A 55504-nucleotide genomic window follows, 5' to 3' on the forward strand; every position below is an offset into this window, starting at 1 on the left:
GGCGCACCCAAGAGGATTTGAACCTCTGACCTTTGCCTTCGGAGGGCAACGCTCTATCCAGCTGAGCTATGGGTGCTGCGCACGGCGGTGTTTATGCGATGCGCGCGGGCTGCGCAACCGCGTTTGCCTGAAGCCGGGCATAGACGGGCCGGGGCAGTGCTCTCTATGGTGGTCCCGGAATTCCTGCCCGGCCCGGAAAGGTGCTGCTGAAGATGAAGATGCCCTCTGCCTCCTTCCTGATGGCCGGCTGCGGCTTGTTCCTGATTGCCGGTTGCGAGCCAGCCGCGCCGGGGGCGTCGGCGCGTGAAGAAGCCGCCGCGGCAACTTGTGACGCTTCCCGTCGCGCGGAGCTGCGGGCGATGCGGCCGAATCTCGAGACCGCTGCGCTGGATGCGGCCCGGGAAAGCCGGGGGGATGGCGCGCCTGCGCTCTGGACAATGCGGGACGAGGACACGACCATCCATCTTCTCGGCACGGTGCATCTGCTGCGGCCGGAGTTGGAATGGATGACGCCGGAAATCGAGATGGCGATTGCAAGCGCCGACACCATTGTGTTCGAGGCCGACACAACGAGCCCGGACGCGCAGCGCGAGCTGATGAAGTTCTACACGACGCAGGGCTTTTTCACTGATGGCACGCAGCTGACATCGATGCTGTCGGAGGTAGAAACCCAGGAACTGACGGTGGCGCTGGAAACGATCGGCCTGCCGATCGAGGCACTGCTGCCCTACCAGCCCTGGATGGCAGCGGTGAACATGTCGGTCAAGCAGATGCTGGACGAGGGTTTTGATCCCGAAGCAGGCGTCGAGAAGGTGATCGAGCGGTCGGCCATGGAGCGGGGCGCAGACTTTGCCTTCCTAGAAACGGTGGAAGAACAGCTGGGCGGACTGGCTGGCCTTGGCGAATGCGAACAGGTCGATTTCCTGATGGCTACGGTCGACGGGCTTGGCGAAGGCACCGCGACGCTCGACCTGCTGGTTGATGAATGGGCAGACGGGGACGTGACCGGCCTTGGCCTGATGATGGCAAATCCCGAAATGCTCGGGTCACAGCCGATTTATGATGCGATGATGACGGATCGTAACACCCGGTGGGTGCCCAAGATCACGGCGATGCTGGAACAGCCCGGCACCATCCTGGTTGCCGTTGGCGCGGGACATCTGGCGGGGGAGGATAGCGTCATCAAGATGCTGCGCGACGAAGGATTTGCCGTCGAAGGCCCGTAGCAGATCGGCAGCGGCTCAGTCTGCAGCGCGGCGCAGCGCAAGGAGCGCCTGCACCAGGATGCCCTCACTGGCCGCGCAGACGATCTGGCCGCCGAGCGCCGGGGGCTCGCCTCGCCAGTTGGTGGCGATGCCGCCCGCCCCGCGCACGACCGGGATGAGGGCCGCCACGTCCCAAGCCTTGAGACCGGACTCGGCGACAAGGTCCAGCGTGCCCCCTGCCACCCGCGCATAGGCATAGGCGTCAAGGCCATAGCGGGTGATGCGGGCTGTGGCGCGCAGATGGTTCCAGGCTCCCTGTTCAGGCGGGGTGAAGATGAAGGGGTCCGTAGTCGCGATGGTTGCGGCGCGCAGGTCCGGATTTCCCGAGACACGGATCGGCACGGTCCCGGCCGCGCTCGACATTTCCGCGCCGCCGGGCCAGCCGATATAGCGCTCGCTGACGACTGGCTGGTCGATGACGCCGAGGATGGGCGTGCCTTCCGGGTTCACCAGCGCGATCAGCGTCGTCCAGACGGGCAGACCGCCGACGAAGGCGCGGGTGCCGTCGATGGGGTCGAAATACCAGCGCCAGCCGCTGGCGGAGGCTGTTTCGGGGAATTCCTCACCCGTGACACCGTCGTCGGGACGCTCGGCGGAAATGAGGGCGCGCATCGCCAGTTCGGCGGCGCGGTCTGCTTCGGTGACGGGATCGAAAGCCGAACCGGGGGCGCCGGACTTGTGGTCAACAGCGGCGAGGTTGCGGAAATGTGGTCGGATGGCGGCCCAGGCGGCGTCTGCCAGCCTGTGGGCGAGCGCAATGTCGTCTGCGATGTTGCGGGTAGAGATCATGGGCGAGGCGATGCCTCGCCCATGGGATAAGGTCAAGCAGCGCCGGTGCTGGAGGTGTCCTGCTCGAGCGCTTTTGCAAGCTCCAGCAGGCGGCGGCGGGGACGCTCGCTGAGGCGGTAGTACGCGCGCACCAGTTCCAGCGTCTCTTTCTGGGAGAGGATGTCGCCTTCCATCTGTTCGGCGTCGTTGGCGGCGTTGGGCACAGTGCCCGGCACAACCATGCCGTCATAGAAATACTGGACGGAGACATTCATCGCCCTGGCCAGGTCATACAGGCGGGAGGCGGTAATGCGGTTTGCGCCACACTCGTATTTCTGAATCTGCTGGAAGCGCACGCCCACCTGGGACGCCAGATCCTGCTGTGTCATGCCAAGCAGGCGGCGGCGGCGGCGCAGGCGTTTGCCAACGTGCAGGTCTGTTTCGTCAGCCATGATCCCTCTCCATTCTGGTGCGGGACCGCCAATCAGTCCCAAATCAGGATATTCGCGCAGTTTCTACGCAATTGCCGTGCCGGGGCCGGGAAACTGCCCGAAGATTGGGCATTGCAGGGGGGTGGGCCCGGGTGCGGCGAATAGGTTCTTGGTCGTTTGTGCATCGCAACATAGGTTGAACTTGCACTTCGGTGCAGACGCCTCTGGCGTTTCCTCCCTTTGACTTCGGCCGCGCCTGTTGGCGCGGCCTTTTTTCTTTAAAGTCAGGGTGTTGTCAGCGGGCTGCGAGCTGCTGGATGGCCTCGATCATCTCCGTGATGGCCGAGTCCATGACCGGACGGAGGCTGGCAAAGCGTCCTGACCGGGTGATGGCCTGCTCGTCCATGTACAGGCCGCGATTGATTTCGATCTGGATGGCGTGGACACCGCGTTTCGGGCGGCCATAGCGCCGTGTGGTGTAGCCCCCGGCATAGGGCGCGTTTCGGGCGACCGTCAGCCCGTGATTGCGGAAGGCCCGCTCCAGCCGGTTCACCAGGCGCGGGTCGCAGCTCGATCCGAAGCGGTCGCCGAGCACGATATCGGGCAGGTTCCGCCGGCCCGGCTGTACCGAGGGCATGGAGTGACAGTCGATCAACAGCGCGCGGCCATGGATGTCGCGCCGGGCATCGAGCAGGGCGGTCAATGTGTTGTGATAGACGTCATGGATGCTCGCAAGTCGTTCTTCGCCCTCTGCCTTTGACAGGAGGCGGCCATAGATGGCCTCGCCTTTCGCCCCGACGCGGGGCAGGCAGCCGAGCCCGGCTTCCACCCGCGGTGTCGGCAGGGCACAGGCCCGCGGTGGGCCGTCATGAAACATGGCCGGGTCAAGCTCGTGCGGATCGCGGTTGAGATCGACGACGGATCGCCCGTACCTGGCCACCAGCAGGGCAGCGCCACGGGCGGGCGCGCTTGCAAACAGCTCGTCAACAAAAGCGTCTTCGGTGCGCCGCACATCCATCAGGGGTACGCAGAGCGCTGAAACCATGCACGAAGGATAGAGATTGCCCGAATGGGGGCTGGCGAAGACGACCGGCACACTGTCGCCCTGAGGGACGGACAGGAGGAAGGGCGCGGCGAACCCGGGCGGCTCAACCTGCAGTCCTTCATCAATCGTTAGGATCGGCGACGTATCCGGCATCAGTGCAATGGTTTGAAAATCGTTCGCAAGGTCAAGGCCTTTCAGCGCTCGCGTGTGGTGCCGGTCTTGCATGCCATCATGTTCATCGCCGATTTACCATCGGCAAGCTTAATGTGTTAATTGTGTGAGTCGCACCACAGGGGACCCTGCGTGACCAAGATCCTGCTCGCTGAAGATGATGATTCGATGCGCACCTTCCTTGCCTCGGCGTTGCGCCGGGCAGGACATGACGTGCAGGATTACGCAGACGGTGAAACCGCGCTGCAGGCGCTGGAGCGTGAGGTGTTCGACCTTTTGCTCACCGACATCGTGATGCCCGGCCTTGACGGGATCGAGCTCGCCCGCCGCGGCGCCGAACTCGACCCGGCCATGAAGATCGTCTTCATCACAGGGTTCGCGGCCGTGGCCCTTTCTTCGGGTTCGCCGACGCCGGCCGGCGCCAAGGTGTTGTCCAAGCCCTTCCACCTGCGCGAAATCGTGGAAGAGGTCGACAAGGTGATGGCGGCCTGACACAGCCCCTGCACCGATAATGGCGCCAGCTGCACGTCCTCCATCAAAGGCGGCTTGACGCGCCAGCCCGGATTGTTCATTACGCCACTTCTTCAGGCTTGACCCCAGCGGGTCATTTCCGGAAGGGCGGTTAGCTCAGCGGTAGAGCACTACGTTGACATCGTAGGGGTCACAAGTTCGAACCTTGTACCGCCCACCATTACACCACGGAAAACAAACAGAATTCTGGGATTGGCGCTGTCTTTGGCCAGCCTACGCTCAGCGCGGTTTTCGTGGGTGTCCAAGCCCTACGCCCACCCGCACAGCGCACAAAACAGCATGTTTTGTGCAAGCTGCACGAGCAGGGCAGGCGCGGCGATCAGCGGCCCGGCAGCGTGTCCTGCTTCAGCTCTTGCCCCACGCTGGTTCATTGCTCATTAAAATGGTGTCGGCTGGCTTCAGATTCGGGGCGCTGAATTTGAGGGAGACCCGTGTTGATGCCGAGCGCTCGCTCCCAGTTAAATCCCACCTTAGACGCCAACTACTGAAAAACGCACGCCGAACCTGAAAGGGGACTAAGCGCATGTCGAACGCACTGATCATCGCAGGACGGTTCCTGCTCGGTCTCTACTTTCTCGTGCCCGGACTCATGAAGTTTGCCGCGCCGGACATGCATGTTGCCCTCATGCACATGCACAACGTGCCGCTGGCAGAGCCGCTGATGTGGGTGGCTGCAATAGCAAATGTTGCCGGCGGGCTGCTCCTGATTTCCGGGAGGCATGTTTGCCTGACGGCGCTCGGCTTCGTTGTCTACGTCTTGCTGGTCAATGTGATGCTTCATGACTTCTGGAACAATCACCCGGGCGTTTCAAGCGAACGGGAAACGCAGAATTTCATCAAGAATCTCGGTATAGTTGCAGGGCTGCTGGTTCTCGCTGGCCAAAGCAGACTGCGCTCCTTTACGCACAAAGGATGGTGGCGATCGGACCGGATGGTGAACCGCGATCAGGCGTAACATCTTTGGGGGGAATCTTGAGTAGCTCAAGATGTTGGCAGGCGGAGAGAGGGAAATTGGCTGAGAATGTTTACCGCGTGAGGGGCAGGCCAGGCTCGCCAGCTTGTCCTGCTTCAGCCCTTGCACCCACACTGGTTCATCGCTCATCACAATGGTGGCGGCTGGCTGCAGATCCGTGGCGTTGCATTTAAGGGAGACCCGTAATGATGAGACATGTTGTTGTAGCCCTTTCCATGCTCATGGCGGCGGGTGTGAGCCATGCGGGTGAGCCGATGACACCCGAAGCAGTAGTCGCCGCTGCCCGGGAAGGCGTCACCTTCGTTGACAATGATCACATCACGGCCCGGCAGGCGGCCAATTCAGAGCTGGTACTGTTGGATGTGCGCACCGAGCGTGAGTTCACCATGGGCCGCATTCCTGGTGCCACATGGATGGCGCGCGGTGTCGTCGAGTTCCGCTTGGCCGAAACGATGCGGGACGCAGACGCAGAGATCATCGTCTATTGCGCGACAGGCAGTCGGGCGGCGCTGGTCCAGAAGACCCTTGTGGCCCAAGGCTACCGCAATGTTTCCGCGCATGAAGGCTTTGAGACCTGGGCAGGGGCGCGCCTTCCCGTTGAGAACACTTATGGCACATTCGAACTGATTGAGGCCGTGAAGGGTGACTGATCGGCAGGCATAGTAATCTGTAGGCGGACGGTATGTGTTTCTTGAGTTACTCAAGTTTCGACCGCGGCCACTGGGCAGGGATAAAACAACACACACCTGTAAGGAAAGCGCATGGAATTATTGCGAGACAAAGTAGCACTGGTAACAGGTGCGGGCAGGGGGTTGGGCCGCTGTTATGCACTTGCCATGGCCGAGGCCGGCGCCAGGATCGTCGTCAACGATTTTGGTGGCCAGTTGGACGGGCTTGCTTCCGGCGAAGACCCTGCCGGAGAGGTCGTGCGGGAAATCGAAGCGGCAGGCGGGGTCGCCCTTGCAAACCGCGCCAGCGTTGCGAGTTGGTCAGGCGCTGAAAGCATGATCCGGGATGCGGTCACCGCGTTCGGCAAGATTGATATTGTCGTCAACAATGCCGGGATTTCGCGCAGTGTGGCGCTGGTCGACATGCAGGAGTCCGATGCGGATCTCGAGATCGGTGTTCATCTTAAAGGAGCCTTGGCCACTACGCATTTTGCATCGGCTTGGTGGCATGAAGCAGGTCCGGCGCCGGGCCGAGCCATCATCAACACCACGTCAGCAGCCGGGTTGCATCCCAATTACGGGGGGCAGCTCTATCCTGCTTGCAAGGCTGCCATCGCCGCCCTGACCATGGGCACTGCGCATGAGCTGGCCCATCTAGGGGTCAGAGCCAACGCTATTGCGCCGTGCGCGCGCACTAGAATGGTTGGACGCAGCGCGCTTGTAAGCAGATTGATGCCGCCTACGGACGGCTTTGACCGGCATGCTGCAGAACACATCGCGCCGCTGGTGGTATACCTTGCAAGTTCCAAGTGCCGTTTTACCGGCCGGGTCTTTGCCATGGAGGGGCCGGATGTTGCAACCTACACGCCCTGGAGCGTCGAGAAGCAGTACTCGCAGCCGGGCGGCTGGACTGCAGAAACCCTCGCAGAGGCATTCTCCGCACACGGCGAACAGGCCGAACATGTGGCATTCTTCCCTGGAGGTGCGGTGTCGTTTCGTCTGCCGAGCGGGCGCACCTTGAAAGAACTTGGGCAAGCGGGCGGGGCTTAGAGAATTCTTCTGTGATAAGATTAAAGAAAGTGGTGCTGAACTTCGACCTGCCTACGCTTTGAAGTGTCCGCAGATCGCCGCGATACCCATAACCAGTTGCTTCCGGTTGAGCACGCGGCCAGGCAAGGCCTGCGATCATTCTTCCGGATACAGTTTAGTTTGTGATCGTCGCGGCAACCGGCCACGGCGCTTTCCTTGTTGCGCAGGGTATTTCTCGATGCCGAAGCTCTGCTCTATCTGCGGCCAACTTGTTGCATCCCTACGGGCCTACTTTGGTGTTCCCGGACAAAGCTCACGCATCAGCCATGGCTCGTCAACTTTCTGCTGCTTTTTACATTTCCTGAGAGGAATCGGGTTCCAGCCGAGGCATGCAAGCTCAGAGGTGATCCGGGGTCATTGCCCTGAGCCCATCTTCATTCAATCTTCGACGGCGTCACCTCAACCAGCTGGTGCGCATAGCGCCGTTCAGAGGCATTCAATCATAAATTTTCTTATCCCTTCGGGTTGGTTGCCGCCTTCGCGATGGCCCTCTATCAAAGTGCCTTGTTGCAAAAGGTGCAGCAGGGGAGGGTCAAAGTGAACCGAAAAGCCTATACGCGTGAACTAATGTCGATCTATGCAAACATTCCTGAAGAGCGGCGAGCAGACTTTTCGGCTATATTTGCGGAAAGGGAAAAGAATCAGGTTTTGGCTTTCGGCTGCAATGCTTGGCTTGGCGGTTTGGGGATTGACCGTTTCTATGTCGGGCAGCCTATCCTTGGAGTTATCAAGCTGCTCACCCTGGGTGGCTTTGGGGTTTGGATCCTGATTGACTTCTTCCTAATTGGAGGCGTCGCTAGAGAGCGAAGCATTGAGGTGGCGCATTCTATTCGCGAATCCATGCGTGCTTGAAGGGCAGAGATAATCTGCTCGAGCACAATGTGTGGATCGTGTTCCATAAGGTGATGTGGATCGTCATTGGCCTGAAGGACTTGGCCGGGCTATGTGACAGCTCACACCTGCTGCAGGCACGCTGACGAGGGGTTATCGCAGACTGGCGCGAGTGTTCAGCGTCATGTGGCGTCCTTTCTGCACGGCCCATACCTCCGGCTATTCCAAGAGGGTGGCCCCAGCCAGTCTGCGCATGGCGTCCTCATTGGGTAAAGAGGCCGACATCATCCATGCGTCGTTTGATTTCACTGCCTGGGCATTGGGCGGACGTGGTTCTGTGCAACGTCGTGCGATTGGGCTGAGGGAACGTCAGGCAGGCGAGGACGTCTTCTTCTGCCTCTTCAATCAGCGGGGCGGGCTTGGGCAGTTTTGGTCGCAACTGGCCGGCGCCACTCGCTTCCTTGCAGAGGCATAGTCGCTCTGGGCGAACCCGGCTGCTCTTGTCGACATAGGCTAGGATACTACTCTGGAAATGCACGCAGCAGCGTTCCCGACTGGCATTTGGAGCGCTGGACCTGTCGCTGTTCTGAATAAACAGTAAGCGGAGCACCAGAATGGATGAAGTGCTGGCAGGCGATTGGGTGCTTGTGCTGAGGTGGGACGTTTTGGCTCGTGACCCTTCTTCAGAGACCGGAGGAAAATGTTCCAGGTATATTGGGCTCATTCAGGAAATCGCCGCTCCTGGAAACAGTGAGAATTATGCGGACAAGGAGGAAATTTAACCGGTCAGCTGCTGAGGGGCTGCGCGCGCCTGCCCTTAAAAAAGGAGTGTCACGTATTGACCCCTGTAACAAACTTATCTGGTTTGATTGAGCGGGGTCTACGGAGCGCGGGCGCAGTATCCGGAAATAGCACGCAGGAAAAAAAGGGCGACCATACCACGGAGATGCAATATGGCCGCCCGTTCAAGGACAAGATAGATGGCTACCAACTGGTCACGGAAGTCCAGCTGGAGATAACAAAGTGCCGCGATTATCCCTGCGCGCCAAGCTATTCATCCGGATATTCAAAGTTGAAGATTTGGTAAACCCAAAAATTCAGATGAGCCGCAGATTGGAAAATCAGTAAGCGGATAAAAAGAGCCTGCTCACTCAAAGAATGGGAAATCGCAGTCCATTTTCTCCTGCTGTCGACGTGCATGTTCTGAGCATTTCACGCTTGGTCACGGGCCAGCTATTATTTTTGTTGGAGGGCGCACCTTGCGAAATTGCCAAAGGCACAAAGAGCAGAAACGGGGCAATGATGAACCAGAAGGGCAGTATCAACTGAATTTACCCGTTCGGTCGTGGGATTGCCCATGCTGCATCTTTGTTCTGCGACTGACGGGGGCAACACCAAACGGCGTAGCAGGTCTCCAAAGGCTATATGGTCGACAGCGCCGGGCTTTCCGACGGAAGGGCGCCGAGTGGTGGCTCGGTTCGCTTGAGCAATTTTCTGTTACATTGTCTTTGGGTTTCTGTCTCCGGGATTAGGCCGCAAACGGAACTGGCAGCAGCGCGTTGTGGTAGGTGTGATCGCGCGATTGCTGGGTGGCAGCTAAAACTGCAGCTCTTGCTGTGCTATCGGGCCGCGCTATCGTGTCCTCCTAGGGAATACCAGTGAGGGGACGATGTCAGGATTTGCGACACATGTTTTTGCGGCCTTGATGGCCTGTCTCGGCCTTACGGCCTGCATAAGCCAACGCGAGCATGTGCTTGCGCCGGATGCGCGCGGCATCGTGATCGACGCTTTGCAGAACCAGCCGGTGCAGGGCGCCACGGTTCGGTATCCAGAGGTTGGGGGGCTGGCGCCGGCAATCACAGATGCAGAGGGCAGCTTCACGCTACCGGGACTAACCGACAAGCGCATGATTGTCGCTCTCCCGATGGGCGGTATTTACAGGAGCCTTACCGAGGTTCGGGTTTCCGCAACGGGACTGGCGGATGGGTATGCCAGCGCAGCCTTCATCAATGGGGGACGACCTGCGAAGGCCGTCTACCGGATTGTCGTGCTGATGTTCCCGGCTGCTGCGGCTGAGACCCCACTCCATGAACTGATGCGGGACTGTGTGGAAGGGCCTGAACAGGACCACGCATTGCATCTTGCCGGTTATGTTTCCGCGCTCGACCCGAAGAACCCGCCTGTATGGTTTGATGAGGAAACACCTGAAGCCCTGCTGGAGCATCTCCATCATGCCCTGCCATCCTCCGGATTTATGGCTTGTGAGCGGATGAGCGAAGCCTACGAGATGTTCAAGACGCAGACAGAGCCGCTGGAGGCGATCCGGAGAGCCGCCTATATTGAAAGCCTGCCTCTTCATCTAAGGCCGTCTCCAGAGCCCGGGAGCGAGTGATGCAGGCTGCTGCTTGTGGGGCTGAAGCCCTATAGCCGATGCCTTCCGATAAGGCGTGACGCAAAAGATTCAATAATCGAAATTTGCCGTTTTTCGATAAATACTTCTTGCGAAGACGGCCTGCTTTGCTACCTTTCCGCTAAGTCCGCAGTTCCGCGGGAAACATCGGAGGCATGAGCAAGATGGCCCAGGCGACAAGCCCCTCGGCACTTCAGTATCTCGACAAGGCAATGGGCGGGCTGAAACAGCTTGGCCTGGTGCCTGACAGTTCAAAGAGCGGGGCCGCGCCGATCGTGGCGCTGCTGGAGCAGATTGCCGACCTTGAACCGGAGAAGGTGGCGGCGATTGCCCGCACGCTGGATCAGGCAAGCCTCTTCAATGACGTGGTGCGCGAGCAGGTCGCCGGCATCACCGTCGGTGAGCGGTATGAAGGGATCACGACCGCCTTCAACTCCATCCGCGATGATGCCAAATCCCTCGTCGACCAGTATGCCGATGGCAAGATTTCGACGATGGAACGCGTCTCGAATGTCTGGATGAAGATGACGCGGGGCGATATCGCCAGCCGTTTCGGCAGGATCAAGGATCTTTATCTCGAGGTTCAGAACGAGTCGGCCAACCAGATCGACCGCGAACGTAAGATCCTGGAAGCCTATCTCGACTTCCGCGGAGCGATGAAACAGTCTGAAGTACTGGCGCTGGAAGTGCTCAAGGCGGCTGAAGGAGAGCTGGACGCGGCCAAGGCCAAGGTGAGCGAAGCAGTGGCGGCAGTGGCCGGCTATGCGGGGGAAGACCCTGCTGAGCGCGCGCGGCTGGAACTTGCCCGCGATGAGCAGCTGCGCCTGCTGCAGGCCGAGGAGAAGCGCTACCAGATTTCCAAGGATCTCTCCGACAACATAACCATCGGCTACAACACATCTGAAGTGATCATGGCACGCCTCGTTCAGACGACGAATGCCAAGGAGCGGGTCTATGCCCAGTCGGTAAGCTTCTTCTCGACCAATGAGATCGTTCTGACGGCGTTGACCGCGAGCTTCACCGGCATGCACGGCCTGCATGAGTCCACGCAGACACTTGAAGCGATGAAGAAGGGCGTAGATCAGAGCCTGGAAGTGCTCGCCGACATTGGCGGGCAGGTGCAGGAAGCGGCTGTCCGGGCGGGCTATGGCCCGACGGTCTCGGCGGCCTCGGTCAAGATGCTGGTGGAGAGTGTCGTCTCTTATCAGGAACGTGCCCAGACGATCATTGCCGAAATGCGCAAGCTATCGACCGAGAACTCGAAAGAGATCCGTGAAGCGGTCGAAGATGGCAAGCGCCGCCTGACCAAGCTCGTTGAAGAGGGCGCAACGCTCGCGCTGCTTCCCAAGCCGTGAGCACGCCTGCCGCTCCGGCGATCCGTGACAGGAACACGCTCGACGACGTCCTCCTTGCGATGGACGTCGTCGACACCCTGCGTCACCGTGAACAGCTTGTGCTGAGCGAGCTGGACGCGGGCGCGCGGGAGGCGGCACTATTGGGGCGGCTAAAGGAAATCTATGCAGCGCAGGGCATTGATGTGCCCGAGCAGATACTCAAGGAGGGCGTGAAGGCCCTGGAGGAACGGCGGTTCATATATGAGCCGCCCAAGCCGTCCATCGCCGTCAGCCTGGCGAAGATATACATAGCGCGCGGGCGCTGGATGGCGCCGCTGATCCTGGCTGTGATCGCGCTGGGCTCTCTTGGCGCAGCCTGGCATCTGGGCGTTGCCGTGCCCGAGCAGGAACGGGCTGAAGCTGCGCGGGTGGAACTTGCTCAAACGCTGCCCTCCGAGACCGGACGGTTGCATCGCGAGGTAACGGCGTTGGCGCTGGAAGAGGCGGCGCGCCTAAAGGCGGACGCATTGAAAGCCGACGCAGACCGCGCGATTGCTGCGGGCGACCTGACAGCGGCCCGCACTGCGCGCGACGCTCTTGCCCTGCTGCAGCAGGATCTGGCCGCGGTGTATGATGTGCGGGTCGTTTATGGGCCGGGGGAAGCGCGCTCAGGCGTATTCCGCATTCCCGAGGACGTACCCGGCGGGCGCAATTATTACCTGATTGTCGAGGCGGTCGATCCAGCCGGACGTCTGGTGGAGGTGCTGGTATCCAGCGAAGAGGATCGCCGGTCCGACCGTGTGACACGCTGGGGGCAGAGGGTCAGTGAGGCCGTGTTCGAGTCGGTCGCCGATGACAAAGGCGACGATCAGATCATCCAGAACTCCGTCATCGGACGCAAATCGCAGGGGTATGTTTCGCCGCAATACACGGTTGAAACGCCCGGCGGCGCGATACTGGAGTGGTGATGCCATGAGCAAGTCCTTCAATGGCCGGGACGCTTTGGCGGAGCTTGACCGCCTGACCGCGCGTGTGCGCCAGTCACTCACTGAGGCCCTTGCCGCTGCAGACGCTGCCGGCGCCCGACGGGCCGCGATCCAGAAAGAGCAGGCGAGCGCTTACGCTGCGCTGGCGCAGTTGCGGCTCGGGCTGACGCAGGCGGAGGGTGCACCGGCAACCTTTGGCCAGATCGAAGCCTCCGCAAGCGGCATTGCCGCGCGCCATGCGGCGTTCGTGGAGCAGGAACGCCAGGCGCTTGATGCGGCAGCGGCGGATGTCCAGTCACGGGAAGAAGCGCGCCAGGCGCTGGCGGCCGCGCATGACGCTGCCATTGCCCTCTATGAAGCCCGCGTTGCCGAGGCGGAAGCGCGTCTCAAACAGAGCAACGAATATGGGAGCCTGACCGGGGCGGCTGAAGAGGCGCGCGCGATGACCCAGCGGGCGGCGCAGAAGCTGGAGATTGCAAGAGCCGACCGGGAAGAGAAAGGCAAGCCTTATCGGGACGATCCGCTGTTCAGCTATCTGTGGAAACGCAAGTTCCGCTCGCCGGACTATAAGGCATCCCCTTTGATCCGTATGCTGGATGGCTGGGTGGCAGGCGTTTGCAAGTATGATCAGGCGTTTCTGAACTATCAGCGGCTGACCGAGCTGCCTGACCGGATTGCCGAACATGCTGCTTATATGGCGCGTCTTGCCGATGAGGCCGAAGCGCGGCTTGTGGAGGCAGAAGCGCGCGCCATGGCAGAAGCTGGCACCGAAGCGCTGAAAGCGGACGCAGAGCGCATCAAGACCGAGATCGAGGCATGTGACGCCGCAATTGACGTCGCCGAAGCCCACTATGGCGCGGTGGCAGAGCGCCATGGCGCGGCGCTGCGCGAGGAGATCGGTCCGGCGGTGGAAACCCGGCAGCAGCTGGAAGTAGCGCTCCGCAAGGCAAGCTTTCCTGACCTGCGCGTGCTGGCCGCAGAAACGCCGGAGCCCGATGATGACCGGATCGTTGACAGGCTCGTGCGGCTGCGAACAGAAGAGATGTCACTGGAGCTTGAAGCAGAGCGCGTGAGGGCACGGCCCGCTGCGCTGCGCGACGAGCTCGGGCGTGTGGAAGCCCTGCGCCGGCAGTTCAAGCAGGCGCGGTTTGACAGTCCTTATGCGGTTGTTTCCAGGTCGGCGTTTGACGAAGTGATTTCCGACCTGTTACGGGACAAGGTGGATGTGCGCGGCGCGCTGCAACGGCTGAGCCGGTCCGTGCGGCGGGCCGAGGTGCCCTCACAGGCACACCCCGATTTCGGAGGGCAGGGACGCAGCCAGACGATTGGCTTGCCCGATGTTCTGGGCGGCATGATCGGCGGCGTTCTGGGCGAGGTGCTGGAAGAAGTCATCCGCGAAACGACGCGCGGCGGGGGCGGGTACGGGTCGGGCCCGATCTTTCCCGGACCGCCGAAGCGGCCCTCGCGTCCCTCGCGCAGTGGCGGGCGATCCTTTCCTTCTGGCGGGGGCAGGAAAGGCGGCGGAGGCTTCAAGACAGGCGGCGGCTTCTGACGCTGCTCAGAGCCCCAGCTGTCCCTTGGAGAGGATCCCGCGCTGGATTTCATTCGAGCCGGCATAAATCGAGCCTGCCCGGTCATTGAGATATTTTGCCGGCGCGGTCAGGGCGCTTTCCGGCCCCACGAACGGCTCGTTCGACGACAATCTGAGGGCATCTGCCACGGGAACCGGGCCGCCGGGAGAGGTATGCTGAGGCTGGAAGGGCGCGACATAGACCCCTGCCAACTCAATCGAGAGCTCGGTGAGGTGCTGGCTGAGTTCTGTGCCGCGGATCTTCATCATGGAGGCTTTCAGGCCCGGCGTGCCGCCTGTGGCGAGCTCGGACATCTGCTGCAGCTCGGCTGCTTCCAGGGCGAGGATGTCGGCTTCGGCAAGCGATAGCTTGCGGGCAAAGCCGGGATCCATAAGGCCCTCTTCAGCGGCCGTGGCGCGGATGGCGCGCAGGCGGGCGAGGAGGCGGGGGCCGTAGCACGACCCGCCGCGCTCGAATTCCAGCAGATACTTTGCAACCGTCCAGCCTTCGTTGACCTTGCCGACGACATTGGCCTTCGGCACGCGGACATCGGTGAAGAAGACCGCGTTCTGGATATGCTCGCCCGAGAGCATCAGGATGGGATCAACCTTCACGCCGGGCTGGGTCATGTCGATCAGGAGGAAGGTGATGCCCTGCTGGAGCTTGCCGGAGCTGTCCGTCCGCACAAGGCAGAACATCTTGTTCGCTTCATGGGCATGGGTGGTCCAGATTTTCGAGCCGTTGCAGATGAAGGCGTCGTCATCATCGACGGCTGACATTGTGAGGGCGGCTAGGTCCGATCCGGCATGGGGCTCGGAATAGCCCTGGCACCAGAAATCCTCGCCCGAGAGAATGCGGGGGAGGTAGTAATCCTTCTGCTCCTTTGAGCCGTGGCCAATAAGGGCGGGGCCGCACATGCCGATGCCCATGGGCGATAGGGGCGGGGCCCCGGCGCGGGCCATTTCTACATCGAAGATGTAGCGCTGGGCCGGCGTCCAGCCTGTGCCGCCGTATTCGACCGGCCAGGAGGGACATGCCCAGCCCTGTTTCACCAGGATCTGCTGCCACTTCATGCCGATTGGCTTGGTCGAATAGACGCTGGTCATGCGCTTGGCGTAGGCGCGCAGGTCTTCGCTCAGGTTCTCGTCCAGAAAGGCGCGAACTTCGTCGCGGAAAGCTTCTTCCTCGCGGGTGAAAGAGAGGTTCATGCTGCGGCCTCCTTGGCCAGTGATGCAATGCGTGCGGTTTCGATGAGACGCTGACGTTCGGCTGGCGGTTTCCAGGGAAAGCTGCGGGGCAGGCCGAGGCGCTGGGATGCCTGCGCGGCGGGGCCATTGAGGTCAGGCGTGCGCTCGGCGATGGCGGCCATGGATTTGACGGTCAGCCTGCCCAGTGGGGAGAGATCATAGTCCGCCCCCAGAGCAAGACGTTCGCGCACAGGCCGCGGAAGAATATCAACGGCGGCATGGACCAGCGCGCTTTGCAGACCCCTGGGAACACCTGGGGCGGCGCGGCCAGATTTCATGATACCGAGAAATTCGGTGTTGATCGGATGGGGCTCGAACCGGGGCAGGAGGCAGGCTGTCATGGCATTGAAATGTTGTACAGATCGCAGGGGCGTCTGGACACCGTAAAGGCGGGCGACGGCTTCGCCTTCGGTAAAGAACTGGTTCATTTCTTCCTCGGTCAGGATCCGGACAAAGTTGTGATACGCGATCAGGAAGCCATAGGCGGCTGTGGCACTCACCCAATCCAGGAGCTCGGGATCAAGGGCGCGGTAGGCTTCACCGGAAGGGGTTTCGCCGCTCACCCGCGAATGCATGTTGGTGACGCCCTGTATCACGCGCCGGGCGGCGCTGGCGGGGCCATATGCGCCGACCATGGCAGCGATGCCGGTGCGCTTGGAGCGGCCGATGGGGTCTGTCTTGAAGACCGAATGATCCCATACGCCAGAGCGGATGCGCGCGTCAGCAAACTCCAGAAGGACCGCGCAAACGCCCCCGATAGCGAGGGCAACCGGGTTCTTGAAGACCTGCCAGGTGATCGACCCGGGTGGGACAAGTGCGGCTTCGCCTGGCGGGGTGGTGTAGTCCACTTTCCAGCCGAGATAGGATTTGAGATCGCTCATCGTCTCCTCCCCAGGAGTTTGCACCAGCATATCGCAGGGCGCCCGGCCTAAACAGACGCGACGCTGCGTCACCGCGCAGCTTTGGCGCGGCTCAAGGGCTAGCGGTCACTTGTGATAGGCTGACGGCGCCTCAGTTGGCTGCCATCTCGAGATTGCGCATGTCGTCATTCATCGTAGCAAGCTTGACGCTGACTAGGTAGGCTTTCTGGGCTTCCATATTGGCCATGATGAGACCTGCCTGATCCGATGCCATGAGGCGCAGGAAGCCTGCTGCGAAGCCGGCATCCATCTGGTTGAAGATCTGTGCGGCCTGATCGGCTTTCATGGCGCTGTACATACGGGCGAGGTGCTGGATATCCTCGCCGGAGCTGACCTGCATCTCTTCCCAGCGCGCTTCGAGCGTTTCCTGCAGGAGTTTCAGTTCCGCGGTCTGCTGCTCAAGCTGGTTTTCCCAGGCCTGAAGCTCCAGCTTCTGCTGTTTCATTTCCTCGCGCTCGGTCTCGAACAACCACTGATCTTCCTGGAGCAGGGAGGCGGATTCAGAGGAAAAGCACACTTCCTTCAGCGCGCCCTGCGTGGCCACAACGGGTGTGGGGGTGGGGGCGGTCTCCGTTTCCGAAGCGGCCGTCACTGTCTTTGCATCGGTGGCCGGCGCCTGTTCGGCAAAAGCCAGGGCATCCGGCAGGAAGCGTGTTGCCCCGCCGATCGTGAAGAGGACACCAAGGGTGAGAAGGACGTTCGAGCGGTTGTTCATGAGCAGAACTCTTTTCGATCAGGCCGATTTCACACGGGGAGGGGGAACGGTGATGTCTGCTTCGCCGGCTTCAGACATGGCGCGCATCTGGCGCATCAGGGTTGTCATTTCGACGATACGGGCGCGCGACTGGTCGAGCACGTCGCGCATCATGACGTTGAGTTCCGTCTGGGCGGCATGCACCTGATTGGTGACGCTGGTCTGAGAGCGTTCCATGGTCATGATCGTGTCTTCCAGGCGCTTGCACATCTTCTCGCCGTCATTGATCAGGTGAGCCAGGCGGGTTGCCATGCCTTCGACGCGGCTGCGGGTGTCGTGGGTTGCCTGGGACATGGCCGAGACCGAATTGGTCATGGCCGTGATCGTCGCGCCCAGCCCGTCTTTGGTATCCTGCAGGGCCCGAAGGCGCTTTGACAGCACGAAGCAATACACGCACGCGGCGAACGATACGAGGAAGATCGCGACGTCAGTGGGCTGAATGCTGCTTATGATGCTTTGCATGTCCATGGCGCTACCTCAGCAGAAACTCCGTGATGAGAACACCGTTTGAAGCGGCGCTGCCGACGACAAGTTCGGAGCGGCGCGCGAGCTGTTCGCGCAGGTGTGGATAAAAGCCAGGGTCTTCCAGATCCTTCAGTTCGATGGAGCGGAGATAGTTGTTGAACGCATCGATCAGCATCGGCTCGGCCTGTTTGACGGCGGCTGCCTTGTCCTTGCCGGTGACGATGGTGATGTTGAGCTTCAGGTAGCGGTCTGCCGGTGCGCTGCCGATGGTGATGAGGATTTCCTTAATCTCGACATAGACCTGATCCTGCGCCAGCGGCGCAACGGCCGGGGCTGCCGCTTCCGCGCCTGCCTGTGGGCAGGGCTCGGCGGGTGGGGGAGCAGGCGGAGTCAGGAAGTAGAAGAGGCCAAATGAGCTTGCCAGAGATGCGGCAGCAACAATCAGCAGCCCGGCGATACCGCCGCCGGACTTCTTCCCGGATTCTGTCTGTCCCGATTCGTTCGTGTCGGGTTTCTTTGCCATCTAGCGCCTATCTTATCTTGTAAGGCACGTTCCTAATGACTGATCCGGGGTAAAGATAACCTTAACGATTTGGCGCCAAATATTAATCATTACAGCTGACTCGTATGCAGCTTGGGGCGACCGCGTTTATGAAATTCTTTGATACACTGAAAGCCCTGCCGCCAGCCCGGCAGCTCATGCTGGTCGCCGCCGTGGCCGCGATGATTGCTGCCATGAGCTTCCTTGTTCAGGGCGCCACGCGCGATCCGATGACGCTGCTCTATTCCGGGCTTGAGCCCGCCCATGCCGGCGACATCATCAAGGAGCTCGAACAGTCCGGAACTCCCTATGAAATCAAGGGGGAAGCGATTTTCGTGCCGCAAGGAAAGCGAGATGCAATCCGCTTTACGCTGGCACAGCAGGGTCTGCCGCGCCCGTCGGTGCAAGGCTATGAACTGCTCGACCAGGTCAACGGGTTCTCCGTCACGTCGGAGATGTACAACGCTGCCTACTGGCGGGCTAAAGAAGGAGAACTGACGCGGACAATTCTGGCCATTCCCGGTGTTTCCTCTGCGCGCGTGCACATCGGCGCGAATCTGCGCTCGGGATTTTCGCGGTCTCAGCCCCAGCAGACGGCTTCGGTCACGCTGACAACCGCGCGGGAAATGACGGCCGGCCAGGCTGAAGCGATCCAGTACATGGTGGCGCTCGCGGTAGCGGGCCTCAATGCTGAGGATGTCGCCGTGATCGATCCGGTAAAGGGCATCCTGGCCGGACCCAAAGCCAACAAGACGGCCGAGCCTGCGATGGCCGCCGAAAGCCAGGCGGCGCTTCTGGAGCAGAAAATCCTCACCTTGCTCGAACCCCGGGTCGGCGCAGGGAATGCGCGGGTGTCGGCAACGGTCGATGTCAGCCGCCAGCGGCTGGTGACGTCCGCGGTCACATTCGATCCCAATTCTCGCGTGATCCGCAACCGGACGACCAACGATTCCAGCGGCTCCAGCGGGGGGACGGGCGGCGGCATGACGGTTGCCAGCAATCTGCCGCAAGGCGAAACCGGTGGAAGCTCGTCCACCAACAAGAATTCAACCGAGACGGTTTCCTACGAGATAAACGAGACCCGGACTGAAGTGGAAACACTGCCCGGCCAGATCGAAAAGATCAGTATTGCCGTTATGCTGAATGCGCAGTCACTCGGCATTGATCCTGCCGCAGCTGATGCGGCCGCATTGCAGGACCAGATGAAAGCCGATTTTGAGTCGCTGATCGCATCGGCTGCCGGAATTGATGCAGCGCGCGGGGATACGGTTTCAGTCGAGTTGATGCCGTTCCAGGTTATCGCGGCTGATGACCTCGTCACTGCGCCGAGCATGATAGAGCAGCTTATGGAGCGGTATTTCTGGTCCGGACTGCAGGCCCTCCTGCTGGGTATTGTTGTCATCGTTCTGGGCGTTGGTGTGGTGCGCCCGATGCTGGTTCAGAAGCCGAAGGATGCGCTCTCGCCTGACGGCTTGGGCGCAGGCGCCGGCGCTGCCACGGGTGCTGGCGGGGCGATGGCCAACGCTGCAAATGCAGACAGCGATCCTTTTGCCTATCTCAAGGACTATGCCAGCGAGCGGCAGGAAGAGACCGCTGCCTTGCTGCAGCAATGGCTGACCGAAGACCAGCTGGCGGGCGGGGCCGATCCGATCGCGTCGGCCTTTGATACGCGCAAGGCAGCCGTGAATGAGTGATGCCGTGTTTTCCCATCTGCCGCGATTTGACTCTGTATCTGCGGCGCGCCCGGCTGACTGGCTGCGCGCGATGAATGCCGGTGAGATGCAGGCGCCCTCCCGGCCGGCGGTGCAGGAGGAACCTCCGCCTGCACCCGCTGCTGCGCAGAAGCCAGAACCAGCGGTCGTTCATCCGATTCCGCAGGAAACAGCTGCGCTGCACGCGACGGTGTCCAGCCTCGCAAAGCTCATGGAACGGATCGAGGCGGAGTCGATTCAGCAAACAGCTGAGACCGTGCGGCGGATTGCCAGCCAACTCTTGCCGGAACTTTCCCGGCGGTTCCTGGCCGAGGAAATCAGCCGGCATCTTCCGGCGCTCATCCCGGCAACTGTGCCGGTGGTAGATATTCGCGCCGAGCCTGTTCTGGCTGCGCAGCTGCAGGAGATCGTCAGCCGTCATCCTTCTCTGGAGGGGCGCTGTAACATCATCGCTGAATCGGGGCAGGGTGCGAGCCGCGCCGATGTTTCCTGGCGTACTGGCGGTGTAACATTTGATTTTGAAAGCCTGCTGACGGCCTGCCTGAATGATCTTGGATCAACACAGAAATCGAATACGGAGTACAAGTGATGGCCACCCCCGAAAAAGCAATGACGGAGTTCGAAACCCAGGACCGGCGTGACCCTTCCGGCCGCAACGCGTATCGCCGGTCAATCTACAGTGTCCCGGTGACGGTGACCGTATCTATCGGCCAGAAACGGATGAGCGTTCAGGAAATCCTGGAGCTGCAACCTGATTCGGTGATTGCCCTGACGTCCAAGGTGGATGATCCGGTCGATCTCTACATCGATGACAAGCTGATCGCGAAGGGCGAGCTGGTTGAAACCGATGATGGCCAGATCGCTGTGAAGATCGTTGAGATCGTCGAGAAGGCAGTAGAAGCCGAATGATCCGTTCGCCGGCAATCTACCGTGTTCTTTTCCTGGCCGCCTTCGCGGCTTGCCTGGCTTTTTCTGGGCACGCGCAGGAAGCGCCCGTGGGGCTTGACGGCCTGTTGAACCCTTCAGGCGACGGACAGCTTTCAGGCTCGGTGGTTCAGCTTGTCCTTCTGGTGACGGTGCTGAGCCTTGTGCCCGGCATTGCAATGATGGTCACCTGCCTGCCGTTCATGGTGATCGTTTTCTCCTTCATGCGGCAGGCGATCGGCGTCCAGCAGGCGCCGCCCAATATGATGATCATGGCGCTGGCGATGTTCCTGACCTTCTTCGTCATGGAGCCGGTCTTCATGTCGGCCTGGGAGAACGGTATATCGCCATACATGGAAGGCACACTGGACGAGCAGCAAGCCTGGACCCTCTCCACCGAACCGTTCCGCGCCTTCATGATGCAGCGAACAGACCCGGAAGCGTTGCTGACACTGGGAGATGCCGTAAACCGGCCGGTGGTGGAAGGGGAGGACCCTCCATTTTCGCTCCTGGCGACCGCTTTCATGCTGAGCGAAATCAAGCATGCTTTCCAGATCGGCTTTGTTATCTTTTTACCGTTCATGGTGATTGACCTTGTCGTGGCCTCCGTCCTGATGGCGGTGGGTATGATGATGGTTCCGCCCACGGTTGTTTCCCTGCCTTTCAAGCTCGGCTTCTTTGTCCTGGCCGATGGTTGGCTGAAGATCACCGAAGCGGTGCTCAGGGGTTATGCAACATGAGTACAGTAACGCGGCTGAACCGACGCGGAGACGCGGCCGGCGGAAGAGCCGAAGCCAGCGGACCAGCTCTGACGCAGGCACAGCGCGCCGCGGTGATCATCGCGCTGCTGGGAGACTCTGCGGCCAAGCCGATCGTCGGAAAGCTCGATGATGCGGCGCTGGCTCGGGTTGCGTCCTCTCTGGAGTCGCTCACCTATCTTTCCCGGGAAGACCTGATCGCCATCGTGATCGATTTCCTGACGCAGCTGCGCAAGACGTCTGGCGCGCTCCGGGGGGGGGCTTCCCGGGCCCGCGAAGTCATTCAGGGGTCGGTCGAGCCTAACCGCATTAAGGCCATCTTCGGGGAGGATGAGCCCGTTTCAAAGGCCATTCAGGCCGACGAGACCGGAGATGTCTGGACGCGGCTGAGCACGCGGGACGCCAAGCTTGTGGCGGCGTATCTCAACCGCCTGACGCCCAATATTATAGCCCTCATCCTGCGCAAGCTGGACACTTCCATAGCCTCCAACATCATCTGCCATCTGAATGACGACAAACTCAGTCCCACGCTTGGCCAGATGGTGGAAGCACCGAAACTTGATCCCGGTATCGATTCGGTCATTGAGCGGATGCTTGAGATGGAGTTCCTGAATGCCAGGAGCGAAGCGGGCGCCGACGGCGGCGATGAAAGCCATCTGGAAACGATCGGGGAGGTTCTGAGCCTCATTCCTACCGACAAGCGAGACAATCTCGTCGGCTTCCTGAAGGAACGCTATGAAGCGAAATTGCCGCTGATCCAGAAGGGCCTGTTCACGGTCGAAGGACTGCCGGACCTCTTGCCACGCAATGCGGTGCCTGTTGTCTTCAAAGAACTGGACCAGCAGACGATCCTGAGATTGCTTGCAACGTTCCGCGGGTCCCATGACGCGGTATCTGACTATCTGCTAGGCAACATTTCTTCGCGCATGGCAGACCAGTACCGGGAAGATCTCAAGGCTACCGGTGCCATTGCGCCTAGCGAGGCCGAAACCATTCAGCGTGAGTTCCTGACGACCCTCATGGATATGCGCCGGCGTGGCATGATCACCATTACCCGCCCAAGCGCATAGTATTCCCAGTAGCAGGAAAACAGAAAAGGCCGGGCTTCAACGCCCGGCTTTGTCTGTTCGTGCCGGCCTCTATCCTATCGGATCACGAGGTCTGCATGGATGGCGCCGGCAGCTTTCATCGAGCGGATGATGTCGGCCATTTCCTGAGGCGAAACGCCCAGGGAGTTGAGACCGGCGATCAGCTGCGACAGCGTCACGTTGGGTTCGAGCATCGCGATATTGCTGCTGCCAGTCTGTGTGATGGTGATCTCGGAGCGCGGTAGAACGATGGACTCACCCCGGGCAAACGGGTTGGGCTGGGAGACAACCGGTGTTTCCCTGACCTTAATGGCGATATTACCCTGGGCAATGGCCACGCGGGATATGGTTACATCCTCGCCCAGCACGATCGTGCCGGATTTCTCGTCGATGACGATGCGGGCAGGGGTGGTGATCTCGATCGGGAGATTTTCTATATTGGCCAGGAAGCGGGCCGGGGATTCCGAAATTCCCCGCAGGTCTAGCTCAATTGTTCCAGGATCGCGCATCGAGGCGAGCGGCGCGCCAAGCGCGGCGTTGATCGTGTCCTCGATCCGCGCGGCCGTCGTGAAGTCAGGCGACCGCAGGGCCAGCGAAATCAGCTCATTCCGGTTGAAGTCATAATTGACTTCCCGCTCGATCTTGGCGCCGTTTGGCACCGAGCCGGTCGTGGGAGAGCCGCGCGTCTCGCGCGCGCCCTGGGCTCTGACGTCGATACCGCTGACGATGATGGATCCCTGAGCGACGGCGTAGATCTCGTTGTCACCCGCCTTCAGCGGCGTCAGGATCAGTGTCCCGCCCTCAAGGCTGGTGGCATCTCCGATCGAGGCGATGTTGACGTCGATGCTCGAACCGTTGCGCGCGAAGGGGGGCAGGGACGCGGTTACCAGCACCGCGGCCACATTCTTGGGCTTGATCTGCTCGCCCTGAACGTTGACGCCGAGGCGCTCAAGCATGTGAGTGAGGGAATCTTCCGTAAACGGTGAGTTGCGGACTGTATCCCCTGTGCCGTTTAGGCCGACGACGATGCCATAGCCGACCAGATCGTTCTCCCGGACCCCCTGGACATCCACGACATCGCGTATCCGTGCCTGGGCGTCAGCCGGGGCAGCGAAGAGGAATGGGGTGAGGGTAAGCGCGGCAGCAAGCCAGAAAGTCCATTTCATCACATTACCTCAGAAAATTCAGGAGGCTAAGGTTCGACAGGCGCGACGTCAGCACATAGGCTGCTTCCAGGCTTGCCTCGAGTTGTTTGAGTTCGGACGCGGCGTCATACTGGTCCCGCCCGACCATGCCATTGTAAACGCTGTTGAGTATTGTCTCTTCGGTATCAAGACTGAGCTGTTCCTTGGAAATGCGCTCCTGGATGATGCCGAGATCTGCCCGTAGATTGATCACGGCAGTCGTGCCGGTGCCGATGCGCTCGGCGCTGGAACGGACGATTTCCGGATACTGACTAAGCAGGGGCAGGCTGTCCGCCATACCGCTGATAGCCATGACGGCAAGTCCGGAGATGACTTCGATGAGCGCAGGATCGGTGGCCGTAACCCCGTCTGGGTCACTGGTCGTTGCCGCGCCCTGGTAGATGGAGGTCTGCCACGGGCCTGTCGGAGACTGGAAGTAGGTGTCGAGCTGCGTTTCGAAGTCCGCCGCGTCGGTGGCTATGCTGGCAAGCTGACGGATGTCGGTGAGGAGTTGATCAGTGTTGGAAAACGGCTGGGTGGCGGTTTCATCGCCGGCAAACAGGAACCGGTCGCCATGCCGCGCATTGAGGGCGGAAAACACGTCCGACAGCGCCGCTTTGGCGTCGCGGGCGACAAGGTCCTGGCCAGACAGGTCGCCAACGCCAAGCGCGCTGAGCATGCGCACTTCAAGACCCGTGATTCGGTCCTGCACGCCGCCCAGGCTTTCCTGAACAAAGTCCAGGCGCGCTTCGCGGATGCCCAGAAGGCTGCGTTGGTCCTTGATGTCGGAGAGCGCCTTGCCGCTGATCATGGCGTCGCCAATGCGTCCGCCAAGGTGTTTGGTCAGGTCCACATACTGGCCGGTCACCGATTCCTCGGACACGATCGTGGCACGCGCCCGCATGTCGGCAATGTTCTGGCTGAAGGAGGCCGACACGATGCTGTTGGGGGGGATGATGCGCATGAGGATCAGAGCTCCATCAGGATGTCGATCATGTCGCGGGCGACCTGGATCACGCGGGCATTGGCGGCGTAGGCCTGTTCGATCAGGAGGAGGGACTCCATTTCCTGATCGACGTCAACGCCGGTCAGGGACTGTTCTGCTTCTACCAGGGTCAGATGCTGTGCCTGCGTCGACGCCAGGACAGAGTCCTGATAGATGCGCTTCTGTCCGACGACGGATGAGAGCTGCGCGGTCAAGTCGGTTGCAGAGAACGCCCCCTGAATGCCGTTGGCATTGAGCGACTTGATCTGAGTGAAAGCACCGAAAACGGCGGAAAGGGTTGCCGAGTTGCCTGGCGGGCCCGAAGCAGTGGCGCCGAGACCGTCGCGCAGGCGCCAGATTTCGCCGCCTTGCGCCGGATCGACGGCTGCGTTGACGGAGATGCGGGAGGCAAGGCCGAGCGTTCCAGCTGCGTCAGGGTCGACGAACAAGCCCGGGTCTCCCGGCGTCTTTGTCGGATCAATGGCATCATCTGACAGGCGGGTGATGATATCATTCGCTACCATGTCCAGCTGGTCCATGAAGGCTGGCACATCCTGGTCGCGCAAGGTGAACAGGGCGCCGAAAAGGCCACCTGATACTGCGCCGAAAGAGGTTGTGCCCGGTGTCAGGCTGATGCCTTCAACGGAAATGCCCGACAGGTTCCCGCCAGCCAGAGTCTGGTCGGATGTGAAGGTGGCGGAGGGGGTGAATTCAATTTGGCGGGCCGTGCTGCCATTGATCAGATAGACGCCCTGGGTGGTGAGGACATCAATCGTGCCAGCGTCCCGCGGGACTGTCTGGATCGGCAGGTATTCGGCGATCGTATCTAGCACGCGCTGGCGTTCGTCCATCAGGGTGGCAGCCTGGGCAGAGGTGCGGTCGATGCTGGCGATGCGCTTGTTGAGGTCCTGGATCTGGGTCAGCGCCGTGTTCACGGTCGCCACGCCTTGCGCAATTTCACTATCGGCCTCGGCGCGGGCCTGCGCGCCATAGTTCGACAGACTGTTGAGTTCCCGGGCAACGGATTTGGCAGCGTCGAGAAGGGCAGAGGCGTTCGCCGTCGATTCCGGAGAGGTGACGGAGGCAGACAGTGCTGTCTCGAAGTTCGAGAACTTCTTGAACAATCCGTTCCCGGATGCTGTGTCGCCAACACGGGTCGAGATTGACTGCCAGGTCGAGGCCAGAACCGTTGCCTGAGCCACGTCGCTCGTCAATTCCCGCCTTTGGGCCTTGATTGCATCCTCGCCCGCGCGGGCAATACCGAGTGATGTGACCCCGGATGTCTGCGACCCCTGGATCAGCTCGCCAACGACCAGAGAGCGCCGGACATAACCCGGCGTACTCGCATTGGCGACATTGTTGGCAACGACCTCGGCCTTCAGGCCGGTAACCTGAAGGCCGGATCGTGCAGCAAGGATGGCGGCTGAAATGCTCACCTAGGCAGGTCTCCCCGGCGCGCCGTCAGCGTTTCAGGTTCGTGGTTTCCTGAAGCATCTCATCTACGGTCTGAACGATCTTTGCATTGGACGAGTAAGCTCGCTGCGTTTCGATGAGATCGGTCAGTTCCGCGGCTATGTCTGTGGTCGATTCCATCAGCGAGTAGCCGGAAATGCCCCCAACAGGACCGCTGCCAGCGTCCCAGAGATAGAGGTTTCCGCTGGAATTCGAAACAGAATAGGCCTGCGAGTCGAGCGCACGCAGGCCGTTCATGTTGGGCACATCGCCAACCGGGATCTGGTAGAGCGTCCGGCGAAAGCCCTTGTCATAGATCGCCTGCAGGAAGCCCTGCTCGTCGATTTCGATCGACTGGAGGTCACCGATCGGCGAGCCGTTCTTGGTCACGGCTGTCGGCGCGAAAGAAGCGGCGAGCTGGGTAATGCCGGCGCTGTCATTCGGGCGGCCGATGAAGACTTCGACCGGGCCGTGATCCAGATTGAGGGACACGCGGCCGGTCGCCGGGTCATAGGTCGCCCCGTTTGCTGCCGTCGCCGTGTTTATTCGGCCGCCGGAAGTTGGCGTGTCGTTGAATGTCAGGGCCAGATCGCCAACCGAAGTGGCCGGGTTGCCCGCGCTGTCGAAGATTTCGACGTTCCAGGCATTGCTTGAGCCGGATGCCGGCACGGTCGGTGTGAACTGGAAGGTCACTGTCTGCGCGCGGCCGAGGTTGTCGAAATACTCGACCGGAAGCATGTAGGGATCGCCCGGCGCGCCAGCGGTTGTGGCGTCGGCGGGGATGTTGATGCCCAGCTCGATGCTGGAGGTCGGCGTCGCGTTGAACTGCGAGGTTGAGATGTTCACCGGCACGAGGTTGGCGCCGCTGTTGCGGCTGACATTGCCGACTTCGCCGGCAGAGTCAGCAGCCCAGCCGAGCAGGAACAGCCCGCTCTGGGTACGCAGAAAGCCGTTTTCATCGGCGGAGAACGAACCAGTCGGCGTGAGCATGAGATTCCGGTTCGATGCAAGGTTCGACGTGCCGTCCAGATCCGTAACGGGAAGAAGCCCGCGTCCGGAAATCGCGACATCAGTCGCGCTGCCGGTCCGGATCAGGGATCCTGTGGCAGCAATGTCCTTGTAAGTGTCTACCCGCACGCCGCCTGCGGCATAGGCGGAGGTCTTCTGCTGCAGCACCATGCTGGAGAAGTCCACGGCGCTGCGTTTGTAGCCGTAGGTACCGGAGTTAGCGATGTTGTCAGAAATGGTGGCGAGGCGTGTGCCATTGACACTCAGCCCCATTACCCCCGCATTCAGGGAGGATGAGATGCTCATATCTGGTTGCTCCTGCGTCAGATAATGACGCAAATTGAAGGCAACTCGTAAACAAGCCGATAACTCCTGTTCGCGGAAAATCTTAAGGTCCTGGTAACCAGGCCAAAAGGGCCTGCGGTCAGTCCGTCAGTATCGTGATCGATATGCGGCGGTTCTGGGCCGCCTGCGGATCATTCTGAACCAGGGGGTCGGTGTCGGCCTTGCCCGCTACTTCCCGGATGCGCTGACCTGGAATACCGGCCCGGTTCAAGAGGCGGCGCGCTGAATTGGCGCGGTCCGCCGACAGGTTCCAGTTGTCATACACAGCGCCGTTCCGAAAGCGGTGGCTGTCTGTATGTCCGACTATCTTGATATCATTGTCGAACTCACCGAATGCCTCGGCCACGATGTCGATCAGCTGCATCATCGTCTCAGACGGTTCACTTCGTCCAAGCGGGAAGAGGGGAGTGCTCTCAGAGTCAGTGATCTCCAGAACGATGCCCTCGGGTGACATCTTGATCATCAGATGCTCCGACAACTGCCGGCTTTGCTCGCTAAGGGATTCCTTCAGGCTCTGAAGCTCGTCGGCAATTTGCTTTTCTTCTGCCTGCTTGGCGAGCTGTTCGGCATCATTGGTCTGCGTCTCCGCTTCGTTTGCCTCGCCATCACCATAAGCGGGGTTCTCGACGGTCTGCTTCCGGTTCGCGCCGGTGCCCATCTTGGCGTACGTATCTTCCGAGAAAATGGAGGATCCGTTGAGCCCGTCCGAACCGCCGCCTGAGATACGGCTGATCGGGATCGTCGGGTTGAAATAGTCGGCAATACCTTTGCGCTGCTCCTCAGTGGTCGCATTGAGTAGCCACATGAGCAGGAAGAATGCCATCATGGCGGTCACAAAGTCAGCGTACGCGACCTTCCAGGCGCCGCCATGATGGCCGTCCGCCTTGTAGACCTTCTTACGCTTGATAATGGTCGGCCCTTGTCCTGAGGAGTCCGTCGCCATTTATGCCACCAATTCTGCTTCTGCTGGTGTGCTTTTACCATCGCATGCTCAATTAAGAGCGTAGGCGGGCGGCGAGGTTCGACCCAATCCGATAACCATTCTTCAACCAATTGGGCAGCACTAAGAGTCGTTGGAATCGTCATGATTCCGAAAGGTCAGGCTATGTCGTCGGTGCTCCGGAGAAAGGTGGGAACAGGATCGGGGTTACCTCCCACGATCCTGCGTTACCATGATTTCTGGGATGGGATTCACCAATCAGTATCCGAATGGGCAAGTCAGTCAGTGGACGGCAGCGTGCCACAAGCCCCTTTGATGCGGCGGGTTTACTCCGGCTCGGCAGCGCTTGAGGCCCTCGAACAGCGCACTGCCTTCTATTTCAATTCCAGGGTGTCTCCCGGTCTTTGCGCCATTGCGACTGACGGGCCTGGCGCTGCGCGGATCGTTGCCAAGCGCCTCAGCCAGGACATCGAGGGCGCCAGGGAAGCCTCGGCGCTATTTATGAAACTGATGTTCGAAGCGCCCGCCGTGACCCTGTGGCGAAGCGCTGCTGGCTCTCTTGAAGGTCATGTCAGCGACACAACTGCCTCTCCGCTGAGCGAGCCGGCTCAGGCGTCAGGACATTTCGAAACCGACAGCCGGTATCTTGTGGTGTCCTATGCCGTCATGCCGGAGGCATTGCAGTCCCAGATATGGCTGGTATTTGATCTCGATTACCTCATGGGATGCGCCCATGAGGCAGAGCGGCGCGCCGCCGAACACAAACGACCTGTGGCCTCCAGGGTTCTGCGCGAAAGCGCTCTGGCATCTTCGATCAGAGTCGAAGCAGTTCTTGACAAAATATCAATGACAATCGGCGAATGCTCTCGTCTGAAAGTTGGCGATCTCATTCCGCTGCCAGACACCGATCCTGGATCGATCCGTCTGAACGCTGAGACCGTTAACGGACAAATTGAGATCGGGCAATGTGAAATGGGTGTGTGGAAGCGTCAGAGGGCGCTGAAGCTCAAACAGCCCGTACTCGAACCCTTCACGCAGGAAGTCGCGAAGATGTAGCAAGGAAAGATAACCCGCAGCCGCCGATTTAAGAGAGTGGCGCGGTATACAAGGTACACGGAGATAGGCACTTGAACGCGATACTAGGCCTGGCAGTTACCATGGTGATGGTCTTTGGCGGCTATATGCTGGCCGGGGGCAAGTTAGATATTATTCTACATTCACTTCCATTCGAGATGATGATGATTGGTGGAGCCGCAACAGGCGCGTTCCTTGCCTCTAACGATTTCGGCACGGTCAAACACACCGGGGGTGACGTTGCCGCCGCCTTTACCGGACCGAAGTGGAAGAAGACCGATTATCAGGACATTCTTCTCCTGATGCATGAACTGCTTCACATTCTGAAGCAGAACCCTGTCGATATTGAGCCGCACATCGAAGCGCCCAATGAATCGGCGATATTTACCAAATACCCCCGTATCCTGAAGGATCACGAGGCGATCGAGATGATCTGCGACACGATCCGCTCGATGATCATGAACTTCGACAACGTCCACCAGGTCGAGGAACTTCTCGACAAGCACCTCGAAAGCCTTCTGGAAGAGAAGCTGCATGGATCTCATGCGCTCCAGCAGATGGCCGATGCGCTTCCGGCGCTGGGCATCGTGGCAGCTGTTCTGGGCGTCATCAAGACGATGGCTTCCATCGATAAGCCGCCTGAAGTGCTCGGTGGGATGATCGGCGGGGCGCTTGTCGGGACATTCCTTGGGGTTTTCCTTGCCTACGGCGTCGTGGGTCCGTTTGCGGCCCGCGTGAAAACCATCCGGTCTGAAGAGCATCTCTTCTATTCGATGATCGGGCAGGTGCTGGTGTCGAGCCTGCACAAGAACCCCGTGAACATCTGTGTCGAGGTTGCCCGCCGTCAGGCGCCGGCCCGGGTTCGCCCGACCTTTGACGAAGTCGAACAAGCGGTGAGGGGGCTCAAGCAGGCAGCATGAGGCGATACCTCTGGCTTCTTCTTTGCGGCGCCCTGCTGGCTCCGCCCGTCCTTGCTGCCAAGCCGGCAGAAACGGCGGGGGAGCCAGACGCGCGAAAGGAGAGGCTGGCTACAGAGCTCAACCAGTTCGTCAGGGATGCGATTGACGAAGGCCTGCTTGCGCCGTCCGGCACGTCAGTGGCGGCGCCTGTGGCATCACAGCAAGTCAGCGAGACTCCGGTCTCTCCCCTTCCGGCATCCCCGTCTGACCGCTGGGCTCTGACAGGACCAATGGACTGCGCCGCACCCTATCCGCTGGACTTCACCGAGTTTGAAAAGCTTGCGAGCTACTCCGACATCCTGAACTACCGCAGCGAAATCCAGGCGAACGGGGCTTCCGGCAAGGATGATCCACGCCTGGCGAAGGCGCATATCGCGCTTGACCTCGGATCTGAGGCTGTGATGAGCCTCACGGACCCCGGAAATCCGGAACAGATGGCGCTGCAAAAGGTAGCGATGCTTCTGGACAGCCGGGTTCGTCCGGATGTGGCCTATTTTCAGGAGCTGGCGCGCTGCCATGAGCGCGGCGCTTTCTGGCTCGGCGTCGCGCTGCTCGCCGATGGCCAAGGCGCCGGCGCCGGCCACGTGGACAAAGGCTTCAGTGAATTCCGCCACCTGCCGCTGCAGCTGCGCACAACCGTGACCGTGATCGCCGTGCCCGCCCTTGACCGCGCCGATGGCCGCTTCCTCTCGCGGAAGATGCTGGCCTCCTTTGCTGCTTCGGAGCTGCAGGATTCCGCTCAGCTTCAGTTTTCCAATGCGATCCTGGAGATGGGGCAGGGGAGCACGGAAGCTGAAGTACGCATCCGCACTTTCCTGCTGCAAGGCCGCTTCCAGGAAGAAGCCTTGTTTGCACTGATCCGGCATCACCGGGTCATCGATGCGCCGCTCAAGGCCTTGCTGCTGGACGGAATGCTCGTGCGGCTCGAACAATCGCAGCGCGATGAAGACATCCGCGCCAGTATGAAGTTCGTTCTGGAAGAGCTCAGTGCCGAGTCGCGCTACGTGACCATGCTGGATATGGCGGGCCGGGAGAACATGCAGAGTGAAACGGTGCAGGACGAGATCCGGGCCCATTTCGTCAGCGGTCTCCAGCGCGATCTTGCGAGCACCGATCCGCTTGCCAATCTGGCGGCTATCGAAGCGCTTTCGGTAGAGGCTGGGATTCTCGATCATCACGACCAGCGCACGGCGCTCTATGAAGAGGCGACGCTCAAAGCGGTAAGGCTCGGCTTTGCTTCCCTTGCTGACGAGCTTTCGCAAAAGGCACAGCCGGGAGAAACCGTTGCCGAACAAAGGGCGACGCTGGCCTACCGCTTGAAGGACTATCCTGCCGTCTTCCAGCTGGCCGATGCCAATCCGGCCAATACGCCGATCGGCCTTGTTGCTGCCCTGAGCGCGATTGCCGCCAACGATAGCGCTGAAGTCCAGAAGTTCACCTCGCGCCTGACGCTTGATGACGAGACAATCCTGACCCTGATCGAGAAGGACGCCGCAAGCAATCGCTGGATTGTACCCGGCAACATCTACCAGGCAGCTGGCGCGATTGACGACGCTGACAAGAAGACCCGTGTGGCGCGTGTTCTGTCCTTGAAGCAGGTAGCGTCAGGAAACATGGCTGCTCCGGCGCCAGCCAGCATGGCGGGCATTCCTGACCGTCTGATGTCGGCGCGGACGGCCCTTGAATCCCTAGAAGGGGAGGCAAACTGATGTCGAGTTCGATCTACACAACACTGACACGCCAGCAGGGCCTGATGCAGGAAATGCAGGTGGTGGCAAACAACCTCGCCAACGCCAGCACCACCGGCTACAAATCCGACCGCGCGGTTTTTACTGAATACCTTGTTTCAACGGGTAATTCCGGTGACCATTCGCTATCGATGGGCACGCTTGGCGGTCACACGTTCCAGATGGAGCAAGGTGGGCTCAACTTTACCGGTGGCCGCTTCGACCTCGCCATTCAAGGCGAAGGCTTCTTCATGGTGGAAACGCCCCAGGGCCAGCGGCTGACCCGCGCCGGGCATTTCCAGCTTTCAGGTGCCGGCCAGCTGATCGACATGCAGGGCAATGCCGTGCTCGGCGCAGGCGGAAACCCGATCAACATTCCCGAAGACGCCGGTGAGGTCACCTTCGGCGAGGATGGAACGATCTCCGGTAACGGACAGATCATCGACCAGATCGGGATCATGTTGGCTGATGGACAGCTCCAGCGTGATTCCAATTCCTATTTCACCGCCGAGGGCGGAACCGTGCAGGCCCAGGACGCCAAGTTGGTCCAGGGCGCACTGGAGCAGTCGAATGTTTCGCCGGTGCTGGAAGTAGCCCGGATGATCGAAGTCCAGCGCGCCTATGAGGCGGGTCAGGCACTTCTTGAGAGGGAGGACCAGCGCATCAGCCAGCTGATCACAGCTGTGCGGGAACGTTGAACCGTTTTAGCAGGTGTAGGAGACGCCTATGAAGTCATTGCAGATTGCCGCGTCCGGGATGGCCGCCCAACAAATGCGGGTGGAAGTTATCTCGAACAACATCGCCAACATGAGCACGACGGCCTATCGTCCGAGGACGGCAGAGTTTTCAGATCTCATGTACCAGCAATACCTGACCCCAGGCACGATTACCTCGCAGGTCGGCACAGTCGTGCCGGCGGGTATTCAGCTTGGTACGGGTGTGCGCCCAACCACTGTTTCGATGGATCTGACGCAAGGCAGCTTGCGGCAGACCAACGCTGAACTCGATCTTGCCATTGATGGTAACGGGTATCTGGAAGTGACGCTTCCGTCGGGCGAACCAGCCTTCACCCGGGACGGCAAACTCAGCCGTAGCGCGGATGGAGAGATCGTTACATCGGACGGCTTCCCACTCGCTGACGGAATCGTGATCCCGGAAGACGCCCGCCGCATCTCGGTCAGCCGGGATGGCGAAGTCGTGGCCTATTTCGACAACGAAACTGCAGGCCAGCCGATCGGCAATATCTCTCTCGTTCGCTTCGTGAACGAGAAAGGGCTTGAGGCCATGGGTGACAACATGTTCCGGGAAACCGAAGCCTCGGGTCCGGCCAACCGTCTCATTCCGGGGTCGGAAGGGATGGGGTTCATCCGCCAGGGATACATCGAGGACTCCGCGGTTGATGTGGTCAAGGAGATCGCAGACCTGATCGAAGCCCAGCGCGGTTATGAACTCAACTCCAAGGTCATAACGGCATCCGACGAGATGCTGTCGGCTACGACGCGGTTGAGGTAGCGCCATGAGCATGCTTGCAGCTTTCAGTTTCAGCGCATTCATCGCCCTGACCGGCGCGTCATCAATGGTGGCTTCCCAAGTCATCCGGGCAGGGGACCTCGTGACCCCGGTCAATGCAAGTTCAGAAGCCTCAGATGCGTCCGAAGACGGCGTTTTCGGGCGCGAAGCCAAACGCACGATCTATGCGGGCCAGCCGATCACCATGGACAACACGCGGCCCGCGCGCCTTGTTGAACGCAACCAGATCGTCACCATGAAATACATTCAGGGTGGCCTGGAAATCTCCACCACCGGCCGTGCGATGGGCGAAGCTGCCCTCAATGAGCCAGTTACAGTTCTGAACCTGCAGTCCCGCCAGATGGTTCAGGGTATTGTCCAGGAAAGCGGATGGGTCCTCGCACAATGAAAACCTTGTTCTCCCTGCCTTTCGTCGCGCTCGCCGCTGCCGCCTGCGCCAGCTCCGCCCAGACCGTTCCGGACCTTCCGCCTGCGGTCGCTTATACCGGCTATCCCGGCGTCATTCCGGAGCCGGTTGACCCCAACATTCAGAACGCCTCCCTGTGGGAAACGGCGCCAACGGCGCTGCTCAGCATGCGGCGTGCAAAGGAAGTCGGTGATCTCCTCACCGTCGTCGTGGAGATGAATGACCAGGCGAGCCTCCAGACGTCGCTCTCCCGGAGCCGCGATTCCAGTGATGACCTCAATGTCGACGCCTTGTTCGGTCTGCCTGAATGGGCGAATGGCGTGCTGCCCGGTGGCGCAGGCCTGTCTCCCGGCGTCGATGTCTCGCGCAATTCCAGCCAGAACGGCTCAGGCGCCGTCAACCGCGCTGAAAAGGTGACCTTCACGCTGGCCGCCCGCGTCGTTGGCGTTGAGCCTAACGGGAACCTCGTCATTCACGGATATCAGCAGACCCGTGTCAGCAATGAAGTCCGCTATCTGACGGTTTCCGGCGTGATCCGTGCGCAGGACATTACGCGCATGAACACCGTCACCTATGACAAGATTGCAGACGCAAAGCTCGCCTATCTCAGTAATGGAGACGCGTCCTCTGCCACCAACCGCAAGGTTGGCACCAAGATCATCGAACGTGTTGTTCCCTTTTAGAGCGCCCCAATGAAAAACCTCATCACTGCCCTCGTAGCTGTCGTCTTTATCGTCATTGGCGGCGTTGTCGGCCACATGCTGCGGGGCGGCAGTGGCGACGCGGAAGCGGCTACGGCCGCTAAGAAAGAGGACGCGCAGGGTGATAAGGATGAGGGCGGCGACAGCCACGCCCCCAAGGAAAAGGAAAAAGACTCCCACGGAGGCGACAAGAAAGCCAAGAAGGATGGGAAGGGGGCTTCAACCGACAGCTCGGAATCGGCTTTCTTCAGGTTCAGCCGTGAGTTTGTGGTGCCGATGATCCAGAATGAGCGGGTTTCCAGCCTTGTCATTCTCAACATCAACGTGGAGTCAGACGCTGCGACCTCCGACAAGCTGTTTTCCCAGGAGCCGGTGATCCGAGATGTCATCATGACAACGCTGATTGAGATCAGCGGTGACGGCAAGACATTCCAGTCGATGACCAGCATCGAGAATTATGAAACGCTCCGCTCCCTGATCCTCCTCGCGCTTCAGAAGAGGTTTCCGGATATGGGGATCAAGAACATTCTGATCCTCGACATCGCGCGTCAGGATCTATGAGGTTCAGGCAGGGCGGGGGACGGGACCATGTCCCCTCCGGTCCCAGATCAGAGCCTGCGGGCCTGGGCAAGATCGACTGTCAGGCCTGACGCTGTTCCAAGCCGGAGCGTGCCGCCCTCACTTATGATGTCAGTGACGGTTGTGATGACGTTTGGCACAGCAGTGCCCTTGAAGGTATTGCCTTCGTAATAGTCTATCACGAACTCATAAAGCTTATCTTTGCTTGCTGTGTCTCCATTGGAAAACTCACCGTTCCAGCTGAAGACGGTCTCCTCCGGATCCAGCGTTTCAGTCCATACGGCGTTGCCGTCTGCATCCTTCACGGTCAGCGTGCTCTTGGTCGTGCCAGCTGGCGCTTCGTATGAGAAAGTCGCGTCACTGCCGTTATAGGGCATCCACGACGAAGCGAAGGAAACATCCTGTCCGAGCCACTGGCTCGCCATCAGCCCGTTCAGGTCACCGATCATCGAGGCGATGCTGGACAGCGCCGTATTGGAATTCACCAGCTGCTCCAGGCTGGAAAAGGTTGCCAGCTGCTGGACGAACTGGGTGGAGTCCATCGGAGAAAGCGGGTCCTGGTTGCGGACCTGCGCGGTCAGCAGCTTGATGAAGCTGTTATACTCGCTGCCGAACTGGTTGGCCGTTGCGTTGGACCCGCCGGTCTGGGCGATGGTCCCCACATTGTTCGTGACCGTTGTCATGGGTATCTCCTAGAGCCTGAGGTCCAGCCGGCCGCCTGAGGCGATCTGGCGGTGAGGATTACTGTCTGCCGCTATGACGAGGCCGCCCCCGGAGAGGGCAGGGCTGTCAAAACGCGCATTGACGAACTTTGCCTGCTGGCCCCAGCCTTCGTTCTGCTGGGGGTTCTGATGCTGGAAGCTCATATTCTGGCTGGAAAGTCCGTTGCGCTCCAGCGCCTGGACAAGTTCGAAATGCATCTGGCGAAGCTGGCGCATCGCTTCAGGGCTTTCAGCCGTGATCGTCACATGCTGAAGGCCTTGCGCGTCAAACTTGAAGTCGAGCGACAACCGGCCGAGCTCTGGCGGATCTAGCTGGACGACAATACGGTCTTCCTGACCATTGCCGGTTGCCCGCGCGACGATATCGGGCAGCTGTGTTGCTGTCGCGATCACCGCGGTGTGGGTTGGGGTAAACTGTGGCGTGGCCGGATTTCCAGACGACTGTATGGAAGCAGCGGTCTGTGATGGGACGCCACCGATAGTACCGCCGAGTACGGAGGAGGTCTGCGCCGAGCCTGCGCCCTGATCTGCGACCTGTCCGGCATCTGACGATATGGGCGCGATGTCGGGGACAGCCGCGTTAGTCTGGTTTGAAGCCAGTTCGGCCGTCAGATCGGCATGTGTGGGCGGCTGCGCATCGGCGGGGGCGCTGCGCCGGTTGAGGCCGGCAGGTTCAGCCATGGCTTGTAGGCCGGTCTTGATGGCAGGTGGCACGCCAGCAAGCGCAGCGGCTTGATCAACCGTGACGTTAATGGCGGCATTTGCGAGGGGAGCGGCCGCAACTCCCATCGGCGCTGCAGCGGGCGTTTCGAAAAATGCGGGCAGATCTGCGGAAGCCCGGAACGTGTCCGTCTCCTCTGCCGTCTCCTCTGCCGTTTTATCTGCAGGGGTTTCGTGTGCAGATTGGGCCACTGCGGCCAGCTCAGGGTCAACACCCAGTGTTCTGGCGTCCTCCCCGAAGAGGTCTGTGTCAATCAGTTCGCTCGTGCTGGCGGATAGTTCAGGAGGCGGGGCGACGACGTTCAGCAAAGCGAGGTCAACGGCTCCGCGCGTTTCGGCTGCAGGAATATCCGAATCGCCCGAGGCTGAAATGTTGTGTGTTTCCAGATTGACGGCTTCGCCTTGTGTCACGACGGCCGGCAATACTGTGGCTGATGCCGTGCTGGAGAGCTGCAGGCTCGTGGGGGAAGGAGGCGTCGGAGGAAAGTTGGACAGCGAGAAAGAGGCGCTATCCTTGCCAGCGGGTGGCAGACTTTCGGGAGTGTCTGTGCTTTGCGCAACGCCAAAGAGGCTGCCGGCAAAGTCCTTGCCGCGGCCTTCCCCCGCACTCCGGCGAGCTGTCGCATCCTGCGGTGGACCGGCCTGAAACGGCGAGAAGTCCACATCAACGGAGAAAGTCATCCTGCCTTCCACCTATGTCGTGTATTAACCTAACTACAACCAACTCCCGTAAAATATACGTTAACCCAAGGGGGCCTGATGCTCCCCAGACGGAATAATGTCCGGAGCGCCCATGATCCCTTCCCAAACTACCGGCTTCAGTGCTGCCTCCGCAGGGCTCGCAGCCAGTCAGGCGAAAGAGGCCAAGTCAGGCGGGCCATCGCCGGCCGAGCCATCAGAAATCGGGAAGCGCTTCGAGCAGATGCTCTGGGCTGAAATGCTCACCCATGCGGGCCTGGAAAAGTCCTTCACACTCGGGGGCGGGGAGGCAGCCTCTGCCTTCTCCCGCTATGTGGTAGAGGCCATCGCCGAAGATCTCGCTGAGTCCCATCCCTTGGGGTTTGCCCGCAAGGTGGATGAGACCACGCTGGGTCAGCAGGTCAAACCCGTCCCGGCCATGGAGGGCTCCGATGAGTGAGGAGAAAATCCAGGCAGCGGCGCTCGATCTGGAAGACATTCTTCTTGCTGAACGGGAGTATCTTGTCGCAGGGCTCGCGCGGGAAGCAGCGGCATTGAGTAATGAAAAACTCGCCGCGCTTGACGCGTTTGAATCCGCCTTCGGCAATGGTACGCCAATCGCTGTCTGCCTCCAGACCCGTCAGCTTGTCAGGGACGTCATTCAGTTGTCGGAGGAAAACGGCGCCCTGCTGAACGCCGTCCGCAATGGGGTGCGCAGCCTGATCTCGCGATTTGAAGGACCCACGACCGATGCCTTCGTCGGATCCTACCGGCAGGGCGGGGGACAGATCGCCTTTTCGCACGCAACAGGACAGTACATGAAACGGGCGTAACCGAATTAACCGTACGTTTATAGCTCCCCGCTATGTGTGGAAGCTGGAACTACGAAAGTTCGGAGCCAAGAGCTCCATCGTCAGGACGACGCGGTTCAACAAAAGCCACAGCTAAAATGTGGTGATCAAGAATGGATAGATAGATGTCTAGCATCCTGACCAACAACAGCTCGATGGTTGCGCTGGAAACCCTCCGCAACATCAACCGTAACCTTGAAACCGTTCAGAGCGAAATCTCGACCGGCAAGAAAGTTTCCAACGCCAAAGACAACGCTGCCGTCTGGGCCGTCTCGACCGTCATGTCGAGCGACGTTGAGAGCTTCAAGGCGATTTCTGATTCGCTGAACCTCGGCAGCTCGACCGTCGGCGTAGCCCGCTCGGCCGCTGAAAAAGTCACCTCGACCCTTCAGGAAATCAAGACCCTTATCGTGGGCGCCCAGGGCGAGAACGTCGACCGCGCAAAGTATCAGGCCGACATTCAGGACAAGATCTCGCTGATCGAAGGTTATGTCAGCGCAGCCCAGTTCAACGGCCTGAACCTGATCAACGGTTCTGCTTCTGCCGACGTTAACGTTCTGGCTTCGCTCGACCGTTCGGCCGGCGGCTCGGTTTCGGCTTCGTTCATCGCTGTCGAGCGCCAGGACCTCTCGGTTGCCAACACCGGTTCGGCTGCCACCTTCGGCGGCACAGCCGTGACCAACACGACGATCATCAATAACGGTGGCACCGCTGCCGGCACGGCTGCCACTGTTGCTGCCGCTGCTGACCAGGTCATCACCATCGCTTCTGTGGCTGATGGCAACAGCTACCGCATCACGCTGAGCGACGCTGCCACGACCAACTCGCTGGGAACCCGCAGCTTCGAGTATGTTGCTTCTGCTTCCGATAGCCTTGAATCGGTTGCTGCCAACCTGACCACACAGATGTCGAACTTCTTCGCTGCAACGGGCGAGACCAACTACACGGTCACCCGCGATGGCGACGAGATCACCATCAACAACGGTTCGGCTGCTAACCTCTCCGTTACGGCTGTGACCGCAACCGGTGGTACCGCCGGCGTCACCTCGGGCGGCCTTGGCAACCTCGAAAACATCGACGTGACGTCGACGGCTGGCGCAACGGCTGCTCTGACCACCATCGAAGGTCTGCTTGAAACGGCTATCGACGCAGCTGCTGCTTTCGGTTCTTCGCAAAACCGTCTCTCCAGCCAGTCTGAATTCGTTCAGACCCTGGTCGACTCGATGACAACCGGTATCGGTGGCCTCACCGACACCGACATGGAAGCTGCTTCGGCAAAGCTCCAGGCCCTTCAGGTTCAGCAGCAGCTCGGCGTCCAGGCGCTGTCGATTGCGAACCAGGCGCCGCAGGCTCTGCTCTCGCTCTTCCGCTAACAGACCTTTAGTTCCGGGCACTCTGGTGCCCGGAACATCTAATTGAACAATTGTCCCGGGCGCTTCTGGCGTCCGGGTCAATTTATCAAAGACCCAGGAGGGGGCATCGTGCAGGCTTTGGCATATAAGGCTTATGGCCAGGTAACGCAGCGCACTGCGACCGGCCGGGCCCTTGAATACGCGGTGTTCGAGCAAATCACCCGCGATCTCCAAAGCGTTCTTGATGATGGCGGAGAAAACCCGGGTGCCTGGGGCGATGCGATTTACCGTAACCTGCAGCTCTGGACGATCATCGCGACCGATCTTCTGAGCCCGGAAAATGCGCTGCCCAACGAGATGAAGGCTGGCCTCATCACCCTTTCGGAATTTGTAAGACGCACCAGCATGAAAGTTCTCGCCGGCTCTGAGGGCCTGGCAGACATCATCGAGGTGAACCGCACAATCATGGCCGGCCTGGATGGCTCGGCTGCAGCAGCAGAGCAGGAGGTCATCTGATGTCAGGACTGGTACTTAAAGTGGCGCCCGGCGAGCGCTTCATCATCAACGGCGCCACGCTGGAAAATGGTGACAAGCCTGCCCGCATTCGGGTGGTTGAAGGCGACGCGCGCGTTCTGCGTCTGCGTGATGCGATGCATCCAAAGGAGGTCAATACCCCGGTAAAGCGCGTCTACTACGCCATTCAGCTTCTGATCACCGGCGACCTTAAGGAAGAAGATACGCTGCCTGCGCTTGATGAAGCCTGCATTCAGCTGCTGGACATCTTCAAGCCGGTGGACGCCGCGCTCATCCCGGACCTGCGCTCGATGGTCAGCCGCGGCAACTATTACTCCGCGCTCTGTCACCTGCGCCAGGTTCTCGCCATCGAGGAAGAGCTTCTGGCAATGCGAGGCTCGACGCCTCCTGAAAGCAAAGTCGCCTGACATGGCCTTCCAGCCGGTCGTTCCTATGTCCGGGATCGGAGGATGGAAGTTCCTCCAGGCTACCTATGACAAGCAGCTGCAGAGCTTTGCCAAGGCACCGCAGATCCGGAACGACCGCGACTATATGATCGAGAAGTTCGCCGAGCCGATGACGGTAGAGGCGTTCCTGAAGGATTCCCGGCTTGTCCGGACGACGATGACCGCCTTTGATCTCTCCGGTGAGGAGTGGAAGAAGGGTTTCATCAAGAAAGTGCTCGAAGAGGTCAATAAGCCCGAGAGCACCTTCCTCGCCCGGCTCAACAATCCGAAGTATACCGCGCTTGCCAATGCGCTGAAGCCGGTCAATGGCATAATCTCCCTGACGCCGGAGGCGGTTGCCGCGCGCGCCGTGAAGTTCGAGACAAACTCCTTCGAGATCGCTGTCGGCGAAGTCGATGACGCCATGCGTCTGTCGCTCAACTACAAGTCCGAGATTGCCGAGATTGTCGGCAGTGGCTCAAGCGAAGATGCCATCGCCTATCGCCTGATGGGGGATGTACCGACTTACACCGTGGTCAAGACGGCGCTTAATCTGCCCTCGGACATGTCCAAGCTTCCCGTCGAGCGCCAGGCAGAGATGATCAAGAGCGGCCTGACGCGGGCGCTCGGCGTCTCTGATCTGTCGGACATTTCTTCGCCCGAAGCGGTTGAGAAGCTCATCGTGCGTTACCACGCCATGAAGTCGATTACCGAGGGATCGTCGGTGACGTCTTCGGCAGCCGCTGCCCTCACGCTTCTCGGCGGTGGCAGCTATGGCTACGGCGCCAGCGCCAGCCAGAACCTCTTTCTCTCCAGCTTTCTCTGAAGCCGCTTAGCTTCGGGTACCTGGCGGCGGTCTTGCAGCGGGTGCTTGTGCAGGCTGGGCTGGGGGACAACTGGCGGCGGGGTTCCATCGTACACGGTCAGCATGTCCGACATGGCGGCAAAGGCCGCCTCTATGCCTGCGTTGTTGCGCGCGCTGACAAACGCATCGAGCGCCGGATAGAGCCGGATCGCCCGGTCAGCGTCTGCGTCCCGGCCAAATTCAAACAGGCTTGCGCGCAGCATCGGGGAAACCTCGTCATAGAGGGCCACCATGCGGCGATAGTCGCGCAGCATGTCGTTTTCCCATTCGGTCGCTGCTGCCGGCAGCGCGCGGGAAACGCTCCTGAGCACATCAATGGCCGGATACCGCCCGCGCTCGGCAATGTTCCGGGAAAGGATGATGTGGCCATCGAGAATGCCGCGGATCATGTCGGCGACGGGTTCTTCGAGGTCTGATCCGGCAACAAGGACAGAGAAGATGCCGGTTATGTCTCCCTTGGTGCCGGTGCCCGGGCCAGCCCGCTCGGCAAGTTCGGCGATCACCCGCACGGTCGAGGGCGGGAAAGCGTTGAGGGCAGGAGTTTCCCCGGCGAGCAGCGCGACCTCGCGGTGGGCCTCGGCAAAGCGCGTGATCGAATCAAACAGGAAGAGCACGCTGTGGCCCTGGTCGCGGAAGTGCTCGGCCGTCGCCATGGCGCAATAGGCCGCCCGCTTCTTGGCACCGGGCGATTCGCTGGCCGTTGCCGAGACCACCACGGTCTTGTGGCGCACGGCGGCGGGAAGGTTCACTTCGATAAAATCCCCCACCTCGCGGGAGCGTTCACCGATCAGGGCAATGACGACCCGGTCTGCTTCCAGGCCTGCGGCCAGTGAGCCCAGGAAGGTGGATTTGCCTACGCCCGAACCGGCAAAGAGGCCGAGCCTCTGTCCCCGGCAGATCGGCAGCAGCGTATCGGTCACCATCCATCCCGTCGCCAGGCGAGGCCCGAGGCGGCGGCGCAGATGGGCGGGCAGGGCAGGCGCCCTCAGCGGGCGGCTGACCCCGTTCGCGGCCATCGGCGCGCCAGGTGGCAGTTCACTCGCAATCTCGCCGCGGTAGTTAATGATCTGCCCGAGCCAGTGGTCCCCGGGCTCGATGCGGGCTTCCTGCTCGATATGCACGACATCGCCGATCCGGATGATGTCGCTGGCCGAGTAAAGCAGCGCCGCAACGCTGTCACCGGATACGCTCAGGATTTCGCCATGAATCTTCTGGCCCTGTTTTTCAATGACAATTTCGTTACCGACCCCGGCAAGTTCACTCACACCCGCGATCCGCAGCATGCCGGCCGCAACGTCGGTGACGGTGCCCCAGAACCGATAGAGCCGGTGTGTCGGCGATGCCATGGAAGCCTGCAAGTAAACAAATCCCGCATTTCTGTTAACCTGTTCTTTAGTTAATGCGAACATTTTCCCAAAGGGTTAACCTTGGTGAATTGTCCCATGATTTCGGATCTCCAGATTTTCCAGATCTATGGCGCGATGGCGCGGCACGCTGCCGAAAGCCAGAAGGTCAGTGCAACGAATGTCGCCAACGCGGACGCGCCTGGCTTCAAGGCGGGCGAGATCGAAAGTTTCGAGGCGTTCCTGACCCGCACGATGCAGTCAGGCGGGCCGCAGGGCATGCCGGACGGGTTCAAGGTCGGCATATCCGAGGCCCCTGCTGACCCCAACGGCAACAATGTCAGCCTGGAACGCGAAGTATTCAATTCCGCCGAAGCGATGGGCCAGCACAACATGGCCCTGACCGTCTATTCCAAATCCATTGATCTCCTGCGCACCGCGCTGGGCAAGCCTCGCTAAAGGAGGGCTGAAGCATGAATCCGCTGAAAGCGACCCTGCAACAGGCAGTTTCGGGAATGGAGCTCCAGTCCCGCCGGATGGGCGTGACGGCTGAGAACATCTCGAACGCCGATACGCCCGGCTACAAGCGCAAGCTCCTGATGGTCGAGCAGGCCCAGATGACCAATGGCGAGCAGTTCCTGGCCGCGCGCGTTGAGCTCGACAAGTCTGAAGCGCCCAGGGAGTTCGACCCGGAAAATCCGATGGCGGATGGGGAAGGATATGTGACCCTGTCCAATGTCTCGCTGGTGACCGAAATGGCGGACATGCGCGAAGCCAACCGGTCCTATGAAGCCAATCTCAACTCCTTCCAGCAGGCACGGTCAATGTACCGGTCACTGCTGGACATCCTGCGCCGCTGAGGAGGTCTGTAGATGTCAACTCTTGGGTTCAATCCGTATACCGCGCTCAGCACGCCTCGCCCCACTGATACGGCCAAGGCAGGGGGCGATGCGCCTGAAGCGGCTGGCAGCAAGTTTGCCGAAACCATATCGGATTTCCGCACCACGATGCAGGAGGCCGAGCAGACGGCGATCCAGTCGGCGGTTTCCGGCGCCGATCCCCATGCCATGGTGGAAGCACTGACCAATGCCGAGCTGATGCTCGATGCAGTGGTCACCATCCGGGACAAGGTTGTGGAGGCCTATCAGGAACTCCTGAGGATGCCGGTCTGAAGCATCGGCGGGGGCACATCACATGTCAGAGGGAGAGATATTCGAGGTCCTGCGGGCCCATCTCTGGGGGGCCGCGATGATGGGCCTGCCGATCCTGGCAGTGACGCTTGTGGTCGGATTTGTCATTGGCCTCATCCAGGCGCTGACCTCCATTCAGGAAATGACTCTCACCTTCATTCCGAAGATTCTCGCCGTCGTCATCGTTTTCTTCCTCTCGCTCGGTTACATGACCAAGGTCGTCCTTGATCTGTTCAATAACTGGGTCTTGCCGATCATAGCCGGGTAACGCGCTTCCATGCCGATGCAGTCCCTCCTGAACTTCACCAAGCCGACAGCGCTGCTCGCCATCGGCCTGATGGCGGTCATCCTGGTGATGGTGCTGCCGATGCCGGCCTGGGTGCTGGATGTCGGGTTGACGCTGTCCTTTGCCCTGTCGATCCTGATCTTCACGACCGTAATCTTCGTCGAGAAGCCGCTCGACTTCTCGTCCTTCCCGTCGATCCTGCTGGCTTCGCTCGTCCTGCGTCTGGCGTTGAACGTCTCGTCCACCAAGCTGATCATCGGGGAAGGGCATACCGGCACCGATGCGGCCGGCGGGGTGATCGAGGGCTTTGCCATGTTCATCATGGGCGGGAACCTCTTTGTGGGCCTCGTCGTGTTCGGTGTTCTGGTGATCGTGAACTTCATGGTCATCACCAAGGGCGCCGGCCGGATGGCGGAAGTCGGCGCGCGCTTCGCCCTTGACGCGATGCCGGGCAAGCAGCTGGCGATCGACTCCGACCTGGCTGTTGGCGCGATCACGCATGAAGAAGCAAAGATGCGCCGCCAGAGGGAACAGGAAGAAGCCGGATTCCTCGGCTCGCTCGATGGCGCCTCGAAGTTTGTGAAGGGCGACGCGATTGCCGGCCTTCTGATCACCGCGCTCAACCTTGTGGCCGGCATCGGCTTTGGCGTTGTTGCTCACCAGCTGAGCATTGTCGAAGCGCTCAACAATTACTCGATCCTGACGGTCGGCGATGGACTTGTCTCCCAGATCCCGGCCGTCATCGTTTCAGTGGCCGCTGCGCTCCTGCTGTCCAAGGGCCGGGAAGAGGGCGCCATTGACCGCGCGCTCGGGCTCCAACTCGCGGGCAATTCGACGGCGCTCTATATTGTGGCGGGCATTCTCGCCGTTTTCGGCGTTCTGCCTGGCTTGCCGGCCATTCCGTTCCTTGCGGGCGCGGCAGGCTTTGCAGCAGTTGCCTATTTCACCAAGAAAGCCGCCGACGGGAAAGCTGCTGCCGAAGTGGTCAAGCCGGAGGATACCGCGCCCAAGGCCGCCAAGATCGGAGATTCGATCTATGCGGACGAAATCCACCTGGAAGTGGCGCCCGACCTCGTCAATATGGTTCTGGTTGGCGAGAATGGGTTTGAAAGCCGTATCGACAAGATCCGCCGCTACATTGCGGAGGAATATGGCTTTGTCCTTCCGCCGATCCGGATGACGGACAATCCGACGCTGAAGAAAAACGAATACCGGATCCGGATCCAGGGCGTGCGGGTGGATTCCGGCTTCCTGCGTCCGGGCCAGGTGCTGGCGCTCATAGAGGAGAACCAGCTGCCGCATCTTGCAGGCGAGAAGGTGCGCGAGCCGGTCTACAAGGCGGCGGCCCGCTGGCTGCCGTCCGCCCGCAAGCAGGAGCTGGCGGCCGCAGCGGTTCCGGTGGTCGAGCCGATCGAAGTGCTGGCAACGCACATGCTGGAAGTGATCCAGTCAAACTTCTCGCTCGTCTTCACCCGCATGGTGATGATGGAGACGCTCGACTCGCTGACGGCGATTTCCGATGTCGACCGGGCAGGGGCGAACAAGCGGTTCCTTGACGAATACATTCCGGGCAAGGTGACGCCGGAAATCCTGCTGTCGGTGCTGCGCATGCTGCTGACCGAACGCGTTCCTATCCGCAACCTTTTCCTGATAATCGAGACGGTGGCCGAAGCCAAGCCGCAGAGCCTGCCCCTGCCGCGCGTGATCGAACTCGTCCGCCAGCGGCTGGCCTTTCAGATCGTCGACCGGCTGCAGGATGACCAGGGCCGGCTGCCGCTGATCCAGCTTTCGACCAGCTGGGAGCAGAAGTTTGCCGAGTATGAAGTGACCAATGACAGCGGCGGCTCGGACATTGCCCTGCCGCCGGAAGTGTTCGGGGAGCTGATCAATTCCGTTCAGGCAAAGCTCAACGAGACGGCCCAGAAGGGGATCGTTGCAGCCGTGGCGACTTCGTCGCGCCGGCGCCGTTTCCTGCAGACCGTTCTGGCGAGCAAGGGCATCCGCAATGCCGTCGTCGCCTATGAAGAGATCAACTCCAAAAGCAAGCCCTATATCATCGGCGTTGCCTGATGGAGGTCTTCGCCCCTTATCTGGGGCAGGCGAGCCCTTGGATCGTGCTGTTCCTGACCGTGGTGGCGCGGCTCTCCTTTGTCGTGTTCATGATGCCGGGGATCGGCGATCAGGTGATCTCGGCGCGCACGCGGCTGTTCGTGCTTCTGGGGATGTCAGCCGCGATTGCCTCGACCGGCGTCGTGCCGACGCCTGCCGCGCCAAGCCTTGCGAGCCTTGTCCAGCTGCTCGGCAGTGAAGTCATCATCGGGCTAGGCCTCGGCGCTCTGCTGCGGTTGTCGGTCTGGATGCTGACGATTGCGGGGACGGTGATTGCCCAGTCGATTGGCCTTGCGCAGTTCCTCGGCGTGGCGCTGGAGCATGAGGCGCAGACGGTGACGTCCAACATGCTCTCGATGGCGGGCACGACGATCCTCCTGACGGCGAACTATCATGTGGTGGTGGTGGACGGGCTGATGCGGCTTTATACGGAGATCCCGCTGGGCGAGGTGGCGCAGGTGAGCTGGCCGATGATCTTTGGCAGCTTCTATTCAGCGCTCGGGTTTGCACTGATGCTGGCCTGGCCGTTCGTGGCGGCAAACCTCCTCTACAACATCTGCCTGGGCTTCATAAACAAGGCACTGCCTTCGCTGATGGTGGCCTTTGTCGGCGCGCCCTTCATGGTGGGGGCGGGGGTGATGCTGCTGGCGATCTCCATTGCGGGGATGCTGATCATCTGGAAAGACCGCGCCCTTCAGGTTGTCGGTTGGCTCTGAGGTAGACCATGGCGGAGCAGGACCAGGAAAACGGCGAAAAGGAATTTGAAGCCTCCGAGCAGCGTCTTCGCGACGCGCGCCAGGAAGGTGATGTTCCCCAGTCGAAAGAAGCCAACGCCTTTGCGCTGATCCTCAGCATCCTCGTCTCTGCGCTGATTCTGGACGCGTTGGTCGGTCCGCAGCTGTTCGATGATTTCTCACGCGTTCTCTATCATGGCGATCAGTTTGCCATGGATATCTTTGAGGGCGATGGCGGGGCAACCTGGATATGGCTCGGGCTTGTACTGCTGGCTTTGTCGCCGATCCTCTTGGTGATGGCCGCGTTGGTGCTTCTGGCATTGATCATCCAGCGGTCGATCTCGTTCTCCGCCAAAAAAATCCTTCCGGACATGAAGAAGATCAACCCGGTCGACAATATCAAGAACAAGTATGGCACCAAGGGGATCACGGATTTCCTCAAGGACACAGTGAAGATGCTGTTTGCCGGCGCCCTTGGCACGCTGTTCCTGTTCCAGTTCACACAGGACTATTATGGCTCCTCAGCGGTCAACACGGCGGACTTCTATCAGTTCACGTTCGATCAGACGATGCGCCTGATCCTCTATTTCTTTGCCTTCCAGTTCGTGCTGGCCGCGCTCGACCTGCCGCTGCAATGGCGGCTGCATTCCAACAAGCTGCGGATGACGCGCGAGGACATGAAGAAGGAAATGAAGCAGAGCGAGGGCGACCCGCAGATGCGCCAGCAGCGGCGCGAGAAGGCGACGAAGGTTTCGCGCGGGCAGATGCTTCAGAATGTGAAGACGGCGACGGTCGTGATGGTCAACCCGACGCACTATGCCGTTGCGCTGAAATGGGATCCCGAGAGCAAGCTGGCGCCGGTCTGCGTGGCCAAGGGCACCGATCATCTGGCGATGAAGATAAGGGAACTGGCGATCGAGAACAATGTGCCGATCTACAGCGATCCGCCGGCCACCCGATCGATCTATTCAATGGTGGAAGTGGACGAGGAGATCCAGCCCGAACACTTCGCCGCCGTCGCCGCCGCCATCCAGTTCGTTGACCGGCTGAGGAACCGCACATGAGCAACATTTCCCGCAAGCAGGCAGGCCAGCTCCAGACCCTGGTCGGCATCAAGCGCCAGAAGGCCGAGCAGGACATGCTGATCCTGCAGCAGGAGGTGCGCCGGATCGAGGAGGAGATTGCCGGGATCGGCGATAACCTAAAGGCGCTCGACAAGACGGGCGAAGAGTTTGACGGATCAAGCCTTGCGCGCCGGCACGGCGCGGTGGAGCGGATGATTGCCCAGCTCGGTTCCTGGAAGGACGCGCTGGCGGCGCGCCGGGGCGAGCTTGAGGCAGCGCGGGAAGCGCTCAAGCGCGTGATGCATTCGGAGGACCGGATTGGGGACCTTTAGCGCCAGCGCCCTTGGCCGGTGTAGAGGGTTTTGTGGCCGGTAAATCTTCAGATTGCAGACAGAACGGCCGTTCCGGGCAAAGCCCTTGGCGAGCGCGGTAAGGCTCAGGGAAAAGCGGGGCGGCTTGCAGGGGGAGTTGGCGCAGCGCAGGCCGTGTTCAAGCGCAGACATGGCGGGCGAGGAGACGCGGGGAGCTCGCCCTCACGGGGCCCGGCACAAGGCTGCCCGCCGCCCAAAGCGCCGCCGTCAGCATAAGGAACATGGCGCGCAGGTCTTTCCAGGCACTGTGCCGGGCGCGGGTGGCCATGCGTTTTGCGACGGTGACAGGGCCTTGCCGACATCCAGCATGTCTGCGATGTGAAGGTCTATGAGTTGCCAGAAGGTCGAGAGGTCATCCGGGATCTTCTTCGAGACGCTTTCGCCCCGGTCGACCCGCCGTTCCATCTTGAGCGCCCACTCTTCGGCGTCCTTCCGACAAACGAAGCACTGGGAGACGTAGCGATCCTTGCGTCGCACCTGGAACCGCCATTGCCCCTTTGGCATCCTGTAAATCTTCGGCATTTGTGTGCGCTCCGTGTGCACAGAGGGGTCAAATCAGCTACAAACGTGGGGAAATTGGCGCACACAAACTGCACACGTTCTCTCGTTAGTCCCCTGATTACACAAAAAAATGTCGAAAAAACAAGACTATAGATTTTCTGTCGCTCCGATGATGGACTGGACTGACCGGCATTGCCGGGCGTTTCATCGAACCTTGACGAAGCGGGCGCTGCTCTGGACGGAGATGGTGACGGCGGACGCTGTGATCCATGGCGCCCGCGAGCGGCTGATCGGCTTTAGCCGGGTGGAGCATCCGCTGGTTCTGCAGCTGGGCGGCTCTGAACCGCGCAAGCTGGCCGAGGCCGCAAGGATCGCCGAGGGTTTCGGCTATGATGAAGTGAACCTTAATTGCGGCTGCCCGTCCGAGCGGGTGCAGTCAGGCGCCTTCGGGGCGTGCCTGATGGCGGAACCTGATCTTGTGGCAGACTGTGTGACAGCGATGGCGGCGGCGGTGTCGATCCCGGTGACGGTCAAGAACCGGATCGCGATTGACGACATGCCTGCGCGCGAGACCCTGTTCACCTTCGTCGACAAGGTCTCGGCGGCGGGGTGCTCCGTGTTCACCGTTCACGCGCGCAAGGCCTGGCTGAAGGGGCTCAGCCCGAAGGAGAACAGGGAGGTGCCCCCGCTCGACTACGCGCTTGTGACCGATTTGAAAGCGGCGCGGCCGGACCTGACGATTATCCTGAATGGCGGCATAACCACGATGGATCAGTGCAAGGAGCACCTTACCATTTTTGACGGGGTGATGCTGGGCCGGGCCGCCTATCAGACACCAGGTTTTCTGGGACAGGTGGATGCAGGCCTCTTCGGGGAGGAAGAGGCAATCGCGGCGGGCGACGCAGTACGCGCCTATGAGCCCTACATTGCGGCGCGCCTTGCCGAAGGGACCAGCCTGCATGCCATGACCCGCCACATGCTCGGCCTGTTTGCCGGGCAGCCCGGTGCGCGCCAGTGGCGGCGCATCCTGTCAGAACAGGGCGTCAATAAGGGCGCGGGGCTGGACGTGGTGCACGCCGCGCTCGGCGCGGTTGAGGGCGCTGCGCTGGTTGGTTAGCAGGCCTGGATTAGTTCACGCACCCGTCCAGAGGATTACACCTGATGCCGGTTTTGGCTGCCTTTCACTACAAAGCAGCCCGAACCATGCAGTTGCCGAAGCAGAGTTCTCCGCGCGCGCTGCACGTGTCGCCAATGAATGTCTGTCTGCCGGGACACAAGGCGCAGGTCGGGAGTAATTCGGTAGGGCATGGCATCGCCGCCACCTGCGGCCCGCCGATGCCGTACGGGAGGAGGAGGCGCGCTGACAAGATAGGCGCGCAGGGCATCACCGGGTTAAGCCTCTTCTTAAGGCTTTCGGATAGGCTCCCGGCCCATGACCCAGGATACCAGACGCCCCGGCGGCGCCGACACGCCCGAACAGACCTTTCTGGCCACTGCCAGCCATGAAATCCGCACGCCCCTGAACGGGATTCTGGGCACGGTTTCGCTGCTGCTTGAGACCGAGCTTTCACCGGCCCAGCGCGAATATGCCGAGACCATCCGCCTGTCGGGTGCCCGCCTGCTCGACCTGCTGAACAATGTGCTCGATTACGCGCGGCTGGACGCGTCGGCCGTGGAAATCGAAGCGGAGGAATTCTGCCCGGCGCGGCTCTGCGGCGAGGTGGTGGAACTTCTCAGCCCGCGCGCGCATGCGGCCGGTCTTGATCTGGCGGTGCGTACCTTGCCCGCGCCGATGCCGGGATTTTTGGGTGATGCAGGCCGGATCCGTCAGATCCTGTTCAACCTGGTGGGCAATGCCCTCAAGTTTACCGCGCGCGGCGCTGTGCTGATAGATGCGGAGATCGTGCCTGACGGTCTTGTGTTTCATATCCGGGATACCGGGCCGGGCATTGCGGCGGCCGATCAGGCGCGGCTGTTCGAGGCCTTCCGCCAGACCGCATCGGGGGATGCTTACCGCGATGGCGGGGTCGGCCTTGGCCTCGCCATCGTCAAGCGCCTGACCGACCTTCTGGGCGGGCGCGTGGAGGTATCGTCCGCGCTCGGGGAGGGGGCCTGTTTCAGTGTTTACCTGCCGCTTCAGCGGTCCGGCGCGGCGCCGGCCGATCCGTTGCCGGTGATCGGGGGCCGGGTGTGTCTCGCGGGCCTTCCGCCCGCCACCGCGCTTTCCCTCTCGGCCGGGCTGCACGCCATGGGCACCGACGTTTTCCAGGTGGACACGGGGGCCTCGCATATGCCTGCCCGGATTGATGTCCTGCTTGTTGGCGCAGATATGCCCGAAGGTATGGTCGCAGCGCTCGCCAGGCGGGCGGCGTCGCTTGTCGTGCTGCGCCCGGAAGACAGGGGCGCCATCGGCCGGTTCCGCGCGCTCGGCTGTGTCGGCTGGCTCGTGCGTCCGCTGCGGATGAGTTCGGTGGCCGAACATATCCTGCTGGCGCGGTCGGGCCGCGCCGCCGTGGAGGAGCAGGAAGCGGCCTCCGGCGCGGGGCGCGTGCTGATCGCAGATGACAATCCTGTAAACGCGCTGATTGCTCGGCGCGCCTTGGAATCGGCCGGATTTACCGTAACAGTTGCCGCAACCGGCAGCGAAGCCCTGGAGGCTGCCGAAACAATGGAGCCTGACCTGGTGCTGATGGACCTTCGCATGCCGGTGATGGACGGGTTTGAAGCGATGCGCCGCCTGCGGGCAGGCGGTTTTGCGCGGCCCGTGATTGCTGTCTCGGCCGAGATCAATCCTGACATCGAGCGCCGCGCGCGGGAAGCCGGCGCAGACGGGGTGGCCGCCAAGCCGCTGGACGCCGAAGCGTTGCGCCGCCTCGCGCTGCGCTGGACCGGCCGGCCCGGCGCCGTGGCGGGTGCCGCATGACCGCGGCGGTGGAAGCTGCAGAGACAGACAAGACCCCGCGTTTCATCCGGGCGCTGCGCGCGCTGAACGACCGGCGCATGGCGGCAATGCTGCTGCTGGCGCTTGCGGCAGGCCTGCCTTTCGGGGCGGTGCTGGGCACCCTGAACGCCTGGCTGACGGTGGAGGGGGTGACCCCTTCGACGATCGGCACGCTTTCGCTAATAACGCTCGGCTACGCTTTCAAATATCTCTGGTCGCCAGCCTTTCAGGTTGCGCGCCATCCAAAGCCGGTGCTGGGGCCGCGCCGCACCTGGCTTTTGAGTTTCCAGGTCCCGATCGCCGTCCTGCTGCTGATCCTGCCCTTCTCCAATCCCGGCAGCCAGATTGGCCTCATCGCGCTCGTCGCCCTCGGCGTGGCGCTCCTCTCGGCGACGCATGACACCGTGCTCGATGCCTGGCGTATCGAGGTTGCGCGCAGCGAGGAAGACAAGGACCTGATGGCCGCGCTCTACCAGTTCGGCTATCGCGCCTCGACCTTCATTACCGGCTTCATGGCGCTGCTGCTGGCCGAGTATATCGGCTGGCAGATGGTCTACGGCCTGATCGCGCTGATGATGGTGCTGGCAATTTCCGGCACGTTCATTGCGCCGGAACCCGAGCTGTCGGGCAAGCCTGCCGAAGCGCGCGAAAGCTTTCAGGCGACGGTCCCGGAAAACCCCTTGCGCATATTCACGGTCGCAGTTGCTGCCGGCTGGGCCCTCGCCATCGCGATGATCGCCTGGCATGTGTTTGCCTCGCTTACCCAGGTACCCCCGCCCAGCGGCAGCGCGTTTGTGCGCGAGCAGGGACCGATTATCGTGATCCTGACGGTTATGGTGCCTGCTACATTGGCAGCTTTCCTCCTGTGGCGGCATGGCCGCGTGCCGGGTATCGCCGTGCCGGACAAGGCCGGAGACACCCGCGCGGTGCGCGTGGTACATTCCCTGTTCCGGGCGATCTTCGATCCTCTGATGGAAATGATCGGCCGTCTCGGCTGGGGCGCGCTGCTCGTGTTGCTGCTGGCGCTGACCTACAGGTTTGCCGATGCAGTCTGGGGGGCATTTGCCTATCCCTTCTATCTCGGCACCGAGTATGGCGCGATCGGGCACACCATGGCGGACGTGGCCGTTGCCTCGAAATTCTTCGGTGTGCTGATGACCATGGCAGGCGCTGCCATCGGGGTTATCGTCATCAGCCTGATCGGGCGGATGCCGGTTCTGGTGATTGGCGCCGTTCTGGCGGCCGCCACCAATCTCCTGTTTGCCGACCTTGCCCGCGGCGGCTTTGCAATTGATGCCTTCCTCGAATGGACCCGGCTGGCAGATCCGATCCGGATGTTTGCCGGCTGGGCCGCGTCGATCTCTCCGGAAGGGCAGGGCGCGGAAGCGGGCGCCCGCATGGCGCGGCTGATGCTGGCCATCGGCGGGGAAAACCTCGCCGGGGGCTTTGCCAGTGTCGCGGTCGTTGCCTATCTGACATCGGTCGTGAACCCACGCTTTGCGGCTGTTCAGTACGCGCTGCTCGGCTCGCTCACCATGCTGATCGGTACGCTCGGCCGGCCCTGGCTGGGCGAGATGATCGAGGTGCACGGATATTATACCGTGTTTATCGTCACTTTCTGGCTTGGTGGGGTCGCCGTGGTGCTCTCAATTCTGGAATGGCTGCGCCAGGCGCGCGCCAAGCCGCCAGCCTCCGGCGACGCGGTTGGAAAGGGCCTGGACTTCTGACCTTCAAGACCGCCTAGACGCGGTCTGTGTCATAGGCAGCAATGGTGGCGAGATCCACAATGTCGCCGACCGTCGCCCCGAGCGAGGAAATCTGTACCGGCTTTTCAAGGCCAAACAGCATCGGGCCGATGACGGTCGCCCGGCTCATCGCTTCGAGAAGGTTTGTCGCAATCGAGGCCGAGTGGATTGCCGGCATGACGAGCACGTTGGCCGGGCCGCTGAGGCGCGAGAAGGGATAGACCAGGCGGTGGTTCGGGTTCATCGCCACATCGGCGTTGACATCGCCTTCATACTCGAAGTCAATGTCCGTGCGCTGATCAAGAATGGCGACTGCCTCGCGGACACGGTCGCCGCGCTCACCCATCGGATTGCCGAAGGTGGAGTAGGAGAGGAACGCCACGCGGGGGGTGAAGCCGAGGCCGCGCACGGCGCGGGCCGCTTCCAGCGCGATGTTGGCCAGGGTGGGGCCGTCGGGGAGTTCATGCACGCTGGTGTCGGCAATGAAGATCGTCTTGCCTAGATTGATTACCATCGACATGCCGATCAGGGCCTGGCCTGCGATGGGGTCGAGCACCATCATCGCGTCCTTCAGGGCGGCGTCGTAATTGCGGGTAACGCCGGTGACCATGCCGTCTGCGTCGCCATTCTTCAGCATGCAGCTGCCGAAGATGTTGCGGTCCTGGTTTACGAGACGCTGGACATCGCGCTTGAGATAGCCGCGGCGCTGAAGGCGTTCATAGAGGAAGTCAACATAAACCGGGTTCTTGTCCGAAAGGCGAGCGTTGATGATGTCGAGCGAGCCAAGCGGAATGCCCATCTGCTCCATTGCGCGTTCCACCTGGGCCTCGCGGCCGATCAGGATCGGATGGCCAAGGCCCTGGTTCTTGAAGCTGAACGCGGCGCGAACGACGGCGGGTTCTTCGCCTTCAGCAAACACGATGCGGCGCTGGGTTTCCCGCGCGCGGGCCTGGACGCCCTGCAGGAAGGCAGCCGACGGATCGGCCCGGCGCACGAGGCTGCGGCGATAGGCATCCATGTCGGCAATCGGCTTGCGCGCGACGCCTGTATCCATCGCGGCCTGCGCTACGAAGGGCGGAACGAAGCTGATAAGGCGCGGGTCAAACGGGCTCGGAATGATGTAGTCACGGCCAAAGCTCGGCCGGGCCCCGTGATAGGCGGCGGCGACTTCATCGGGGACGTCCTCGCGGGCAAGCTCGGCGAGCGCCCGGGCGCAGGCGACCTTCATTTCCTCAGTAATACCCCGCGCGCGAACGTCGAGCGCGCCGCGGAAGATGTAAGGGAAGCCCAGAACATTGTTGACCTGGTTGGGATAGTCCGACCGGCCCGTCGCGATGATGGCGTCGTTGCGCGCGGCCTTGATTTCTTCCGGCGTGATTTCCGGATCGGGGTTGGCCATGGCAAAGATGATGGGGTTCTTTGCCATCGACTTGACCATGTCCTGGGTGACCGCGCCCTTGACCGACAGGCCGAGGAACACGTCGGCTCCGTCCATTGCTTCGGTCAGCGTGCGCTTCTTGGTCTTGACCGCGAAGGCAGACTTGAACTGGTCCATCTTTTCGGTGCGGCCTTCATAGACTACGCCGGCCGTGTCGCAGATCAGGATGTTCTCGGCTTTCACGCCGAGATGCCGGATGAGGCCGGCAACCGACAGGCCTGCCGCGCCGGCGCCGGAAATTGCAACCTTCACGTCTTTCAGCT

At 60.9% G+C, this 55504-nt stretch carries 58 protein-coding genes and 2 tRNA genes (1 of these 60 cut by a window edge); 41 read left to right on the top strand and 19 right to left on the bottom strand.

Translation table 11 applies throughout. The features are described from left to right. Window positions 1–2: 2 nt before the first annotated feature. Window positions 3–76: transfer RNA gene (locus tag KG722_RS11720), tRNA-Arg, on the bottom strand. Window positions 77–212: 136 nt separating this feature from the next. Here KG722_RS11720 and KG722_RS11725 point away from each other — a divergent pair. Beyond that, a complete protein-coding gene (locus tag KG722_RS11725; RefSeq protein WP_213271973.1) occupies window positions 213–1226 on the top strand; it encodes a TraB/GumN family protein in 1014 nt (337 codons plus the stop codon). Between the two features lie 15 nt (window positions 1227–1241). Here KG722_RS11725 and KG722_RS11730 read toward each other — a convergent pair whose 3' ends face one another. The 3 genes from KG722_RS11730 to KG722_RS11740 all read right to left on the bottom strand — a co-directional run bounded on the left by KG722_RS11730 (window position 1242) and on the right by KG722_RS11740 (window position 3734). After that, window positions 1242–2054 carry an inositol monophosphatase family protein gene (locus tag KG722_RS11730; protein WP_213271974.1) on the bottom strand — a complete coding sequence of 271 codons (813 nt, stop codon included), beginning with the start codon at window positions 2052–2054 and terminating at the stop codon, window positions 1242–1244. 32 nt (window positions 2055–2086) lie between these two features. Next, window positions 2087–2485: a helix-turn-helix domain-containing protein gene (locus tag KG722_RS11735; protein ID WP_011645259.1), complete on the bottom strand. Its 399-nt coding sequence runs from the start codon at window positions 2483–2485 to the stop codon at window positions 2087–2089. A 274-nt stretch (window positions 2486–2759) separates the two neighbouring features. Further along, window positions 2760–3734, bottom strand: coding sequence for an N-formylglutamate amidohydrolase (locus tag KG722_RS11740; protein WP_300998475.1), 975 nt, complete (start codon window positions 3732–3734; stop codon window positions 2760–2762). A gap of 78 nt (window positions 3735–3812) precedes the next feature. Between KG722_RS11740 and cpdR the strand changes: the two genes are divergently transcribed. From cpdR to KG722_RS11790, 10 genes are all read left to right on the top strand, one after another. Beyond that, complete coding sequence (gene cpdR / locus KG722_RS11745) at window positions 3813–4172, top strand: cell cycle two-component system response regulator CpdR (protein ID WP_035600105.1); 360 nt, start codon at window positions 3813–3815, stop codon at window positions 4170–4172. A 124-nt stretch (window positions 4173–4296) separates the two neighbouring features. Then, window positions 4297–4371, top strand: a tRNA-Val gene (locus tag KG722_RS11750). Between the two features lie 363 nt (window positions 4372–4734). Beyond that, the gene (locus tag KG722_RS11755; protein WP_213271975.1) at window positions 4735–5166 is read left to right on the top strand and encodes a DoxX family protein; all 432 of its coding nucleotides are present in this window, start codon (window positions 4735–4737) and stop codon (window positions 5164–5166) included. Between the two features lie 203 nt (window positions 5167–5369). After that, window positions 5370–5834, top strand: coding sequence for a rhodanese-like domain-containing protein (locus KG722_RS11760; RefSeq protein ID WP_213271976.1), 465 nt, complete (start codon window positions 5370–5372; stop codon window positions 5832–5834). A gap of 111 nt (window positions 5835–5945) precedes the next feature. Further along, window positions 5946–6902 (top strand): SDR family NAD(P)-dependent oxidoreductase, encoded by a 957-nt coding sequence (locus KG722_RS11765; RefSeq protein WP_300998477.1) that lies wholly within the window; start codon window positions 5946–5948, stop codon window positions 6900–6902. 522 nt (window positions 6903–7424) lie between these two features. Then, on the top strand, window positions 7425–7793 hold the full coding sequence (locus tag KG722_RS11770) for a TM2 domain-containing protein (protein ID WP_213271978.1): 369 nt from the start codon (window positions 7425–7427) through the stop codon (window positions 7791–7793). Between the two features lie 1648 nt (window positions 7794–9441). Further along, a complete protein-coding gene (locus KG722_RS11775) occupies window positions 9442–10164 on the top strand; it encodes a carboxypeptidase-like regulatory domain-containing protein (RefSeq protein WP_213271979.1) in 723 nt (240 codons plus the stop codon). 173 nt (window positions 10165–10337) lie between these two features. Continuing rightward, window positions 10338–11537, top strand: a complete 1200-nt coding sequence (locus KG722_RS11780) for a cell surface protein (protein WP_213271980.1) — start codon at window positions 10338–10340, stop codon at window positions 11535–11537. Beyond that, the gene (locus KG722_RS11785; protein ID WP_213271981.1) at window positions 11534–12484 is read left to right on the top strand and encodes a DUF6384 family protein; all 951 of its coding nucleotides are present in this window, start codon (window positions 11534–11536) and stop codon (window positions 12482–12484) included. Before KG722_RS11780 ends, KG722_RS11785 begins: the two co-directional genes overlap by 4 nt. Window positions 12485–12488: 4 nt before the next feature. Continuing rightward, window positions 12489–14054 (top strand): hypothetical protein, encoded by a 1566-nt coding sequence (locus KG722_RS11790; RefSeq protein WP_213271982.1) that lies wholly within the window; start codon window positions 12489–12491, stop codon window positions 14052–14054. 6 nt (window positions 14055–14060) lie between these two features. Here KG722_RS11790 and KG722_RS11795 read toward each other — a convergent pair whose 3' ends face one another. The 5 genes from KG722_RS11795 to KG722_RS11815 all read right to left on the bottom strand — a co-directional run bounded on the left by KG722_RS11795 (window position 14061) and on the right by KG722_RS11815 (window position 17982). Beyond that, the gene (locus KG722_RS11795) at window positions 14061–15281 is read right to left on the bottom strand and encodes an acyl-CoA dehydrogenase family protein (RefSeq protein ID WP_213271983.1); all 1221 of its coding nucleotides are present in this window, start codon (window positions 15279–15281) and stop codon (window positions 14061–14063) included. Next, window positions 15278–16201 carry an oxygenase MpaB family protein gene (locus KG722_RS11800; RefSeq protein ID WP_213271984.1) on the bottom strand — a complete coding sequence of 308 codons (924 nt, stop codon included), beginning with the start codon at window positions 16199–16201 and terminating at the stop codon, window positions 15278–15280. The genes KG722_RS11795 and KG722_RS11800 overlap by 4 nt, the downstream gene beginning before the upstream one ends. Window positions 16202–16331: 130 nt before the next feature. Further along, entirely contained in the window at window positions 16332–16955 is a 624-nt protein-coding gene (locus tag KG722_RS11805; RefSeq protein ID WP_213271985.1) for a hypothetical protein, read from the bottom strand. Between the two features lie 18 nt (window positions 16956–16973). Then, window positions 16974–17462: a hypothetical protein gene (locus KG722_RS11810; protein WP_213271986.1), complete on the bottom strand. Its 489-nt coding sequence runs from the start codon at window positions 17460–17462 to the stop codon at window positions 16974–16976. Window positions 17463–17466: 4 nt separating this feature from the next. Next, window positions 17467–17982, bottom strand: a complete 516-nt coding sequence (locus KG722_RS11815) for a flagellar basal body-associated FliL family protein (RefSeq protein WP_213271987.1) — start codon at window positions 17980–17982, stop codon at window positions 17467–17469. A 128-nt stretch (window positions 17983–18110) separates the two neighbouring features. Between KG722_RS11815 and fliF the strand changes: the two genes are divergently transcribed. The 5 genes from fliF to KG722_RS11840 are packed head-to-tail and all read left to right on the top strand — an operon-like array spanning window position 18111 to window position 22464. Then, window positions 18111–19694, top strand: coding sequence for a flagellar basal-body MS-ring/collar protein FliF (gene fliF, locus KG722_RS11820; protein WP_213271988.1), 1584 nt, complete (start codon window positions 18111–18113; stop codon window positions 19692–19694). Next, the gene (locus KG722_RS11825) at window positions 19687–20301 is read left to right on the top strand and encodes a hypothetical protein (RefSeq protein WP_213271989.1); all 615 of its coding nucleotides are present in this window, start codon (window positions 19687–19689) and stop codon (window positions 20299–20301) included. The genes fliF and KG722_RS11825 overlap by 8 nt, the downstream gene beginning before the upstream one ends. After that, complete coding sequence (locus KG722_RS11830) at window positions 20301–20621, top strand: FliM/FliN family flagellar motor C-terminal domain-containing protein (protein ID WP_300998478.1); 321 nt, start codon at window positions 20301–20303, stop codon at window positions 20619–20621. Before KG722_RS11825 ends, KG722_RS11830 begins: the two co-directional genes overlap by 1 nt. After that, window positions 20618–21376, top strand: a complete 759-nt coding sequence (gene fliP / locus KG722_RS11835; RefSeq protein ID WP_213271990.1) for a flagellar type III secretion system pore protein FliP — start codon at window positions 20618–20620, stop codon at window positions 21374–21376. Before KG722_RS11830 ends, fliP begins: the two co-directional genes overlap by 4 nt. After that, window positions 21373–22464 (top strand): FliG C-terminal domain-containing protein, encoded by a 1092-nt coding sequence (locus KG722_RS11840; protein WP_213271991.1) that lies wholly within the window; start codon window positions 21373–21375, stop codon window positions 22462–22464. The genes fliP and KG722_RS11840 overlap by 4 nt, the downstream gene beginning before the upstream one ends. A gap of 74 nt (window positions 22465–22538) precedes the next feature. Here the strand turns inward: KG722_RS11840 and KG722_RS11845 are convergent, their stop codons facing one another. From KG722_RS11845 to KG722_RS11865, 5 genes are all read right to left on the bottom strand, one after another. Next, window positions 22539–23648 carry a flagellar basal body P-ring protein FlgI gene (locus KG722_RS11845; RefSeq protein ID WP_213271992.1) on the bottom strand — a complete coding sequence of 370 codons (1110 nt, stop codon included), beginning with the start codon at window positions 23646–23648 and terminating at the stop codon, window positions 22539–22541. 4 nt (window positions 23649–23652) lie between these two features. After that, window positions 23653–24630, bottom strand: a complete 978-nt coding sequence (locus KG722_RS11850) for a flagellin (RefSeq protein WP_213271993.1) — start codon at window positions 24628–24630, stop codon at window positions 23653–23655. A 5-nt stretch (window positions 24631–24635) separates the two neighbouring features. Then, window positions 24636–26087 carry a flagellar hook-associated protein FlgK gene (gene flgK, locus KG722_RS11855; RefSeq protein ID WP_213271994.1) on the bottom strand — a complete coding sequence of 484 codons (1452 nt, stop codon included), beginning with the start codon at window positions 26085–26087 and terminating at the stop codon, window positions 24636–24638. A 25-nt stretch (window positions 26088–26112) separates the two neighbouring features. Next, window positions 26113–27417 (bottom strand): flagellar hook protein FlgE, encoded by a 1305-nt coding sequence (locus KG722_RS11860; RefSeq protein WP_213271995.1) that lies wholly within the window; start codon window positions 27415–27417, stop codon window positions 26113–26115. Between the two features lie 118 nt (window positions 27418–27535). Next, complete coding sequence (locus tag KG722_RS11865) at window positions 27536–28399, bottom strand: flagellar motor protein MotB (protein ID WP_213271996.1); 864 nt, start codon at window positions 28397–28399, stop codon at window positions 27536–27538. Between the two features lie 294 nt (window positions 28400–28693). Between KG722_RS11865 and KG722_RS15490 the strand changes: the two genes are divergently transcribed. From KG722_RS15490 to KG722_RS11905, 8 genes are all read left to right on the top strand, one after another. Further along, window positions 28694–29452 carry a FliM/FliN family flagellar motor switch protein gene (locus KG722_RS15490; RefSeq protein ID WP_213271997.1) on the top strand — a complete coding sequence of 253 codons (759 nt, stop codon included), beginning with the start codon at window positions 28694–28696 and terminating at the stop codon, window positions 29450–29452. 71 nt (window positions 29453–29523) lie between these two features. Beyond that, on the top strand, window positions 29524–30390 hold the full coding sequence (gene motA / locus KG722_RS11875; protein ID WP_213271998.1) for a flagellar motor stator protein MotA: 867 nt from the start codon (window positions 29524–29526) through the stop codon (window positions 30388–30390). A 269-nt stretch (window positions 30391–30659) separates the two neighbouring features. Continuing rightward, the gene (locus KG722_RS11880) at window positions 30660–32138 is read left to right on the top strand and encodes a hypothetical protein (RefSeq protein WP_213271999.1); all 1479 of its coding nucleotides are present in this window, start codon (window positions 30660–30662) and stop codon (window positions 32136–32138) included. Beyond that, the gene (locus tag KG722_RS11885) at window positions 32138–32854 is read left to right on the top strand and encodes a flagellar hook-basal body complex protein (protein WP_213272000.1); all 717 of its coding nucleotides are present in this window, start codon (window positions 32138–32140) and stop codon (window positions 32852–32854) included. The genes KG722_RS11880 and KG722_RS11885 overlap by 1 nt, the downstream gene beginning before the upstream one ends. A gap of 28 nt (window positions 32855–32882) precedes the next feature. Beyond that, the gene (gene flgG / locus KG722_RS11890; RefSeq protein ID WP_213272001.1) at window positions 32883–33668 is read left to right on the top strand and encodes a flagellar basal-body rod protein FlgG; all 786 of its coding nucleotides are present in this window, start codon (window positions 32883–32885) and stop codon (window positions 33666–33668) included. 4 nt (window positions 33669–33672) lie between these two features. Then, a complete protein-coding gene (flgA, locus tag KG722_RS11895; RefSeq protein WP_213272002.1) occupies window positions 33673–34074 on the top strand; it encodes a flagellar basal body P-ring formation chaperone FlgA in 402 nt (133 codons plus the stop codon). Then, window positions 34071–34775, top strand: coding sequence for a flagellar basal body L-ring protein FlgH (locus KG722_RS11900; protein ID WP_300998479.1), 705 nt, complete (start codon window positions 34071–34073; stop codon window positions 34773–34775). The genes flgA and KG722_RS11900 overlap by 4 nt, the downstream gene beginning before the upstream one ends. 9 nt (window positions 34776–34784) lie before the next feature. Continuing rightward, window positions 34785–35354: a flagellar basal body-associated FliL family protein gene (locus KG722_RS11905; protein WP_213272004.1), complete on the top strand. Its 570-nt coding sequence runs from the start codon at window positions 34785–34787 to the stop codon at window positions 35352–35354. A 47-nt stretch (window positions 35355–35401) separates the two neighbouring features. Here the strand turns inward: KG722_RS11905 and KG722_RS11910 are convergent, their stop codons facing one another. Both KG722_RS11910 and KG722_RS11915 read right to left on the bottom strand, forming a co-directional pair. Beyond that, window positions 35402–36055, bottom strand: a complete 654-nt coding sequence (locus KG722_RS11910; RefSeq protein ID WP_213272005.1) for a flagellar hook capping FlgD N-terminal domain-containing protein — start codon at window positions 36053–36055, stop codon at window positions 35402–35404. Window positions 36056–36064: 9 nt separating this feature from the next. Continuing rightward, the gene (locus KG722_RS11915; protein WP_213272006.1) at window positions 36065–37495 is read right to left on the bottom strand and encodes a flagellar hook-length control protein FliK; all 1431 of its coding nucleotides are present in this window, start codon (window positions 37493–37495) and stop codon (window positions 36065–36067) included. A gap of 112 nt (window positions 37496–37607) precedes the next feature. Here KG722_RS11915 and KG722_RS11920 point away from each other — a divergent pair, with 112 nt between their 5' ends. The 6 genes from KG722_RS11920 (at window position 37608) to KG722_RS11945 (ending at window position 41480) form a co-directional block, all read left to right on the top strand. Further along, on the top strand, window positions 37608–37952 hold the full coding sequence (locus tag KG722_RS11920; RefSeq protein WP_213272007.1) for a hypothetical protein: 345 nt from the start codon (window positions 37608–37610) through the stop codon (window positions 37950–37952). Next, on the top strand, window positions 37945–38325 hold the full coding sequence (locus tag KG722_RS11925; RefSeq protein ID WP_213272008.1) for a hypothetical protein: 381 nt from the start codon (window positions 37945–37947) through the stop codon (window positions 38323–38325). The genes KG722_RS11920 and KG722_RS11925 overlap by 8 nt, the downstream gene beginning before the upstream one ends. A 143-nt stretch (window positions 38326–38468) precedes the next feature. Further along, complete coding sequence (locus tag KG722_RS11930) at window positions 38469–39716, top strand: flagellin (RefSeq protein ID WP_213272009.1); 1248 nt, start codon at window positions 38469–38471, stop codon at window positions 39714–39716. Window positions 39717–39824: 108 nt separating this feature from the next. Then, window positions 39825–40211, top strand: a complete 387-nt coding sequence (gene flaF, locus KG722_RS11935; RefSeq protein WP_213272010.1) for a flagellar biosynthesis regulator FlaF — start codon at window positions 39825–39827, stop codon at window positions 40209–40211. Then, the gene (gene flbT / locus KG722_RS11940; protein ID WP_213272011.1) at window positions 40211–40636 is read left to right on the top strand and encodes a flagellar biosynthesis repressor FlbT; all 426 of its coding nucleotides are present in this window, start codon (window positions 40211–40213) and stop codon (window positions 40634–40636) included. Before flaF ends, flbT begins: the two co-directional genes overlap by 1 nt. Window position 40637: 1 nt before the next feature. Next, entirely contained in the window at window positions 40638–41480 is an 843-nt protein-coding gene (locus KG722_RS11945) for a DUF1217 domain-containing protein (protein WP_213272012.1), read from the top strand. Here the strand turns inward: KG722_RS11945 and fliI are convergent. Beyond that, complete coding sequence (gene fliI, locus KG722_RS11950; protein WP_213272013.1) at window positions 41432–42865, bottom strand: flagellum-specific ATP synthase FliI; 1434 nt, start codon at window positions 42863–42865, stop codon at window positions 41432–41434. The genes KG722_RS11945 and fliI overlap by 49 nt on opposite strands. Before the next feature lie 96 nt (window positions 42866–42961). Between fliI and KG722_RS11955 the strand changes: the two genes are divergently transcribed. From KG722_RS11955 to KG722_RS11990, 8 genes are read left to right on the top strand one after another with little or no spacing between them, the layout of a single operon-like run. Then, window positions 42962–43321, top strand: coding sequence for a FlgB family protein (locus KG722_RS11955; protein WP_300998480.1), 360 nt, complete (start codon window positions 42962–42964; stop codon window positions 43319–43321). A 14-nt stretch (window positions 43322–43335) separates the two neighbouring features. Further along, entirely contained in the window at window positions 43336–43722 is a 387-nt protein-coding gene (locus tag KG722_RS11960; RefSeq protein ID WP_213272014.1) for a flagellar basal body rod C-terminal domain-containing protein, read from the top strand. A gap of 12 nt (window positions 43723–43734) precedes the next feature. Then, window positions 43735–44034, top strand: a complete 300-nt coding sequence (locus KG722_RS11965) for a flagellar hook-basal body complex protein FliE (RefSeq protein WP_213272015.1) — start codon at window positions 43735–43737, stop codon at window positions 44032–44034. A gap of 22 nt (window positions 44035–44056) precedes the next feature. After that, a complete protein-coding gene (locus KG722_RS11970) occupies window positions 44057–44320 on the top strand; it encodes a flagellar biosynthetic protein FliQ (protein WP_213272016.1) in 264 nt (87 codons plus the stop codon). 9 nt (window positions 44321–44329) lie between these two features. Then, window positions 44330–46408, top strand: a complete 2079-nt coding sequence (locus KG722_RS11975; protein ID WP_213272017.1) for a flagellar biosynthesis protein FlhA — start codon at window positions 44330–44332, stop codon at window positions 46406–46408. Beyond that, the gene (locus tag KG722_RS11980) at window positions 46408–47163 is read left to right on the top strand and encodes a flagellar biosynthetic protein FliR (RefSeq protein WP_300998481.1); all 756 of its coding nucleotides are present in this window, start codon (window positions 46408–46410) and stop codon (window positions 47161–47163) included. Before KG722_RS11975 ends, KG722_RS11980 begins: the two co-directional genes overlap by 1 nt. 8 nt (window positions 47164–47171) lie before the next feature. Continuing rightward, window positions 47172–48245: a flagellar biosynthesis protein FlhB gene (locus tag KG722_RS11985; protein ID WP_213272018.1), complete on the top strand. Its 1074-nt coding sequence runs from the start codon at window positions 47172–47174 to the stop codon at window positions 48243–48245. Then, window positions 48242–48577: a hypothetical protein gene (locus KG722_RS11990; protein ID WP_213272019.1), complete on the top strand. Its 336-nt coding sequence runs from the start codon at window positions 48242–48244 to the stop codon at window positions 48575–48577. The genes KG722_RS11985 and KG722_RS11990 overlap by 4 nt, the downstream gene beginning before the upstream one ends. Window positions 48578–48823: 246 nt before the next feature. Here KG722_RS11990 and KG722_RS11995 read toward each other — a convergent pair whose 3' ends face one another. Continuing rightward, entirely contained in the window at window positions 48824–49138 is a 315-nt protein-coding gene (locus KG722_RS11995) for a hypothetical protein (protein WP_213272020.1), read from the bottom strand. Window positions 49139–49247: 109 nt separating this feature from the next. On the opposite strand from KG722_RS11995, the gene dusA reads away from it, so the two are divergent. From dusA to KG722_RS12010, 3 genes are all read left to right on the top strand, one after another. Continuing rightward, complete coding sequence (gene dusA / locus KG722_RS12000; protein ID WP_213272021.1) at window positions 49248–50234, top strand: tRNA dihydrouridine(20/20a) synthase DusA; 987 nt, start codon at window positions 49248–49250, stop codon at window positions 50232–50234. Window positions 50235–50549: 315 nt separating this feature from the next. Beyond that, the gene (locus KG722_RS12005; protein WP_213272022.1) at window positions 50550–52040 is read left to right on the top strand and encodes an ATP-binding protein; all 1491 of its coding nucleotides are present in this window, start codon (window positions 50550–50552) and stop codon (window positions 52038–52040) included. After that, window positions 52037–53785, top strand: coding sequence for a hypothetical protein (locus tag KG722_RS12010; RefSeq protein ID WP_213272023.1), 1749 nt, complete (start codon window positions 52037–52039; stop codon window positions 53783–53785). Before KG722_RS12005 ends, KG722_RS12010 begins: the two co-directional genes overlap by 4 nt. Before the next feature lie 13 nt (window positions 53786–53798). Here KG722_RS12010 and KG722_RS12015 read toward each other — a convergent pair whose 3' ends face one another. After that, window positions 53799–55504: the 3' portion of an NADP-dependent malic enzyme gene (locus KG722_RS12015; protein WP_213272024.1), read on the bottom strand. Its footprint extends 562 nt past the window's final position; 1706 of the gene's 2268 nt are visible here — the last part of the coding sequence; its start codon lies off the right edge, out of view — the gene reads right to left on this strand; it ends in the stop codon at window positions 53799–53801.

It is taken from the genome of Hyphomonas sp., assembly GCF_018402285.1.
GTDB lineage: Bacteria > Pseudomonadota > Alphaproteobacteria > Caulobacterales > Hyphomonadaceae > Hyphomonas.

Coding starts and splice junctions, on each gene's coding strand:
- KG722_RS11925 (WP_213272008.1), top strand. CDS start 37,945: ATGAGTGAGGAGAAAATCCAGGCAGCGGCGCTCGATCTGGAAGACATT.
- KG722_RS11730 (WP_213271974.1), bottom strand. CDS start 2,054: ATGATCTCTACCCGCAACATCGCAGACGACATTGCGCTCGCCCACAGG.
- KG722_RS11955 (WP_300998480.1), top strand. CDS start 42,962: ATGATTTCGGATCTCCAGATTTTCCAGATCTATGGCGCGATGGCGCGG.
- KG722_RS11765 (WP_300998477.1), top strand. CDS start 5,946: ATGGAATTATTGCGAGACAAAGTAGCACTGGTAACAGGTGCGGGCAGG.
- KG722_RS11735 (WP_011645259.1), bottom strand. CDS start 2,485: ATGGCTGACGAAACAGACCTGCACGTTGGCAAACGCCTGCGCCGCCGC.
- KG722_RS11825 (WP_213271989.1), top strand. CDS start 19,687: ATGAGTGATGCCGTGTTTTCCCATCTGCCGCGATTTGACTCTGTATCT.
- KG722_RS11850 (WP_213271993.1), bottom strand. CDS start 24,630: ATGCGCATCATCCCCCCCAACAGCATCGTGTCGGCCTCCTTCAGCCAG.
- KG722_RS11860 (WP_213271995.1), bottom strand. CDS start 27,417: ATGAGCATCTCATCCTCCCTGAATGCGGGGGTAATGGGGCTGAGTGTC.
- KG722_RS11830 (WP_300998478.1), top strand. CDS start 20,301: ATGGCCACCCCCGAAAAAGCAATGACGGAGTTCGAAACCCAGGACCGG.
- KG722_RS11970 (WP_213272016.1), top strand. CDS start 44,057: ATGTCAGAGGGAGAGATATTCGAGGTCCTGCGGGCCCATCTCTGGGGG.
- KG722_RS11795 (WP_213271983.1), bottom strand. CDS start 15,281: ATGAACCTCTCTTTCACCCGCGAGGAAGAAGCTTTCCGCGACGAAGTT.
- KG722_RS11725 (WP_213271973.1), top strand. CDS start 213: ATGAAGATGCCCTCTGCCTCCTTCCTGATGGCCGGCTGCGGCTTGTTC.
- KG722_RS11845 (WP_213271992.1), bottom strand. CDS start 23,648: ATGAAATGGACTTTCTGGCTTGCTGCCGCGCTTACCCTCACCCCATTC.
- KG722_RS11790 (WP_213271982.1), top strand. CDS start 12,489: ATGAGCAAGTCCTTCAATGGCCGGGACGCTTTGGCGGAGCTTGACCGC.
- KG722_RS11740 (WP_300998475.1), bottom strand. CDS start 3,734: ATGCAAGACCGGCACCACACGCGAGCGCTGAAAGGCCTTGACCTTGCG.
- KG722_RS11815 (WP_213271987.1), bottom strand. CDS start 17,982: ATGGCAAAGAAACCCGACACGAACGAATCGGGACAGACAGAATCCGGG.
- KG722_RS11905 (WP_213272004.1), top strand. CDS start 34,785: ATGAAAAACCTCATCACTGCCCTCGTAGCTGTCGTCTTTATCGTCATT.
- KG722_RS11965 (WP_213272015.1), top strand. CDS start 43,735: ATGTCAACTCTTGGGTTCAATCCGTATACCGCGCTCAGCACGCCTCGC.
- KG722_RS11780 (WP_213271980.1), top strand. CDS start 10,338: ATGAGCAAGATGGCCCAGGCGACAAGCCCCTCGGCACTTCAGTATCTC.
- flgG (WP_213272001.1), top strand. CDS start 32,883: ATGAAGTCATTGCAGATTGCCGCGTCCGGGATGGCCGCCCAACAAATG.
- KG722_RS11910 (WP_213272005.1), bottom strand. CDS start 36,055: ATGACAACGGTCACGAACAATGTGGGGACCATCGCCCAGACCGGCGGG.
- KG722_RS11805 (WP_213271985.1), bottom strand. CDS start 16,955: ATGAACAACCGCTCGAACGTCCTTCTCACCCTTGGTGTCCTCTTCACG.
- KG722_RS11840 (WP_213271991.1), top strand. CDS start 21,373: ATGAGTACAGTAACGCGGCTGAACCGACGCGGAGACGCGGCCGGCGGA.
- KG722_RS11770 (WP_213271978.1), top strand. CDS start 7,425: ATGGCCCTCTATCAAAGTGCCTTGTTGCAAAAGGTGCAGCAGGGGAGG.
- KG722_RS11800 (WP_213271984.1), bottom strand. CDS start 16,201: ATGAGCGATCTCAAATCCTATCTCGGCTGGAAAGTGGACTACACCACC.
- KG722_RS11760 (WP_213271976.1), top strand. CDS start 5,370: ATGATGAGACATGTTGTTGTAGCCCTTTCCATGCTCATGGCGGCGGGT.
- KG722_RS12005 (WP_213272022.1), top strand. CDS start 50,550: ATGACCCAGGATACCAGACGCCCCGGCGGCGCCGACACGCCCGAACAG.
- KG722_RS11810 (WP_213271986.1), bottom strand. CDS start 17,462: ATGGACATGCAAAGCATCATAAGCAGCATTCAGCCCACTGACGTCGCG.
- KG722_RS11980 (WP_300998481.1), top strand. CDS start 46,408: ATGGAGGTCTTCGCCCCTTATCTGGGGCAGGCGAGCCCTTGGATCGTG.
- dusA (WP_213272021.1), top strand. CDS start 49,248: ATGTCGAAAAAACAAGACTATAGATTTTCTGTCGCTCCGATGATGGAC.
- KG722_RS11915 (WP_213272006.1), bottom strand. CDS start 37,495: ATGACTTTCTCCGTTGATGTGGACTTCTCGCCGTTTCAGGCCGGTCCA.
- flbT (WP_213272011.1), top strand. CDS start 40,211: ATGTCAGGACTGGTACTTAAAGTGGCGCCCGGCGAGCGCTTCATCATC.
- KG722_RS12010 (WP_213272023.1), top strand. CDS start 52,037: ATGACCGCGGCGGTGGAAGCTGCAGAGACAGACAAGACCCCGCGTTTC.
- KG722_RS11775 (WP_213271979.1), top strand. CDS start 9,442: ATGTCAGGATTTGCGACACATGTTTTTGCGGCCTTGATGGCCTGTCTC.
- KG722_RS11885 (WP_213272000.1), top strand. CDS start 32,138: ATGTCGAGTTCGATCTACACAACACTGACACGCCAGCAGGGCCTGATG.
- KG722_RS11990 (WP_213272019.1), top strand. CDS start 48,242: ATGAGCAACATTTCCCGCAAGCAGGCAGGCCAGCTCCAGACCCTGGTC.
- KG722_RS11975 (WP_213272017.1), top strand. CDS start 44,330: ATGCCGATGCAGTCCCTCCTGAACTTCACCAAGCCGACAGCGCTGCTC.
- KG722_RS11960 (WP_213272014.1), top strand. CDS start 43,336: ATGAATCCGCTGAAAGCGACCCTGCAACAGGCAGTTTCGGGAATGGAG.
- KG722_RS11920 (WP_213272007.1), top strand. CDS start 37,608: ATGATCCCTTCCCAAACTACCGGCTTCAGTGCTGCCTCCGCAGGGCTC.
- KG722_RS11985 (WP_213272018.1), top strand. CDS start 47,172: ATGGCGGAGCAGGACCAGGAAAACGGCGAAAAGGAATTTGAAGCCTCC.
- fliI (WP_213272013.1), bottom strand. CDS start 42,865: ATGGCATCGCCGACACACCGGCTCTATCGGTTCTGGGGCACCGTCACC.
- flgA (WP_213272002.1), top strand. CDS start 33,673: ATGAGCATGCTTGCAGCTTTCAGTTTCAGCGCATTCATCGCCCTGACC.
- KG722_RS11900 (WP_300998479.1), top strand. CDS start 34,071: ATGAAAACCTTGTTCTCCCTGCCTTTCGTCGCGCTCGCCGCTGCCGCC.
- KG722_RS11995 (WP_213272020.1), bottom strand. CDS start 49,138: ATGCCGAAGATTTACAGGATGCCAAAGGGGCAATGGCGGTTCCAGGTG.
- KG722_RS11930 (WP_213272009.1), top strand. CDS start 38,469: ATGTCTAGCATCCTGACCAACAACAGCTCGATGGTTGCGCTGGAAACC.
- fliP (WP_213271990.1), top strand. CDS start 20,618: ATGATCCGTTCGCCGGCAATCTACCGTGTTCTTTTCCTGGCCGCCTTC.
- KG722_RS11945 (WP_213272012.1), top strand. CDS start 40,638: ATGGCCTTCCAGCCGGTCGTTCCTATGTCCGGGATCGGAGGATGGAAG.
- KG722_RS11880 (WP_213271999.1), top strand. CDS start 30,660: ATGGACTGCGCCGCACCCTATCCGCTGGACTTCACCGAGTTTGAAAAG.
- KG722_RS11755 (WP_213271975.1), top strand. CDS start 4,735: ATGTCGAACGCACTGATCATCGCAGGACGGTTCCTGCTCGGTCTCTAC.
- KG722_RS11865 (WP_213271996.1), bottom strand. CDS start 28,399: ATGGCGACGGACTCCTCAGGACAAGGGCCGACCATTATCAAGCGTAAG.
- fliF (WP_213271988.1), top strand. CDS start 18,111: ATGAAATTCTTTGATACACTGAAAGCCCTGCCGCCAGCCCGGCAGCTC.